The organism is Pseudomonas sp. F2 (assembly GCF_057174385.1).
The window spans coordinates 1384118-1441225 of sequence record NZ_CM169904.1 but is presented as its reverse complement, the minus strand read 5'-3'; the positions used below and the strand labels follow the sequence as shown (position 1 = coordinate 1441225).

54 protein-coding genes are annotated in these 57108 nt (G+C 59.0%); 15 read left to right on the top strand and 39 right to left on the bottom strand.

Going from position 1 to position 57108, the window contains the following annotated elements; genetic code table 11:
* Window positions 1-114: 114 nt before the first annotated feature.
* Window positions 115-1146, bottom strand: a complete 1032-nt coding sequence (locus AC193Q_RS06280; RefSeq protein WP_239776892.1) for a GNAT family N-acetyltransferase — start codon at window positions 1144-1146, stop codon at window positions 115-117.
* Window positions 1147-1351: 205 nt separating this feature from the next.
* On the opposite strand from AC193Q_RS06280, the gene AC193Q_RS06275 reads away from it, so the two are divergent.
* A complete protein-coding gene (locus tag AC193Q_RS06275) occupies window positions 1352-1816 on the top strand; it encodes a DUF3429 domain-containing protein (protein ID WP_121185485.1) in 465 nt (154 codons plus the stop codon).
* Between the two features lie 105 nt (window positions 1817-1921).
* On the opposite strand, the gene AC193Q_RS06270 is transcribed toward AC193Q_RS06275, so the two are convergent.
* The 9 genes from AC193Q_RS06270 to AC193Q_RS06230 all read right to left on the bottom strand — a co-directional run bounded on the left by AC193Q_RS06270 (window position 1922) and on the right by AC193Q_RS06230 (window position 10420).
* Entirely contained in the window at window positions 1922-2971 is a 1050-nt protein-coding gene (locus AC193Q_RS06270) for a 3-oxoacyl-[acyl-carrier-protein] synthase III C-terminal domain-containing protein (protein ID WP_041064001.1), read from the bottom strand.
* Window positions 2972-3151: 180 nt separating this feature from the next.
* Window positions 3152-4045 (bottom strand): LysR family transcriptional regulator, encoded by an 894-nt coding sequence (locus AC193Q_RS06265; RefSeq protein ID WP_121185483.1) that lies wholly within the window; start codon window positions 4043-4045, stop codon window positions 3152-3154.
* An 81-nt stretch (window positions 4046-4126) separates the two neighbouring features.
* Window positions 4127-5179, bottom strand: coding sequence for an alpha/beta hydrolase (locus tag AC193Q_RS06260; RefSeq protein WP_047294467.1), 1053 nt, complete (start codon window positions 5177-5179; stop codon window positions 4127-4129).
* A 50-nt stretch (window positions 5180-5229) separates the two neighbouring features.
* Window positions 5230-6174 carry an alpha/beta fold hydrolase gene (locus AC193Q_RS06255; protein WP_183082880.1) on the bottom strand — a complete coding sequence of 315 codons (945 nt, stop codon included), beginning with the start codon at window positions 6172-6174 and terminating at the stop codon, window positions 5230-5232.
* Window positions 6175-6295: 121 nt separating this feature from the next.
* Window positions 6296-7072, bottom strand: coding sequence for a carboxymuconolactone decarboxylase family protein (locus AC193Q_RS06250; RefSeq protein WP_182401151.1), 777 nt, complete (start codon window positions 7070-7072; stop codon window positions 6296-6298).
* Between the two features lie 226 nt (window positions 7073-7298).
* Window positions 7299-7766 (bottom strand): (R)-mandelonitrile lyase, encoded by a 468-nt coding sequence (locus AC193Q_RS06245; protein ID WP_047294465.1) that lies wholly within the window; start codon window positions 7764-7766, stop codon window positions 7299-7301.
* 60 nt (window positions 7767-7826) lie between these two features.
* Complete coding sequence (locus AC193Q_RS06240) at window positions 7827-8819, bottom strand: aldo/keto reductase (protein WP_121185479.1); 993 nt, start codon at window positions 8817-8819, stop codon at window positions 7827-7829.
* A 24-nt stretch (window positions 8820-8843) separates the two neighbouring features.
* Complete coding sequence (locus AC193Q_RS06235; protein ID WP_121185477.1) at window positions 8844-9434, bottom strand: flavodoxin; 591 nt, start codon at window positions 9432-9434, stop codon at window positions 8844-8846.
* Window positions 9431-10420: an aldo/keto reductase gene (locus tag AC193Q_RS06230; protein ID WP_121185475.1), complete on the bottom strand. Its 990-nt coding sequence runs from the start codon at window positions 10418-10420 to the stop codon at window positions 9431-9433. Before AC193Q_RS06230 ends, AC193Q_RS06235 begins: the two co-directional genes overlap by 4 nt.
* A gap of 320 nt (window positions 10421-10740) precedes the next feature.
* Here AC193Q_RS06230 and AC193Q_RS06225 point away from each other — a divergent pair, with 320 nt between their 5' ends.
* A complete protein-coding gene (locus AC193Q_RS06225) occupies window positions 10741-11412 on the top strand; it encodes a lipopolysaccharide kinase InaA family protein (protein ID WP_121185473.1) in 672 nt (223 codons plus the stop codon).
* A 130-nt stretch (window positions 11413-11542) separates the two neighbouring features.
* Here AC193Q_RS06225 and AC193Q_RS06220 read toward each other — a convergent pair whose 3' ends face one another.
* Window positions 11543-12295 carry an SDR family NAD(P)-dependent oxidoreductase gene (locus tag AC193Q_RS06220; RefSeq protein WP_047294458.1) on the bottom strand — a complete coding sequence of 251 codons (753 nt, stop codon included), beginning with the start codon at window positions 12293-12295 and terminating at the stop codon, window positions 11543-11545.
* Window positions 12296-12404: 109 nt separating this feature from the next.
* Between AC193Q_RS06220 and AC193Q_RS06215 the strand changes: the two genes are divergently transcribed.
* The gene (locus AC193Q_RS06215; protein ID WP_086791248.1) at window positions 12405-13322 is read left to right on the top strand and encodes a LysR family transcriptional regulator; all 918 of its coding nucleotides are present in this window, start codon (window positions 12405-12407) and stop codon (window positions 13320-13322) included.
* A gap of 138 nt (window positions 13323-13460) precedes the next feature.
* Window positions 13461-13874, top strand: coding sequence for a nuclear transport factor 2 family protein (locus tag AC193Q_RS06210; RefSeq protein WP_121185471.1), 414 nt, complete (start codon window positions 13461-13463; stop codon window positions 13872-13874).
* 449 nt (window positions 13875-14323) lie between these two features.
* Here AC193Q_RS06210 and AC193Q_RS06205 read toward each other — a convergent pair whose 3' ends face one another.
* On the bottom strand, window positions 14324-14593 hold the full coding sequence (locus AC193Q_RS06205; protein ID WP_121185469.1) for a hypothetical protein: 270 nt from the start codon (window positions 14591-14593) through the stop codon (window positions 14324-14326).
* A 283-nt stretch (window positions 14594-14876) separates the two neighbouring features.
* On the opposite strand from AC193Q_RS06205, the gene AC193Q_RS06200 reads away from it, so the two are divergent.
* Window positions 14877-15128 (top strand): hypothetical protein, encoded by a 252-nt coding sequence (locus tag AC193Q_RS06200; protein ID WP_174376762.1) that lies wholly within the window; start codon window positions 14877-14879, stop codon window positions 15126-15128.
* A gap of 43 nt (window positions 15129-15171) precedes the next feature.
* On the opposite strand, the gene AC193Q_RS06195 is transcribed toward AC193Q_RS06200, so the two are convergent.
* The 4 genes from AC193Q_RS06195 to AC193Q_RS06180 all read right to left on the bottom strand — a co-directional run bounded on the left by AC193Q_RS06195 (window position 15172) and on the right by AC193Q_RS06180 (window position 21275).
* Window positions 15172-16074: a bestrophin family ion channel gene (locus AC193Q_RS06195; RefSeq protein ID WP_121185467.1), complete on the bottom strand. Its 903-nt coding sequence runs from the start codon at window positions 16072-16074 to the stop codon at window positions 15172-15174.
* A 164-nt stretch (window positions 16075-16238) separates the two neighbouring features.
* Window positions 16239-17528 carry a carbohydrate porin gene (locus AC193Q_RS06190; RefSeq protein WP_483879302.1) on the bottom strand — a complete coding sequence of 430 codons (1290 nt, stop codon included), beginning with the start codon at window positions 17526-17528 and terminating at the stop codon, window positions 16239-16241.
* 105 nt (window positions 17529-17633) lie between these two features.
* Window positions 17634-20039 (bottom strand): glucose/quinate/shikimate family membrane-bound PQQ-dependent dehydrogenase, encoded by a 2406-nt coding sequence (locus tag AC193Q_RS06185; protein WP_047294429.1) that lies wholly within the window; start codon window positions 20037-20039, stop codon window positions 17634-17636.
* A 366-nt stretch (window positions 20040-20405) separates the two neighbouring features.
* Window positions 20406-21275, bottom strand: a complete 870-nt coding sequence (locus AC193Q_RS06180) for a LysR family transcriptional regulator (protein WP_121185463.1) — start codon at window positions 21273-21275, stop codon at window positions 20406-20408.
* 148 nt (window positions 21276-21423) lie between these two features.
* Between AC193Q_RS06180 and AC193Q_RS06175 the strand changes: the two genes are divergently transcribed.
* Together AC193Q_RS06175 and AC193Q_RS06170 are read left to right on the top strand one after the other, a co-directional pair.
* Window positions 21424-22407, top strand: coding sequence for a hypothetical protein (locus AC193Q_RS06175; protein WP_121185461.1), 984 nt, complete (start codon window positions 21424-21426; stop codon window positions 22405-22407).
* Window positions 22408-22463: 56 nt separating this feature from the next.
* Entirely contained in the window at window positions 22464-23231 is a 768-nt protein-coding gene (locus AC193Q_RS06170; protein ID WP_041063962.1) for a sulfite exporter TauE/SafE family protein, read from the top strand.
* Between the two features lie 51 nt (window positions 23232-23282).
* Here AC193Q_RS06170 and tspO read toward each other — a convergent pair whose 3' ends face one another.
* The 9 genes from tspO to AC193Q_RS06125 form a co-directional block, all read right to left on the bottom strand.
* Entirely contained in the window at window positions 23283-23726 is a 444-nt protein-coding gene (gene tspO, locus AC193Q_RS06165) for a tryptophan-rich sensory protein TspO (protein ID WP_047294693.1), read from the bottom strand.
* 56 nt (window positions 23727-23782) lie between these two features.
* Window positions 23783-25972, bottom strand: a complete 2190-nt coding sequence (locus AC193Q_RS06160; RefSeq protein WP_121185459.1) for an ATP-binding protein — start codon at window positions 25970-25972, stop codon at window positions 23783-23785.
* A gap of 159 nt (window positions 25973-26131) precedes the next feature.
* Window positions 26132-27670, bottom strand: coding sequence for a cryptochrome/photolyase family protein (locus AC193Q_RS06155; protein WP_483879301.1), 1539 nt, complete (start codon window positions 27668-27670; stop codon window positions 26132-26134).
* 25 nt (window positions 27671-27695) lie between these two features.
* The gene (locus AC193Q_RS06150; RefSeq protein ID WP_047294422.1) at window positions 27696-28001 is read right to left on the bottom strand and encodes a DUF6482 family protein; all 306 of its coding nucleotides are present in this window, start codon (window positions 27999-28001) and stop codon (window positions 27696-27698) included.
* 14 nt (window positions 28002-28015) lie between these two features.
* Window positions 28016-28726 (bottom strand): SDR family NAD(P)-dependent oxidoreductase, encoded by a 711-nt coding sequence (locus tag AC193Q_RS06145; RefSeq protein ID WP_121185455.1) that lies wholly within the window; start codon window positions 28724-28726, stop codon window positions 28016-28018.
* Window positions 28723-29265: a DUF3833 domain-containing protein gene (locus AC193Q_RS06140; RefSeq protein WP_121185453.1), complete on the bottom strand. Its 543-nt coding sequence runs from the start codon at window positions 29263-29265 to the stop codon at window positions 28723-28725. The genes AC193Q_RS06145 and AC193Q_RS06140 overlap by 4 nt, the downstream gene beginning before the upstream one ends.
* A 106-nt stretch (window positions 29266-29371) precedes the next feature.
* Window positions 29372-29932: a GTP cyclohydrolase I FolE gene (gene folE, locus AC193Q_RS06135; protein WP_047294417.1), complete on the bottom strand. Its 561-nt coding sequence runs from the start codon at window positions 29930-29932 to the stop codon at window positions 29372-29374.
* 238 nt (window positions 29933-30170) lie between these two features.
* On the bottom strand, window positions 30171-31295 hold the full coding sequence (locus tag AC193Q_RS06130; RefSeq protein WP_121185451.1) for an alkene reductase: 1125 nt from the start codon (window positions 31293-31295) through the stop codon (window positions 30171-30173).
* Between the two features lie 95 nt (window positions 31296-31390).
* Entirely contained in the window at window positions 31391-32068 is a 678-nt protein-coding gene (locus tag AC193Q_RS06125) for a type 1 glutamine amidotransferase domain-containing protein (RefSeq protein ID WP_121185449.1), read from the bottom strand.
* A gap of 195 nt (window positions 32069-32263) precedes the next feature.
* Between AC193Q_RS06125 and AC193Q_RS06120 the strand changes: the two genes are divergently transcribed.
* Window positions 32264-32857, top strand: coding sequence for a TetR/AcrR family transcriptional regulator (locus AC193Q_RS06120; RefSeq protein WP_095669313.1), 594 nt, complete (start codon window positions 32264-32266; stop codon window positions 32855-32857).
* A 44-nt stretch (window positions 32858-32901) separates the two neighbouring features.
* Here AC193Q_RS06120 and AC193Q_RS06115 read toward each other — a convergent pair whose 3' ends face one another.
* The 10 genes from AC193Q_RS06115 to AC193Q_RS06070 form a co-directional block, all read right to left on the bottom strand.
* Complete coding sequence (locus AC193Q_RS06115; protein ID WP_121185447.1) at window positions 32902-33807, bottom strand: amino acid ABC transporter substrate-binding protein; 906 nt, start codon at window positions 33805-33807, stop codon at window positions 32902-32904.
* Between the two features lie 48 nt (window positions 33808-33855).
* Window positions 33856-35196: a putrescine-ornithine antiporter gene (potE, locus tag AC193Q_RS06110; RefSeq protein WP_182401125.1), complete on the bottom strand. Its 1341-nt coding sequence runs from the start codon at window positions 35194-35196 to the stop codon at window positions 33856-33858.
* Window positions 35197-35263: 67 nt separating this feature from the next.
* The gene (locus AC193Q_RS06105) at window positions 35264-36691 is read right to left on the bottom strand and encodes an efflux transporter outer membrane subunit (protein ID WP_121185443.1); all 1428 of its coding nucleotides are present in this window, start codon (window positions 36689-36691) and stop codon (window positions 35264-35266) included.
* Window positions 36692-39901 (bottom strand): multidrug efflux RND transporter permease subunit, encoded by a 3210-nt coding sequence (locus AC193Q_RS06100; RefSeq protein WP_121185441.1) that lies wholly within the window; start codon window positions 39899-39901, stop codon window positions 36692-36694. It lies immediately after the preceding gene.
* Window positions 39898-41112: an efflux RND transporter periplasmic adaptor subunit gene (locus tag AC193Q_RS06095; RefSeq protein WP_483879300.1), complete on the bottom strand. Its 1215-nt coding sequence runs from the start codon at window positions 41110-41112 to the stop codon at window positions 39898-39900. The genes AC193Q_RS06100 and AC193Q_RS06095 overlap by 4 nt, the downstream gene beginning before the upstream one ends.
* 103 nt (window positions 41113-41215) lie before the next feature.
* A complete protein-coding gene (locus AC193Q_RS06090) occupies window positions 41216-42406 on the bottom strand; it encodes a cation:proton antiporter domain-containing protein (protein ID WP_121185437.1) in 1191 nt (396 codons plus the stop codon).
* 115 nt (window positions 42407-42521) lie between these two features.
* Window positions 42522-42941 carry a DUF6691 family protein gene (locus AC193Q_RS06085; protein WP_121185434.1) on the bottom strand — a complete coding sequence of 140 codons (420 nt, stop codon included), beginning with the start codon at window positions 42939-42941 and terminating at the stop codon, window positions 42522-42524.
* A gap of 2 nt (window positions 42942-42943) precedes the next feature.
* A complete protein-coding gene (locus AC193Q_RS06080; RefSeq protein ID WP_121185432.1) occupies window positions 42944-43378 on the bottom strand; it encodes a YeeE/YedE family protein in 435 nt (144 codons plus the stop codon).
* Between the two features lie 40 nt (window positions 43379-43418).
* On the bottom strand, window positions 43419-44528 hold the full coding sequence (locus tag AC193Q_RS06075; protein WP_121185430.1) for an ArsO family NAD(P)H-dependent flavin-containing monooxygenase: 1110 nt from the start codon (window positions 44526-44528) through the stop codon (window positions 43419-43421).
* 85 nt (window positions 44529-44613) lie between these two features.
* Window positions 44614-45537, bottom strand: coding sequence for a LysR family transcriptional regulator (locus AC193Q_RS06070; protein ID WP_121187761.1), 924 nt, complete (start codon window positions 45535-45537; stop codon window positions 44614-44616).
* 201 nt (window positions 45538-45738) lie between these two features.
* On the opposite strand from AC193Q_RS06070, the gene AC193Q_RS06065 reads away from it, so the two are divergent.
* Together AC193Q_RS06065 and AC193Q_RS06060 are read left to right on the top strand one after the other, a co-directional pair.
* Window positions 45739-45951, top strand: a complete 213-nt coding sequence (locus AC193Q_RS06065; protein WP_121185428.1) for a tautomerase family protein — start codon at window positions 45739-45741, stop codon at window positions 45949-45951.
* Between the two features lie 46 nt (window positions 45952-45997).
* A complete protein-coding gene (locus tag AC193Q_RS06060) occupies window positions 45998-46711 on the top strand; it encodes an SDR family NAD(P)-dependent oxidoreductase (RefSeq protein WP_121185426.1) in 714 nt (237 codons plus the stop codon).
* A gap of 72 nt (window positions 46712-46783) precedes the next feature.
* On the opposite strand, the gene AC193Q_RS06055 is transcribed toward AC193Q_RS06060, so the two are convergent.
* From AC193Q_RS06055 to AC193Q_RS06045, 3 genes are all read right to left on the bottom strand, one after another.
* Window positions 46784-47443, bottom strand: a complete 660-nt coding sequence (locus AC193Q_RS06055; protein ID WP_041063919.1) for a carbonic anhydrase — start codon at window positions 47441-47443, stop codon at window positions 46784-46786.
* 292 nt (window positions 47444-47735) lie between these two features.
* Window positions 47736-48251: a cupin domain-containing protein gene (locus AC193Q_RS06050; RefSeq protein ID WP_121185424.1), complete on the bottom strand. Its 516-nt coding sequence runs from the start codon at window positions 48249-48251 to the stop codon at window positions 47736-47738.
* Between the two features lie 143 nt (window positions 48252-48394).
* Window positions 48395-49291 carry a helix-turn-helix domain-containing protein gene (locus AC193Q_RS06045; RefSeq protein ID WP_041063839.1) on the bottom strand — a complete coding sequence of 299 codons (897 nt, stop codon included), beginning with the start codon at window positions 49289-49291 and terminating at the stop codon, window positions 48395-48397.
* Window positions 49292-49452: 161 nt separating this feature from the next.
* Between AC193Q_RS06045 and AC193Q_RS06040 the strand changes: the two genes are divergently transcribed.
* The 5 genes from AC193Q_RS06040 (at window position 49453) to AC193Q_RS06020 (ending at window position 55766) form a co-directional block, all read left to right on the top strand.
* Window positions 49453-50811, top strand: coding sequence for a glutamine synthetase family protein (locus AC193Q_RS06040; RefSeq protein WP_041063837.1), 1359 nt, complete (start codon window positions 49453-49455; stop codon window positions 50809-50811).
* A 156-nt stretch (window positions 50812-50967) separates the two neighbouring features.
* Window positions 50968-52056 (top strand): polyamine ABC transporter substrate-binding protein, encoded by a 1089-nt coding sequence (locus AC193Q_RS06035; protein WP_041063835.1) that lies wholly within the window; start codon window positions 50968-50970, stop codon window positions 52054-52056.
* On the top strand, window positions 52053-53354 hold the full coding sequence (locus tag AC193Q_RS06030; RefSeq protein ID WP_121185422.1) for an NAD(P)/FAD-dependent oxidoreductase: 1302 nt from the start codon (window positions 52053-52055) through the stop codon (window positions 53352-53354). Before AC193Q_RS06035 ends, AC193Q_RS06030 begins: the two co-directional genes overlap by 4 nt.
* 191 nt (window positions 53355-53545) lie before the next feature.
* The gene (locus tag AC193Q_RS06025; protein ID WP_121185420.1) at window positions 53546-55201 is read left to right on the top strand and encodes an MlaD family protein; all 1656 of its coding nucleotides are present in this window, start codon (window positions 53546-53548) and stop codon (window positions 55199-55201) included.
* Window positions 55202-55217: 16 nt separating this feature from the next.
* Complete coding sequence (locus tag AC193Q_RS06020) at window positions 55218-55766, top strand: PqiC family protein (protein WP_095669187.1); 549 nt, start codon at window positions 55218-55220, stop codon at window positions 55764-55766.
* Here the strand turns inward: AC193Q_RS06020 and AC193Q_RS06015 are convergent.
* The gene (locus tag AC193Q_RS06015; RefSeq protein ID WP_121185418.1) at window positions 55727-57034 is read right to left on the bottom strand and encodes a sensor histidine kinase; all 1308 of its coding nucleotides are present in this window, start codon (window positions 57032-57034) and stop codon (window positions 55727-55729) included. The genes AC193Q_RS06020 and AC193Q_RS06015 overlap by 40 nt on opposite strands.
* Between the last annotated feature and the right edge of the window lie 74 nt (window positions 57035-57108).

The window sequence follows — 57108 nt, the reverse complement described above, 5'->3', positions numbered from 1 at the left end:
TCAGTCGACCGGTTGAATCCGCAGCCAATAGCTGCCACCCACAAACAACTCTCTTCGGCCAAAAGCAGCCCGCCAGCAGCCAATAAATCTGCCATCCTCTCTCGCCACAAAGCGTTACTCACCAAGCCACCATTCAAGTACCGGCAGTTGCCGGGGCTCGCCACACACCGGGCGCGATACATTGCGCACGTGCCGGGCCCCGAGCCGCTCGTAGAAGGCTTGGGCCGACGGATCGGACTCCACCGACAAGGTGGACACGCCCAGGCCGCATGCCACAGCCAGTGCATGCTCCACCAGGCGTCGTCCGTGGCCTCCGTTCATGGCCGACGGGTCGACCCAGCAATGCTCCAGTTGCCAGCCATCCTCGTCGCGCTCCAACCCACAGAATCCCAGTAGCGGGCCATCCGCCGCGACCAGCACCGCGTAATGGCCGGTCAGTTGTGCCGGGGTTAACGTCAGCGCCGGTTCCCAGGCCTCCATCCACGCTTCGGGATAACCCCAGTGGGCCTTGCTGCGCCGGGCCAGGGCACTCAGCGCCGGTGCCTCCGCGCCACGGCATGGCCGCAGGATCGGCGTCTCGTCCTCCAATAACGCTCGCGCCGCCGGGTCAGTGGCCAGCAGGCTGTACTGGTGCAGGCTGAGGAAGCGCTCGTCCTTGTACTCCAACTCCCGCAGGGTTCCCTCAAACACGAAACCGAGCCGCTCCAGCAGGCGGGCGCTGGCGGGGTTTTCCGGCTCGACGTCGGCGTGAATGCGGTGCACGCCGAGGTTGCTCAAGGCGAAGCGCAGAAGGGTGGGCAGGCAAGCCTGCATCAGACCTCGCCCCCAGTAGTCCGGCATCAGCCAGTAGCCGATATCCAGGCAGCGATCGGCATGAGACCAATCATTGAAGCCACAGGCGCCCACCCATTCATCGCGCCCCGGCAGTGCGATGCCCCACCAGATACCCCGGCGTTCTTCCAGCAACGCGTCGTACCACCGCATCTGTTCGTCCGTCGCTTCGAGGCTGTTGTAAGACACGCCATAGTGGGCAATCACCTGCGGGTGAGACAGCCCGGCGAAAATCGCATCGACATCACGACGATGAATTCGCCGCAGCGTGCAGCGTGGCAGGAAAAACTCGGGGAAATCAGCAATAAGGTCCATCAAATTCACTGCGCCAGGTGAGTGCAGGAATACTCGCAGCAAAGTGGCCAGGCGCACAGATACAGTCAGGGAAGGGCTGGGCGTAACAGACTGACACTCATATCGAATTGCTGGGGAGGAAGGGCGTTTATGCGCGACGGCGGGCGCATCAGGTCGGAGCTTTTGGGTCTACAGTCTTGTGTATCGGGCACTGGAAGCAATTGAAATGAACCTGTCGTCTTCGCTCTCGCCGCCAAGGTATGTCAGTCTGCTGGGCTATGGCGGTTTGCTACCGTTTATCGGCCTTGTGCTACTCATCCTCACATCTTTGGAATATCGAATGTTTTGGGCGGTAGCGCTGGTCAACTATGGCGCTGTCATCCTCAGCTTCATCGGCGCCTTGCACTGGGGGTTCGCCATGTCAGTGCAAAACATGAGTGATGAATTGCGCCGCGACCGTCTTGTATGGAGTGTCATTCCGGCACTTGTCGCTTGGCTCAGCACGTTACTGCTGGTGCCAGTGGGTTGCTTGCTGTTGATCATCGGATTTGTCGTGCACTTCTGGCAAGACCGGCAGTTGGTTCGGGTTGTGAGCCTGCAAACCTGGTACCTGCCAATGCGATTGCGCCTGACGGCCGTGGCGTGTGTTTGCCTGCTGACTGGCGCAGTTGCTGTAGTCATTCATTCGTGAAACCGCGCCTGCCCGAATCGTCTGCAGTGAGAGCGTCTTAACAATCAACCGTTTTGATCATGGACGAGCAACTTGCCGCCTCACGACGGCAAGTTGCATCAGGCCCTACAAGGTAAACGACAGCGCAGAGAAAACCATCCCGCCGCTGCCCGCCCAGCCCATGCAAAACTGCCCGGTCTCGGCTTCGCCGCGACTCATCGCATCGAAGATGCCGTAGGGGATGGACGCGGTAATGATGTTGCCGGTTTTGTGCCCGACATGGTGCAGCTTGTGATCAATACCGATCAGTTGCCCAATGTGCTCCCACATCTTGGGTGAACCGGTATGAATAAATACTTTATGAACATCCGCCGCAGAGACGTTTTGCAAGTTGAAGACTTTTATCGCTTCGTTGCGGCCATCTTCATGCAAGGCTGCTGCGTAGGAATTGAATTGATACTGGCCGCCGGTCGGTGAAATACGCGGAATATCTTCCTCATTGCAGAACAGTTTCCAGTCCGGCAGGGAGATGGTCGACAAGTCACTCAAGTCCGGCCTGTTGATGTACGAGAACTTGAAGTTGCCGGGGGCTTCATGACTGAGAATGGTGACCGTGACAGCTTCGCCAATGGTAAAACTCGGAAACTTGTAAGCCAGTTCCGCCGACGACTGTAAAGAGAAGTTCTTGGGCATCACCGGCCCGCCAGCAGACATGCCAAATTCCATATTGACGATCGCCGCGTAGCGAATCTCGCCGGCCTGCATTTTACTGTTGATGACATCCATGGCGGTCACCCAGCCGTTGCAGGCGTCCACCACATCGAAGTTTCTGCAGCTCAGCCCCAGCGCCTTGGCGATGAACGTACTGTTGGCCGGCTCGATGAAGCCTCGCGTGACGTTCGGATAGATCAACAGATCCAGGTCGGCCTTGTCGATATTGGCCTGGGCGAGCGCGGAGTTGAACGCTGTCTCCATCAGTTCCATCGGCGTCTCGTCGGCGCCCAGCCAGTGCCGCGTGCCACTGCCGCTTTTTTCAAGCAACTTGCTGATGGTCTTCAAGGTTTTTGGCAAGTCTTCCTGGAAGGTATCTTTAGAGTGTTCCTCGACCAGGTTTATAACGTCTTGATTGCTGATAATGCGTGACGGGAGAATCCCGGACAGCCCAACTATTTTCATATGACTTCCTTGTTGAAAGTATGCATCCGTGGGCAATGGCTGCGGATGAGCAAACCCTTACTCATCCCTGTAAGGAGCCACTGGCGGCAATACTTTTAGCACAAAGAAAATGCGGATCAAGAAAGTTGTTGGTTATTTTCCTCAATCGAATTGAATCATGATCTGAGTCAATTTAACGCGTCATTCCTTATAAACGAGCGCATCCACCACAACCCCGAACGCGGACGAATGTTCACGACGATTCGGGTAGTAAAGGTGGTAACCGGCAAACGGTTGGCACCAATCCTCAAGTACGCGCACCAGTGTGCTGTTGGACAACTGGCTCATGACCATGTCTTCCGGCAGAAACGCCAGCCCGCAACCTGCCTCCGCCGCACGCAGGATCGGCATGCTGCTGTTGAACGTCCATTGCCCCTCGACGCGCGCCTTGAGTTCGTGACCGTCTTTTTCAAAATCCCATTGCATCAGGCTGCCGTGGGTGGGCAGGCGCAGATTGATGCAGTTGTGCGCAGCCAGATCGCTCGGTGCCTGCGGGATCGGTCGGTGCTTGAAATACTCGGGAGAACCCACTACCGCGATGCGCAATGACGGGCCGATCGGCACGGCAATCATGTCCTTCGCCACCTGATCGCCCAGACGCACGCCGGCGTCATAGCGCTGTGCAACGATGTCGGAAAGGGCGTAGTCGACGGTGATTTCGACCTTGATGTCCGGGTAAGCGGGCAGCACCTTCAACAGCTTCGGCCAGAGGATATTGTTGGCGGCATGTTCGGACGCCGAGATCCGCACATTACCGGCCGGGGTGTCGCGAAATTCACTGACCGCAGCCAGTTCCAGTTCGATCTCATCGAAGCGCGGCGCCATCGACTGATACAAGCGCTGGCCGGCCTCGGTCGGCGAAACGCTGCGTGTGGTTCGCGTCAGCAGGCGCACGCCCAGCCGAGTTTCAAGGGCGCGCATGGTGTGGCTCAGCGCCGACTGCGAGACGCCCAGCTGTGCGGCTGCGCGGGTAAAACTGCCTTCGCGGGCGATCACCACGAAGGCTTGCAGGTCGTTGAGGTTGGCGCGGGACATTGATGAGGGCCTCTCATGAGGGACGCGGGATTATTCCATGAAAGCAGGTTGCGCATGGATGCGCGACCCTCAAGGCGCTCATCACAGGGTGCGTGCGTAAAATTCGCTCAGCTTGCCAATCGCCGCATCAACATATTGCGGCACCCAGTAGGTTTCGATGTGCGTCGCGCCATCGACAATGAACACTTCCTTGTCCGTGGTGCCGGTGGCTTTGGGGAAGGCATCCTGAGTCATGTACAGGCTGTCGGCCTTGCTGCCGGCGATCATCAGCAAGGGTTGATTTATCAGTTCAATGTGGTCGGTGGCGTCGAAACGCATCAAATCCAGCAAGCTGCTGGTGGTGTATTTGAAAGTCGAGTTGGGGTGTGCGTGGGTTTTCCAATAGTACTCGTAGCCCTGGCGATAAAGTTCGAAGGGCAGTTTGGCTATCTGCTCATCGGTGAGGTTGGCATCGCCCGAATACAGCACCGCACCGCCGGCCGCTTCCTGCGCGCGGGCTGCTGATGCCTGTTGCAAACGTTGCTGGATGCTGTCGATTTGCGAGTCGTTGTAGCCGTTGCGGCGTACCCGGCCCGAGTTGAACATGCTTACGGTCGCCAGCGATTTGAAGCGTTTATCGGTTTGCGCCGCCGCCAACGAATAGCCGCCACCGCCGCAGATGCCAAGCAGGCCCAGACGCTTGTCATCGACACCGGCAAACTGGCTGATGAAGTCGGCCATGCCGTGGATGTCCTCGATGCGATACGCCGGTTTATCGATGCTGCGCGGCTGACCACCGCTGGCGCCCTGATAGGCCGCATCGGCCGTGATGGTGATGTAGCCCTGTTCCGCCAGGCGCTGGGCATACAGACCGGCAACCTGTTCTTTGACGCCGCCATTGGGGTGTGCAACGACCACGGTCGGGTAAGTCTTTTTCGCGTCGTAGTTGGCCGGGGTGTACACGTTGGCGGCGATGTCCAGACCATTGAGCGTGTACTTGACCGGGTGGATATTGACCTTGCCCGGTTCGTTCTTGCTGATTGCGCCGTCGTAGGCGAGGGTGAAAGGGTTCTTTTTGTAGTCGGCGGCCAAGGCCTCGCCCGCCGAGAGGCCGACCAATGCCGACATGAGCGTGGCTTTGAGAGTGTTCTTCACGTGAAGCTCCTGAGCAATCAATTAGGGCGGCAGTTGCAAAAGTGTTGGGGTCAGTCCAGCTGTTTTTCTTTGAGGAATTGCGCGACCAGGTCAGCGATCTGCACGTTGTTCAGATCCGACATGGGGAAGTGGGTGTTGCCGTGAATGCCAATCTCCGGCAGGTGGATCAGTCGCACATCACCGCCATGTCGATTGACCGCGTCACGCCAAAGCCGGGCCATTTTCAAGCGTGCGCGCCAACTGTCCTGAGCAGGCAGGTCGACGGCCTGTTCCGGGATGTTATCGCCGTAGAGGATCAGAATCGGAATGCGCGTCAGCGCCATGAATTGCTCCATGGGCACCGCTGCGCCTTGCACCGTGTCGAACGCGCTGGGAATCGGCGCCGGCACTTCACCGTCAGCAAACACGAAACTGCTGCCCGGTTCGAATGCCACGATGGCTTTGACCTTGTCGTTCTTGATCGCCGTCAACCAGCCCGGCCCGCCACCTTGCGAATGGGTGAACAAAATCCCCGGGCCGATTTTGTCGAACAGCGCCGACACGCCGTCGGAGACCACGCCCATGTCGAACGGCCCGGTGTTTGGCGTCATCGCCCGGAAAAACTGCTCGCGGGTTTGTGCGTCCTGTGCCACTTGTACGCCATTGAAGTAGTTGGGCCACAGGCCGATGCGGAACTGGTTGAACCACAGTTGTTCGTCAGGCACAGGCTTGAGTGTGGTCTCGACCATGCTGCGTCCGGCATCGCCACGCCGAGGCTGATCGATCAGATAGACGCCGTAGTGCCGGCGCAGAAAGATGTTCTGAAACCCCTCGCGGCCATCGGCAGTGGTTTCCCAGGTCTTGGAAAATTGCCCCGCGCCGTGCCACATGACGATGGGCAGTTTTCGCGCATCGACCGGGATCTGATAGAACGCGTAGGCGTGGTCACCGTGGTAAGTCTGGCCGTTGGGCGCCATCGGTTGGCGCGGTTTGAAAGTGCCCGGTGCCGTGATCATCGTTCCGCCAGCGGCGAAGCTGCCTTGCTTCTGGATCAGCAGCGGGCCTTTGGAAGGGTTTGCGCAGGCCGCCAACAGGCTCAACAGTGAGAGGCACAGCAAATGTTTTGCAGCTTTCATGTCATGCCCCCGAAGCTGCGAGGGCTTGGGTCAGCGCGGTGTCGGCACGTTCAGCCGTCTGCGCATCGCCGTGTTTTTTCAGCAGCTCGGTAACCTGGCGCAACTGTGCCGCGCTGAGACCGACGCGCAGGCTCGCCGCCATGTGCGAGCGCAGCTGCGATTCCACCCCAGGCGTGGCTGCCAGCGCCCCGACAGTCGCCAGTTCGCGGCTTTGCCAGTCGAGGTTGTCGCGCTCGAAGATGTCGCCGAACAAGTGCGTTTGCAGGAACCGGTTGATCACCGGAGCGAACTCGAACACCGGGCCTTTGACCGGGCCGCCGGAGATTCTGGTTTGATTCGCGGTGCCGGCGGCCAGCAGTTCGTCACCGGTCGGGATAGCGCGTCCCGGCTCGCGTCCCGGCGCATCATCGATGCCGCGCTGTTTGCGCGCCTGCACCACCGTCATCAGTTCGTTCAAGGCGTTGAGGCTGCGCGGGAAGCCCACATACGCGTAGAGCTGCACCAGAACTTCGCGGGTTTCGCTGATGGTCAAGCCGGCATCGAGTCCCTGGTTGAGCGCCGCGTTGAGGTGAGGCATGTCGCTGGTCGCCATGAAAGCCGCGATCAGTGGAATCGCTTGTTGTTGGCTCGACAATGTCGTTGCGCTGGCGGGTGTCTTGGTCATGGTTTGCGCTGCCTCGGCTGCTTGAGTGGTAACGCTGAAGATCGCCGCAACCCCCAGACAAAGCGCCATGAGTGCGGGGAGGGCGGTGCACTTGCGTGCGTCAGTGGTCATCATGAAAGGCTCCATCCATTGCAGGTCACTGCGGTGTTGCTGGATCGTACGGAGGATGGTGGTGGCGATTAACCCCGAAAAGGCGCATGGACTCCTGAGCAAAACTCATGAGTCAACGTTGCCATCACCGCTGGAGTCCTGACTCGGCCCCGCTGTTACGGGGCCCGGAGGTCAGATGATGGTTGGCTGGAAGAGTACCGAGTGAACAACTTCGACACATTCTGTAACTTCATTGGCCGGCGTATTGCGCCTCCGAGACCTGTTCCGCCCAGGTGACGGTCTGGCCGTCTTCGGCTTCAGCGATGGCGATGTGGGTCATGCCACTGTTGGCCGTGGCGCCGTGCCAGTGCCGGGTGTTCGGCGGAATCCAGACAGTGTCGCCCGGACGGATTTCCTGACGCGGGCCACCCTCTTGCTGCACATAGCCAACGCCAGCGGTGACGATCAGTGTTTGCCCCAGCGGATGGGTGTGCCACGCCGTGCGTGCGCCAGGTTCGAAGGTCACCGTGCCGCCGGCGATGCGCGCAGGTGCGTCACCTTTGAACAGGCCATCAACGCGCACCGCGCCGGTAAAGTTTTGCGCCGCGCCCTTGATCGAGGGCTGGGAACCGTTCGGGGTAATGCGGATTTCACTGGCAGCCTGGGCTTCTGCGGTCATGAGTGAGAAAGCCACGAGTGGCGCGATCAATCGGTTCATCGGATCAACTCCGGTCAGGCAATGGAAGCGGCGCCGCACGCAGCGCCGCGTTGGGCAGACTCAAAGTCCGGTCATTTTCAGCGCCGACTCCGGCAGGCGTTCACCGTGCACCTGAATTTGCGCCATCTGCTCGTTGATCACGCGCAGATCATCTGCGCTCAATGGCAACTCGACCGCGCCCAGGTTTTCTTCCAGGCGATGCGGTTTCGTCGTACCCGGGATCGGCACAATCCACGGTTTCTGTGCGAGCAACCAGGCCAGGGCCACTTGTGCCGGCGTGGCGTGTTTGCGTTGCGCGACGGCTTTCACCACATCGACCAGCGCCAGATTGGCCCTGCGCGCTTCAGGGGAAAAGCGCGGGACGACATTGCGGAAATCGCTTGCGTCGAACTGCGTGTGCTCGTCGATCTGACCGGTGAGGAAACCGGCGCCCAGCGGGCTGAACGGAACGAAGCCGATCCCCAATTCTTCCAGCACCGACAGCAGTTCCAGCTCCGGGCCGCGCCAGAACAGCGAATATTCGCTCTGTACCGCCGTGACCGGTTGCACCGCGTGAGCCCGGCGTATGGTCTCCACACCCGCCTCAGACAGGCCAAAATGCTTGACCTTGCCCTCGGCGATCAGCTCCTTGACCTTGCCGGCGACGTCTTCGATGGGCACCTGCGGATCAACGCGGTGCTGATAAAACAGGTCGATGCAATCGGTGCGCAGACGCTTCAACGAGGCCTCGGCCACGGCGCGGATATGCGCCGGGCGGCTGTTGGTGCCGCCGCCGCGTGCGCCGGTGATCAGGTCGATATCGAAGCCGAATTTGGTAGCAATGACGACTTGCTCGCGGATCGGCTGCAAGGCCTCGCCCAGCAGTTCTTCATTGGCGAACGGGCCATACGCCTCAGCGGTGTCGAACAAGGTGACGCCTTGCTCGTGGGCCGAACGAATCAGCTTGATCATGCTGGTTTTGTCGGCAGCCGGCCCGTAGGCCGACGTCATGCTCATGCAACCAAGGCCCAGTGCGGACACTTTCAGGCCATTGCCCAACGTGCGGATTTTCATGATGTCACTCCGTACAGAATTCGATTAACGCGTGAGGGGGTGATCGCTCAGCCAGCCATTCACGCGCTCCATGGTCTTGCGCTCTTGCTCACCCTCCATCACAAAACCTTCCAGAACCTTAGTCTTCGGCGCGTGCTTGACGAGCACGCTGCGACTGTTGCCCAAGCCATAACCGCCGTGGGTGTTGAAGGGGATGAGGGTCTTGCCGGTCAGGTCGTGGGCGCTGAGGAAGGTGCGCACGATCGGCGGTGCGGTTTCACCCCAGATCGGAAAACCGAGATAAATCGTGTCGTAGTCGCTGAGGGCGTGAACCTTGTTTTGCAGTTCGGGTTCGAAGCCGCTGTCACGCTCCTGACGCGCCTGTTCCACGGTTTGCAGATAGTCCTCGGGGTAAGCGTGGGCCGGGCGAATCTCGAACAGATCGGCACCCAGCCCACGCTGGATCAGCCCGGCAACCACGCGGGTATTGCCCGAGCGCGAAAAGTACGCGACCAGAATCCGCGAGCCTGAGCGCGGTGTTTCACTGGCGCCTTGTGTGTCGGCGAGCGACAGCAGCGGAGCGCTGGCCAGTGCGGCGATCACCGTGCGCCGCAGCGGATCGTGATCGTTGCTCATCGACCGACACGCGCTTTAAGGGCCTCGGGATAGCGCTCGCCTTCGATGCGGATCTGCGCCAGCGCAACATCAATCGCCTTCAGCTCGGCGGTATCGAGCGTGATGTCCGCGCCGCCGAGGTTTTCTTCCAGGCGATGCAGTTTGGTCGTGCCCGGAATCGGTACGATCCACGGCGCTTGCGCCAGCAGCCAGGCCAAAGCGATCTGCGCCGGCGTGGCGTGTTTCTGCGCGGCGATCTGGCGAATCAATACCACCAGCCCCTGATTGGCTTGCAGCGCCGCTTGGCTGAAGCGCGGCACGATGCTGCGGAAATCGTCGCTGCCGTAAGTGGCCTCCGCCGACACCGTGCCCGTGAGAAAGCCCTTGCCCAAAGGGCTGAACGGCACGAAGCCGATGCCCAACTCCCAAAGCGTCGGCAGGATTTCCTGTTCGGGCTCGCGCCACCACAGCGAGTATTCGCTTTGCAGCGCCGTGAGCGGCTGCACGGCGTGCGCACGGCGAATGGTCTGTGCACCGGCCTCCGACAGGCCGAAATGCTTGACCTTGCCTTCGCTAATCAGGTCTTTCACCGTCCCGGCGACGTCTTCGATCGGCACGTCCGGATCGACGCGGTGTTGGTAAAGCAAATCGATGTAGTCGGTTTTCAATCGGCGCAGCGAACCTTCGACGGCGACCCGAATACGTTCGGGCCGGCTGTCCAGAGTCTGCTTTGTATTGTCGGCACCGACGGCGAAGCCGAATTTTGTGGCGATCACGACCTGGTCACGAACCGGGGACAGCGCCTCGCCGACGACTTGCTCATTGAGATAAGGGCCGTAGAACTCGGCGGTATCGAAGAAGGTGACGCCTAGATCAACGGCCGTGCGAATCAGCGAGATCGCTTGCGGCGTTTCTGTCGCTGGACCGTAGCCATGGCTCAAGCCCATGCAGCCAAAGCCCAAAGCTGACACTTGCAGTGAACTGTTTCCGAGTGTGCGCTTGTGCATGTCGATCTCCCGTCAGACGTTGGGAGCACAGTAAGCGAGCTGATTTAAGGGCACTAGAGGGGTAAATCGGCAAGGGTTTATGAGGCTCACTCATCAGTCACTCGATGTGTCGACCGCGCTCTGCCGGCATCTGTATGTGAGCAAAGGTCTCCCTGAAGGGATAAACACCGTCAATAGCCAATTTCTGTCACATCGTTGCGTAAAAGCCTCAAGATGGCCCTAACATCCGCGATAAATAGGGAACTATTAACGTCCACAAATAGACTGAGCTGCTGTTGCGACGTCGCACGAAACAATTTCTACAAAAAATGGAGCACACAATGGGCAGGGCACGCGATGAGTTTGATTTTTGGTGGGGTACGTCCGGGTCGTGGGTGGAACCGCCGAATGTGCGCCGCAGCGGCACCAGCGGTGTCCAGCTGATTGTTCAAGGTGACAAGACGTTTTTTGTAAAGCGTCAGACCGGCCATTTGTTCCGCAGTCTGCGTTACCCCACTGGCCGACCCACCGCATTGCGTGAAGGCGTTGCCCTTTCAAGACTCGAGCAACTGGGCGTGAATGCACCAAGGCCGGTATTTTATGGTGCGAGAAAAGTTGACGGTCTATGGCAGGGTGTTCTGGTTACCGAAGACCTGGGCGGCTTCATCGATCTGGATACCTGGTATGGCCAGGGCGCTGCAAGCCTGTTGACCACAACGCAACATCTGCGACTGCTTGAACGTTTAGCGCAAATGCTGGCGCGGCTGCACTCGGGCAAATGGCAGCACGGTTGCATGCGTTCCAAACACATCTTTATCAAGGCCTCGATTACCGACGCTGACTTCGATTTCGAACTGGCGCTGCTTGACCTGGAGAAGTCTCGCGGTCGTGCTACGGCAATGGGCGCGGCGCGTCACGACATTCCTCAACTCAGACGGCATTCTTTCTGGGATGAGTCGCAGTGGCGGCATTTCCTTTCCTGCTACGAGCAAGCCCTTGGCAGAACCCTGTAAGACGGTAGTGCGGCAGTGACTCCAGCTCAATCTGCGTCTGACAACAGCACCAGCGAACGCCGTCCGGGTTGGTACTGGGCGCGTTCAGGTGTGGGTTGGCGGGCGACCGCAACAGTCGCCCGCTGACTGCTCAGATTTGCGCCTGGCCGCCGTCAACAAACAGCTCGATACCGTTGACGAAACTGGCGTCATCCGAGGCCAGGAACAACGCGGCGCTGGCAATTTCATCAGCCTCACCGACGCGCCCCATGGGGATCAGCGACGCCAGGTAGTCGAGCAAGCCCTGCTGTTGAGCGGCATCAGGGCCGGCCAAATCAACCAGGCCAGGCGTGCGGGTGGCGCCGGGGCTGATGGTGTTGATGCGCACCTGGCGGTCTTTCAAATCCAGAATCCAGTTGCGGGCAAATGAGCGCACGGCGGCCTTGGACGCGGCGTACACACTGAAGGCGGCGGTGCCCGAGCTGCCCGCCGTAGAGCCGGTGAGAATCACCGAGGCTTTTGGGGCCAGCAGCGGCAGTGCCTTTTGCACAGTGAACAGCACGCCTTTTACGTTGCGATTGAAGGTGTCGTCGTACTGCTGCTCCGTGATGTCACCCAGTGGCAGCATGGATCCACCGCCGGCATTGGCGAACAGCACATCGATCCGACCGTGGGTCGCGCCAATCTGGCGATACAACGCATCCAGCTGATCAAGGTTGGTGGAATCCACCTGCACGCCGGTGGCGTTGCCAACCGCGGTGACAGCGGCGTCCAGCTCGGCTTGGCGACGGCCCGTGATATAGACGTGAGCGCCTTCCTGAGCGAAGCGTTTGGCAGTGGCCAGACCGATGCCCGTAGTGCCGCCGGTGACCAATGCAATTTTGCCTTCGAGTTTGTTAGTCATGGTGTTTCTCCCGTATTTCGATTGAGTGAGTTGCGGTGTGGGAGAAGCTTATCGACGAAGAAAAGCTTTCAAAATAGAATTGTCTGAAACCTATCGTTGCAGAAATGAAATGAGCAGACTTCCGGATTTCGAAGGGTTGGCAATGTTTGCCAAGGTGGCCGAAGAGGGCTCGTTCGCCGGCGCGGCGCGCGTCATGAGCGTGTCGGTGCCAACGGTATCGCGGGCGGTCGCGCGGTTGGAGGCGCGCCTGGGTGGGCGCTTGTTCAACCGTACGTCGCGGCAACTGGCACTTACTGAATTCGGCGCGAGCATGGCGGCCAAGGCGGGTGAGATTTATCGGCAGGCTGAAGAGGTGGAAAGCGAGGCTCAGGATTTGTCGGTCCAGCCCCGCGGCCAAGTACGCTTGGCGATCCCCATGTCGTTTGGCTTGCGTTGGGTGGCACCGCTGATGCCGCAGTTGCTGCGCCAGTATCCCGAGCTGTCGATTGACCTGCACCTTTCAGATGCCTCGGTAGACCTGATCGCCGAGGGCTTCGATGCCGCCTTGCGCATCGCCGTATTGCCGGATTCCTCGCTGGTTGCACGGCGCCTGTGTGCCGTCACTCAATACCTGGTCGCTTCACCGGCTTATCTGGATGCTCATGGCCATCCTGGCCACCCCCGCGAACTCGCGTCCCGCACGTGCCTGAGTTATGCCTACCGGGCCCGCAGCCAAGTGTGGCGGTTCACCCATAAAGACGGAAGCGAAGAAGACGTGGTGCCCAGCGGCCCGTTAAGAGTGACCAACTCGGATGCGTTATTGCCGGTGTTGCTTGAGGGCTTGGCTATCGCCGAACTGCCGGAATTTATCGCCAGCGAGTACTTGAAAGACGGGCGCTTGGTGGTGGTGCTACCGCAATGGAGCATGGCCCGTGGCGGTTTGTATTTCGTCACCCCCTCGGCGCGTACACGGCCGGTAAAGATCAAAGCGCTGTCGGACTTTTTTGCCGAACATTTAAGCCAGCCCGAATGGCGATGGCCGTCATGAGACGTTGCGCACATGGCTTTCAATTATGAAACGATGATTTTCATTAACGTCTGTTTTTGAAATCGAAGGGGTCCCTTAACGTAGTCAGGTCAGCACCTGCAGTGTGCTCGTCCCTTATGCGTTTCGGAGAAAGTCGTCATGAAAAATGCCGTGGAGTTACTGCAAAATTACCTGGATGCCATTCAGACGCCGTACCTGGCGGCAGCACTTTTCGCAAAGGATGGCGTGCTCGAGTTGCCGTACCTGGCGTCGCTGGGCATACCCCATCGCGTTCAAGGCCCTGCCGCCATCGAGGGATTCATCGGCTCGTTGCTCGGTAAAGTGCCGGATTTCAAATTTCACAATGTGCGCTTTTTGATCGACACACCCGATCAGGCGTTTGCCGAATACAGCGTAGAGGCCTTGGTGCCCGCCACTGGGCGCATCTACCGGCAAATGTACGCCGGCCGCCTGGTGGCCAAGGACGGCAAAATTCAGCTGCTGCGCGAATCCCTGGATACCGTGGCCGCTGCCAAAGCGTTCGCGCCGGATGATTCAGAGCGAGGCCAATAAGTCGCGATTATTCCGGTGTGGCGGGCAGGGATTGTGCGCTTCTGGCCGCCATTGGCCGTTCACGGATGTACGCTTTCGGCCCAGAGTTTTTAAAAACTCTAGTTACCATCCTGTAAAGCCAGTTCAGGGAGCCTGACCTGTGGGGCCCAGTTTGGCTTCATCGTCGAACTCAGACACCCATCTCAAATGTGAATGAAGGGTTGTCTCTGTACCATTATTTTTGCGTATTCATTTGCAAGGGAAGCCAATGAAACGGGGCGCATCAGAACGAGGGTTTCTGGGGCAGGGCAGAGGCGTGGTTGCGGCCATGGGTCAGGCATGAGTGCCCGGGTCAATCAACAGGCGCAACGTCTATTGGAATGCTGATGGTTGCGAGAGTGACAAGTTGGCTAAAACAGGCGCTGGTGCGTGCTCAGCACATAAGTCACGCACCAGACTCGTTTGAATAATTACCACTGACCGCTTCCGAGACAGGCGATTATTTCCCAGCCACTGAATTCCCACCAGGAATAGCGCTCATCGGAGCAACTTCTGGCCAGGCTTGCCGTCTGGATTTCTCCGGCTTTTCGCTGGGTTGAGAAAGGTGTGTCAATCGAAGCGGTCACCTGCTTGACCGTCTGCGGAGCAGTGATGGTCGTTGGATGCACGGCAGCGTTTGTGACGGTTGCGGCGAAAGCAAGCGTCGCGCAGATGGCCAGAGTTGTCATGGGCTTTTTCATGGTCGAATCCCTTCAGTTAACTGACAGCGGGCTTATACAGCGGCCCCGACCTGCCTTCTGAACAGATCGGGCATTCGCGTAATGTGACGCCAGAAAAGCCTATCACTGCGCTATCTCCAGAACAGTCGCACAACTGTGCTATTGACAACTTGTTGAACGGCCAGTCTTCGTCAAGGCGCTGGATCGAGTCAAATAATCTGAACCCCGCCCGAACGCCCACGCCTAACGATCAGCTTGTGTTCATTCGCACAGGCCCGGTGCCAATACCGGCACATTTCGAGAGGTGGTCAACGTGGCTAAAGACGAGAAGAAAAGCAAAAAAGACGATGCTTCGAAAGCCAGCAAGGACTTGAAAGACAAAAAGTCCTCGCCGGAAAAGAAATCGGCGGCAGCCTCGACGCTTTCCAAGTCTTCCGACAAGAAAGACAAGAAGAAAGACGCCGAACCGAAAAAGTCTGCCAAGAAAGCCGATAGCAAGCCGGAAAAGGCCAAGGATGCAAAGAAGGCTGACAAGCCGGCGAAAAAGAAAAAGTAATACCTGCGACTCGCCAGGGCGTCATGCCCTGGCGTGCATGTGTTTAAACAGTCTCTTCAACCCTGCGCGCATCCCCCAACGAATCACGCTGCATCGACTGCAGGTTTTTCTCGATGGTTTCGCACAGGGCCTCCATCTGAATCTGGTGCTCGCTGTGGCGAAACGGGCTTTGCAGGTCGGTGCCGATGCGCTCGATGGCCAGCAACATGAAGCCCACCACGGTCGAGGCGAGCGGGGTGAACCAGCCCAGCGATTCCACCAGCCCAACCGGCACAATCAGGCAGAACAGCGAAATAAACAGACGCGGGAAGTACACGTAAGGGTAGGGCAGCGGGGTATTGGCGATCCGCTCCATCCCGCCCTGGCTGTTGGACAGCTCGACCATGGTCGATTCCAGCCGCGCCAGCCGAATGCTGTCCAGACGCCCGGCCTTGTATTCCCGGGCCAGCAACGATGCGGAGCCGGTGAGGATGTCGTTGGCGAAGTTGTTGGTGGTGCCGCTGCGGGCGAATTCATCTGCCGGGATGAACGCGCGGACTTCCTCCGGGCAAGGCTGACCTTGCAGATGCGCGGCAAGGCAATTGACGTACGCCACATGGCGGCGCAACAGCGTCGCCTTCACCGGGTTGATTTCGTTATGCGGATCATCCAGCAGCGTCAGCACCTGCCGGGCGAAGCTGCGCGAGCTGTTGATCATCATGCCCCAAAGGGTGCGCGCTTCCCACCAACGGTTGTACGCGCTGCTGTTGCGGAAACTGATCAGCACCACCAGCGCTGAACCGAGCAGTGTCAGCGGCATCAGCGGCAGGTTGATCTTGGCGTTGAGGAACAACATGAAGTCGACGGTGACGGCGATGTCCCAGAGCAACAGCCAGAACAGCGACCAGCCCACGTAGCCCATGGTTTTGATGATCAAGCGGTATTTTTTGACGATGGTGGCTTTCAAACGGAAACCTCGTGGCGAGCGGTAAGCGTTAACGCCTTAGCTCCGACGCAGGTTCGGGGGTAAAGGTTCGGTGTTGACTGAGCATCTTGGTTACGACAATTGTCAGGCAATAAAAAAACCGGTCATTACGCCGGTTTTTTTATTGCCTGCAGTTCTGCCAGAAGTCAGAGCGAAGCTTTCACCTGCAAACCAAGCACCAACGCATTGTCGATGTCCTGCCCGGAAAACGCCCCAGGTTCGATGATGTATTGCATGTTCGGGCGTAGTGTCAGCCAAGGCGTGGCCTGGTAGCCGTAGCCGAGTTCGATCAACTGCTCGCCACTGTCCAGATTCGGGAACTGCGTGCCGTTGGCCATGGCGGCGTCCTGCTGCACGTCGCGGCTGCGCGGGTTAGGCACGGCGCGGCCATAGCCCAAGGCGACGGTGTCACGCGGGCGACCTTCGAACGGTTTGTACAGCACCAGACCGGTGCCGTACCACTTGCTGAATGGCGAAGCTGCTTCGCTGGCTGCCGAGTATTGGCCGAACGCATGCAGGCTGCGGCCTTCGGACGTTGGCGAACTCCATACGGCTTGATCGATCAGCAGGTAATGCCCGCCACGCCCGGAGACTTCTTTGTCGCTGCCGATGCGTTTCACATCGGAGCTGTCGTAGTAGTAACCCAGCTTGTATTCGCCGGGCAATTGGCCCGCGTGCTTGTACACCAGTTCGATCGGCACCACGGTGCCAGTGGTGTGTTTCGGGCCCAGATGCCAGGCACGGCTGGAATTGCCGTTGCTTTCCGGATCGACGTTGAACGCGGCCACGCGCAGTTGCCACGATGGCGACAAGTCGTACTTCACCCGCACGCCCAGGTGAGCGTTGGGGTAGTTGGTCCAGCCGCTGCCGCCGGACATGTTCAGCGGATGGCCGCAGAAACCGGCGTTCATGAAGTTGCACAGGATGCCGCTGTCGAGCCCGCCGAGGTCGTTACCCATGGCCATGTAACCGAGCTTCACGTTGAGCGCCGGGGTGAACAGGCTGCGCTCATAACTCAGTTCGGTCAGGCGGGTGTAGAGACCACCGTAGTTTTCCTGGATCGGCAGACGGTTGCCAACCAGGTCTTCGGAGGCGCTGTTGCCGCGGCGGTCGTTGATGGTCAACTGGACCTTGCCGGCGTTCTCCACGCCATACAACTTGCTCAGATCAAACTGGGCGCCGAGCTTGATGTTCTGCGAGTAACGGCCGGAGCGGTGCAGGCCGCCATCGGCGTTGTAAGCCATTTCACCGGTGTAATCGCCGGTGAATTTGATGCCGTCTTCGTCCATCTGGTGACGCAAGCCACCCCAGTCACCGGTCAGGGTATTGCGGGTCAACAGGTTTGCATCGGTATCGGCGAAGGCGGGCAGGGTGGCGCTGCAGGTCAGGCCCAACAGCACGCCGTTGACCCAGCCGTTACGAGTAAAACCAAACATGGAGATCTTCCTGCTCAAAGCGGTAGCAATATCGGAAAGCGGCGCGGCACCCTCAGGTGCCGCGCGCAAAAAGAAAGCGCCCGTGTTCAACACGGGCACTGCGGTTTACGGCAAGGCGTAAGCCATCACGTAGTCGCCGCGGTCAGTCGACTGACGCGCGCCGCCAGCGGTGACAACGATGTACTGCTTGCCGGTTTTCGGCGAAACGTAGGTCATCGGGCCGCCCTGGCTGCCGACCGGCAGACGCGCTTTCCAGATTTCCTCGCCGTTGCCGCTGTTGAAGGCGCGCAGGTAGAAGTCCTGAGTACCGGCGATGAAGATCAGGCCACCCTGGGTCGACAGGGTGCCGCCCAGGGTTGGCAGGCCGATCTTGATCGGCAGGTGCATGCGGATGCCCAGAGGACCGGTGTCTTCAACGGTGCCGACCGGAACCTGCCAGGCGACTTTCTGGGTCTTCATGTCGATCGCGGTCAGGGTGCCGAACGGCGGCGCCTGGCAAGGAATGCCGGCCACCGACAGGAAGCGGTTTTTGTTCACCGCATACGGCGTGCCTTTGAGCGGTACCGCGCCCATGCCGGTGTTCAACGCTTCGCCACCGGACGAGGCTTGAGCCTTGTTCTGCGACGGAATCATCTGGATCCACAGACCCAGGCGCATGTCGTTGACGAAGATGAAACCGTGGACCGGGTCAGTGGAGAGGCTGCCCCAGTTCATGCCGCCCAGCGAACCCGGGAAGCTCAGCGATTTGTCGGTACCCGGCGCGGTGTACAGGCCGTCGTAACGCATCGATTTGAAATCGATCCGGCACAGCAACTGGTCATACGGGGTGGCGCCCCACATGTCCGACTCAGTCAGGTGCTGAGCACCGATCTGCGGCATGCCCACCGATTTCGGCTGAGTTGGCGAGTACGGTTCGTTCGGGATGTTCGCGGCTTTGACCGGGACTTCTTTAACGTCGGTCAACGGCTTGCCGGTGGCGCGGTCGAGCACGTAGATCTGCCCGGCCTTGGTGCCGATGACCAGAGCCGGAACGGTTTTGCCGTCCTTGGTGAAGTCGATCAGGCTCGGCTGCATCGGCAGGTCGAAGTCCCAGAGATCGTTGTGCACGGTCTGGAACACCCAGCGTTCATCACCGGTGGTGGCGTCCAGCGCGAGCACCGAGGCGCCGTAGGTGTGATCGAGTTTGCTGCGTTCGACACCATAGATGTCGGTGGACGAGCTGCCCATCGGCAAGAACACGGTGTTGGTCGCCGGGTCGTAGGACATCGGCGCCCAGCTGTTCGGCGTGCTGCGCACATACGTGCTGCCATCGGCCGGGGCCTTTTTATCCTGCGGGTTGCCCGGGTCGAAGGCCCAGCGCATGGCGCCGGTGATCACATCAAAACCACGGATCACGCCACCCGGCATGTCGGTTTGCACGTTGTCGGCCACACGACCGCCGACCACCACGGTGGTACCGGCCATCAACGGAGCGGAGGAGAGCTGATAGTAGCTGTCCGGCACATCGCCCAGACCGGCCTTCAGATCAACCTGACCGTTGTTGCCGAAACCCTGGCAGAACTCGCCGGTGTCGGCATCGACCGCGATCAGGCGAGCGTCGATGGTGTTGGTCAGCAGGCGGCGCTGGCAATTGGCGGCAGGCGCCGGTTTGGCTTCGATGATGCTCGAATTGCTTGGCTGAGCGATGGCCTTGGTGGCATCGAAATAGGCCATGCCACGGCAACGTTGCCAGACTTTCGATTTGGCGTTGATCGCGTTCTTCCACAGCTCTTTGCCGGTGTCGGCATCCAGCGCGATCAGGTTGTTGTGCGGGGTGCAGATGAACACCTTGTTGCCGATCTGCAGCGGGGTGAGCTGGTCTTCGGCACCGTTGCCATCGCTCTCGGCGACGTCACCGGTATGGTAGGTCCACGCCACTTTCAGTTTGTCGACGTTGTTGCGGTTGATTTGGTCCAGCGCGGCAAAGCGGCTGCCGCCTTCGGTATTACCGTAGTGCGCCCAGTCTTTTTGCGCCTTGTCTGGCTCAACCGGCGTCAGGCCCGGGCCCGTGCCGGTGGCAGCGACAGTCGGATGCGCGACGAACATGTTGCCGGCAGCCACCGCCAGCCCCACGGCCAGGACAGCGGCAACGCCGTAAGCGCCACGCCCCGGCACGCCACCGTTGGCGCGCTTGAGCAGTGGATAGACCAGCGCCACCACCAGGCCTACGGCGCTGAACATGAACAGGCGCGAGAACACCGGCCAGAACACCAGCCCGGCATCGCTCACCGCCCAGATCGCTGTACCGACCAGAAACGCCGCGAACAGCCAGGCGCCGGCGGTCTTGAAGCGAGCGATCAGCAGACCGGAAACGGCCATCACCAGACCGCCCACGAGGAAGTACCACGACCCTCCCAGGCTGACCAGCTTCACTCCGCCAGCCGCAAGTGCCAGGCCGAGCAGGGCGATGATCACCCCCAGCCCGACCAGAATGAATTTTGATATGCCCGAGAGGCGTTGACTCTGCTTCACGTTGAATGTCCCGTTGAAATGAGGCGTGCATTATATAGTTAGGTAACTACCTAGTTAAATCACTAATTCAGAATGAAGCATAGATCAACGCGGCTACGCGGGTTTGCGGGCAGTCCTGAGCGCTCACGGGACCGGCAAGGGCTGATCGAGCGTGAGGCAAGTCGCAATTACGTCTGGTTAAATGGGATTTTTGACAGGTATCAATCAACAGGAGGGAGAGTGAATCGATAAACGCCGATTCGACGTGCCAGTCATCAACCGACGTACGGCTGCTGCCGTTTCGACTCACGAGAACGAATGCTCAGAAAGGACAACACGCCTGGCAGGCACTGAGATCAGTGGGCGCGCAAAACTGTAAAAATGACGTCAGACGTCCTTGAATTCCTCTACGAGCAGCTCCGCAAATTTTTCTTTTGCTCGATGAGGTCCAGTGTTTTTATTCCATATAAAATAATTCTGTATTGGGTGCAGGTCGTCAAATACATGGCCGCTTATGTCACCGATGCTGCGAAACTGTTCAAAAACGCCTCTGGGCACTAACGAAACACCCGCTCTTGAGCTGACACACCCGAGAATGGTGCCGTAACTGGCGATGCTTGTTACAGGACTAACAACACCATGCGCTTGCAGCCAGTTTTCCAGCGCCTTTCTATAAGGACAGCCTTCAGGCCACATGAATATATCCGTGCCACTCAAGTCCTGCGGATTATGCACGTGCCCCGCAGCTGAAGAGGCAATCAATACCAGTTCTTCCATGTAGATTTCGATACTTTCAATATCAGGATGATCCTGATTGACAGCAATGATGGCGCCGTCGAGTTTATGATCAACCACATCATTCAATAACTGCGACCAGTCACCGGTGCTGAACTGCATCTGCACAGATGGATAGCGTTGATGAAACTTTGAGAGCAACTTGGGCAGTCTGCCAGTGGCCGATGACTCTATTGCCCCGATCTTCAAGAGTCCTGACGGCGCCGCCGCAGGATCGAGCGCTCTTTGTGATTCCTGGCACAAAGACAGGATTTTGTTTGCATACCCAAGAAATAATCTACCGGAAGGGCTGATAACAAGCCCCCGACCTTTCCTGATAAACAAAGATACCCCAAGTTCTTTTTCCAGAAGTTTGATTCTGTTGGTAATGTTGGACGGCACACAGTGCAGTAATTCAGAGGCGCGAATGATACTTCCGTGATCCGCTACAGTCTTGAACATAGTAAGTTGAGAAAGCTCCATGCCATTGCTCACTTATAATGAAGGGTTTGATCATTATAAGTCACTTGTCGAAACCCTTCAAGTCACATATTGTTTAAAGCCTGAGCTGATTGTGGAAGTTTAAATCAGCGGATTAACTCGGCATATCTTTAGGGAGAAGGATAAGCTCATGAACTCACCCATGTTGCAGAGTCGCGTTGACGCATTTAATAGTTACAGATCCATGCAAGAGTTTGGTGAAGCTTTCATAGACGCTCTGCCAAAGCATATCAGGAATTTGAAAATACCTGGTCGAGTGATATTGCAGAATCAGCGCAGACAGCCCGTATTGGCAAACGTCACGCATATCCCTGACATTCAGGATGCCATGCTGGAAGTGCTTAACCATCCCATTACCCAAGATGCCCAGCGCCATGCCGAGAACGCATTTGAAGCGTTTCTTGAAAAGGCTGCAATGGATTCGGCTGTTCTGAAATTCTTTAATGGATGGAATGAAACACATAAAACCACCAGCTTGGTCTCTGCAAAAATAATTATGCGACTCTCAGCAGACGCACTATCCGTATCTGCTGAAAGACACATCGAATATCTGAATGTCATGGCACACATGCATGAAGTTGCGAAAGACGACTTCGGGCTCGGGCACCCTGGGCATGATGGCATGTTCGAATACATGACTTCAGCTTTTAACGCGACTGCCTGGATTGAAAATCAACACAAAGTTCGAGAGTGCAATGAATTCTCAGATTTTCTTTACAGTACTGGAATCTCAGAACACAAATCAGCTCTGAATTCGATAGAACACAAGAGTGCAATCATGGATGCCATGATGGTTTCTATCGCTTCAGAACTTTGGAATGGTCGTGAATATAATTTCATCGCTCAGTACATTGAAGCAAAGTTACTTGAAGTCAATCCTCTGCTAAAAACGGATGTTCAAGCTCTACGTAACGCTAAAGGTTACGTGATGGGCCACTCAGGCGAAGTCGAAAACAAACATGGTCTTCATGCGTTGGCCGCCGCGCAAGCGTACGGTCGAGCGATGGATATACCTTTCAAGCTCGGTCGCATGAAAGGCATCATGCTCAACTATAATGAGCGCGTAGGAAGAGCTTTCGAGGCCATGCATCGATATCTTACTGCGGAAAATTAACCTGGAGAATGTTGTGATACTTTGCGGAGAACTTCAGTCCCGAAAGGATCTCCTGAATGGATTTTGAACAAGCGTTGTTCGCTTTAGGCTTTTTTGCATTCTGTGGTGGTTTGATAGATGCAGCGGTAGGTGGTGGCGGGCTTGTACAGCTGCCAGCACTTTTGCATGCGCTTCCTCAATATAGTTTGGCAACCGTATTTGGAACCAATAAGCTGGCGGTTCTTGCGGGCAATCTTTCTTCGATATACAGCTATACCAAAAGAATAAAAATTGTCTGGAAACTGATGTTGCCCACCATGCTGTCGGCATTCGTTTTTGCGTTCATTGGCGCGTTTTCAGTGTCAATCGTTCCCAAAAAAATCATGGAGTTCGTTGTTTTTTTTGTTTTGATAGCGATGGCGATCTATACGTTCGCGGAAAAAAGATTAGGCCTGATCAGCACTGAATTTCATTGCGGAACAAAGGAAATTGCGTGGGGCATTTTTTTTGGTGGCTTGATTGGTTTTTATGACGGCGTCTTCGGTCCGGGTAGCGGCAGCCTTCTGCTATTCATTTTCGTCAAATATTTTGGCTTTGATTTTTTAAATGCCTCCGCCTCCGCAAAGCTGGTCAATCTGGGTACGTTCTGCGCGGCGCTCATGTTTTTTGTACCAACGGGAAATGTTCTGTGGGCGGTAGGTGGCGTCGTAGCACTGTGCAATATTGCCGGCTCCCTGACTGGAGTTTTTCTGGCACTGCGGTATGGCAGTGGCTTTATTCGGATCTTTTTCCTGATTCTGCTGGTTTTCCTGATTGGCAGAATGGGGCTGTCTCTATTTTCATAGATGAAATCCAACCCCTTCAGCACTCCAATGAACATTGGCTGTTGCGCTTGATCACCCACGGTTATTGCGCAAAATCGAGAAATTCAACGCCGCTGCCACACACAACCAGGCCAGATAAGGAAACAGGATCAGCCCGGTGATCACATCCAGGCGCATCGCCAGAAATACCATTGCCGCGACTACCAGCCACAACACCAACAGAATCACCATGGCGGCCAACACCTGATGCGCGCCGAAGAACACCGGCGTCCACAGTGTGTTCAAGGCGATCTGCGCGGCCCACAGCGCCAACACGGTCTGACTGCCGGGAATCAGGCTCAAGCGATAACCGGCCCAGGCCAGCAATAGATAGATAATCGTCCAGGCCACCGGAAACGCCCAATTGGGTGGGGTAAATCCGGGTTTATTCAGCCCTTCGTACCATGGCCCGGGTTTGAAAATCACCCCGGTACTCGCTGCAGCACCGCACGCAATCAGGAAAATCAGAAACGTCACCATGTATCACTCCTTGGCCGCAGCCACTCTCTCTGGATTCATACCGCCACAGCGGATTATTCGGACTTCGTTGCCAGCAGGTCACTGACCCGCGCCACCAGCGTGTCGACGGCAAACGGCTTGGTCAGCACCTGCATGTCCGGGCCCAATTGACCGGCACCAATCACCGCGTTTTCCGCGTACCCGGTAATGAACAGGGTCTTCAGGTTCTGGCGGATTTCCCGGCCGGCATCGGCCAGTTGCCGACCGTTCATGCCACCCGGCAAGCCGACGTCAGTGATCAGCAAGTCGATGTGAATGTCCGAGCGCAACATCTTCAGCCCGACCACGCTGTCAGCGGCCTCTATCAAGGTGTAGCCGAGATCGCCGAGCACGTCAGTCAGCAACGCACGCACAGTAGGCTCGTCGTCCACCACCAGGATCGTCTCGCCAGCCTTGGGCAAGGCGGCCGGCGCGTTGTCCTTGTGATCCTGATTCGGCACCGGTTCGCCATGATAGCGAGGCAGATAAATGCACATTTCTGTGCCCCGGCCGACCTGCGAATGCACGCGCACCTGGCCGCCGGACTGCTTGGCGAAACCGTAGATCATCGACAGTCCCAGCCCCGTGCCCTGGCCCAGCGGTTTGGTGGTGAAAAACGGGTCGAAGGCCTTGGCGATGACATCGGCGGTCATGCCGGTGCCGGTATCGGTCACGCACAGGCACAGGTATTCGCCCTCTGGCATGTCCAGGGTGCGCGCAGTCTCGCCGTCCAGCGTGCGGTTGGCGGTTTCGATGGTGATGCGCCCACCGTCCGGCATCGCATCGCGCGCGTTGATGCACAGGTTGAGCAGAGCATTCTCCAACTGACTGGCATCCACCAGCGTTGGCCAAAGCCCCGGCGCGGCGCGGGTTTCCAGGACGATGCTGGGGCCAACCGTACGCTGGATCAGTTCGGTCATGCCGGTCATCAGCGTGTTGACGTCGGTGGGACGCGGATCGAGGGTCTGGCGTCGGGAGAACGCCAGCAGCCGGTGGGTCAGGGCGGCCGCACGCTTGACCGCGCCCTGGGCGGTCATCATGTACTTGTCGACTTCGTTCAGTCGGCCCTGGCTGATGCGCGCGCCCATCAATTCCAGCGCGCCGGAGATGCCGGCCAACAGATTATTGAAGTCATGCGCCAAGCCCCCGGTCAGTTGGCCGACGGCTTCCATTTTCTGCGACTGACGGAGTTTCTCTTCGGCTTGCATCAGCTCTGCAGTGCGCGATGACACGCGCTGCTCCAGCGTATCGTTGAGCGCGCGCAACGCGGCGATGGCGCGGTCGCGCTCCGCTTCGACATTGCGCCGTTCCTCGACATCGATCAGCACGCCGGGAAAGCGCAGCGGCGTTCCATCATCGGCACATTCAACACGGCCGTTGGCCTCGATCCACTGGTACTTGCCGTCCGTGCGACGCACACGGTACTGGTGAGAGTAGGCGCCACCGCGGCCGATGGCTTCGTTGATCGCGCTGGTCAGTCCGTCGCGGTCTTCGGGATGCACGGTCACCATCACTTGTTCGAGGCTGAGCCCTTCGCGGCCCAGCGCCGGGTCAAGGTCGAACACCCGAGCAAAAGCTTCGTCCACGGCAAAGCGGTCGGTGAGCAGGTCCCAGTGCCAGGTACCGATAATGGCCCCGGCGGCGAGCGCCAGTTGCACACGCTCGACGTTCTCCCGCGCGATGGCCTCGCTGGCTCGCAGACGCTCCTCGGCGTCACGCCGCTGGGTGACGTCGTTGAACAGAATGGCGATCTGCCGGTCGGCCGGATCGCCGACACGCACGGCGCGCACGTCGAACCAGCGCTCGAAGGTGTTGGCGTAATTTTCGAAGTTCGCCGGTTCCCCGGTCTTGGCCACATGGCCGTAGGTTTCAAACCAGAAGCTTTCCAGATTGGGCGCGAACTCGGTCACCCATTTGCCGCGCAGGTTGACGCCGCACTGGTGTTCGAACGCCGGATTGGCTTCGACGAAGTAGTAATCGACCGGCTTGTCGTCAGCGTCGAATTTGACCTTGACGATGGCAAACGCCGATTCGATGGTTTCCAGAATGGTGATGAAGCGAGCTTCGCTGCGGGCGAGGGCGTCCCGACTGGCTTGCAGTTGCGCCGCCATGTCGCGCTCGAGGTCAACGTCCTGTGTGTCGACCTGAGTGCTTTGAAGCGCCGCGCGCAATCGCCTGACTTCTGACTCGAGTGCTTCGCGACTAAGGTGTTCAAGGGTATCCATGTGACCTGCTTTGTTGAATGTTCAGGGGCTGGCTGCATAGAGCGCGTAAGCACAACACGAGCAGTGGACATTGCGCTCGCAGAGGACTCGAGCGCCGATCATCCGTTGACCGGGCGCGTTGTGCTTAAGTTTCACCACCGGCGCAAGCGAGCGCTGATTTCAGATCGATTCGCCGTTATCCAGACGCGCCAACAGGTTCTGCCCGCGTTGCCACAGCGCCTCCTGTTTGGCTGACGGCATGCGGTCGAGGTTCTTGTACATCATCGCCATGCGCTGATTGCCGCGCAGCTGCTCACCATGGCGCATCAGAAAATGCCAGTACAACGCATTGAACGGGCAGGCGTTGTCCGCGGTACTTTCGCTGACCTTGTAGGCGCAGCTTCGGCAGTAGTCGGACATGCGATTGATGTATTGGCCACTGGCGCAATAGGGTTTGGAACCGAGGTACCCGCCGTCGGCATGCATGACCATGCCCAGCGTGTTGGGCAGTTCGACCCAGTCGAAGGCGTCCATATAGATCGCCAGGTACCATTCACAGATCTGGCTCGGCGCAATGCCGGCGAGCAGGGCGAAATTGCCGGTGACCATCAGCCGCTGAATGTGGTGCGCGTAGGCATGCTGCAGACTCTGGCCGATGGCCTGGCGCATGCAGTTCATCTGCGTGGCACCGGTCCAGTAGAACTCCGGCAGTGCACGGCTGTTGCCGAAGGCGTTGCCCAGTGCGTAGTCCGGCATTTTCAGCCAGTACACGCCGCGCACGTATTCCCGCCAGCCGATCAGTTGCCGAATGAAGCCTTCGGCGGCATTCAGGGCAATCCTGCCGGCCCAATAGGCCGACTCGACGTCGCTGCACAACCGCCGCAAATCCAGCAGGCCGATATTGAGCGCGGCGCTGATGCGTGCATGAAACAGGAACGGTTCGTCACTGGCCATGGCGTCCTGATAGTCACCGAAACCCGCCAGGCCATAATCCAGAAAATAGTCCCACAGCGCCTGCGCGTCGGCATGGGTGACCGGGTAATTGAAATCATCGAGTGCGCCGTAGTGCTGGCTGAAGCGCGCCTGCACCAGATCCAGCACCTCGCGGGTGATGACGTCGTTACTGAAACGGATCGGGTAGGGGGCTTTCACGCCTTTGGGCAGGGACTTGCGATTCTCGGCATCGAAGTTCCACGCACCGCCCACCGGCGTGCCGTCGCCATTGAGCAGCAAGCGACTCTTGCGGCGCATCTCGCGATAAAAGAACTCCATGCGCAACTGCTTTTTCCCCGCAGCCCAGGCGGCGAACTCGGCGCGACTGCACAAAAAACGCGAATCGGCGTGCCAACAAACGGGCAGGCCACAATCCTTGATCGATTGTTCCAGGCGCCAGTCACCGCACTCGGTGACGTGCACTTGCTCGACCTGCAAGCGCTGTTGCCAACGGCGTAATTCTCCCGGCACCGAACCGCTGTTGTGCGGATCATCCAGCGTCACGTATTCGACACGGATGCCCTGATCTCGCAACGACTGGGCGAAGTGGCGCATGGCGCTGAAGATCAGGGCAATCTTTTGCGGATGGTGCGGTACATGGCTGGCTTCTTCCATGACCTCGACCAGCAGCACGGTGTCGCGCTCGCTGTCGAGCGTCTGCAAGGAGGCCAGATCGAACGACAACTGGTCGCCCAGCACCAGGCACAACCGACGATTCGGGTTCATTCAGTGCAGTCCGGCAGGATTCGTTTCATAACGGCGTGGCCAGCGAAAACGGAATGCGCAACTCTTCGACCGGCCCGGTATCACGGCCACACATTTCGTCGTGCACGCATTGCTGCACCAGCACACACGGGAATGCCGGAACGGTCTGCAGCAAGTCACGCAGATGGGTGATTGAACGCAGGTGCATCGGTTTGGCCGCGTCGTCGAGCAAGGTGAACTGACCGTGATCCAGGCGAACCCGGGCCAGATAAAAACCACCTTCGAGCGACAGCAACTCCAGCTCACGAATTTCGCTGTTGGCTGCACGTTCGGTCAGGGTTTGCAGATTCATGCTTCACTCCTTGCCTACCAGGGCAGGCGTTGTCCATCGTAGGCAAAGAACTGGCCGCTGTCGGCCGGCGTCAATTGGTCAATCAGGTTCAGTAGCTGTTCAGCGGCAACGTCCGCAGGGCGGGCGCTGGATGCCCCGCGAAAAGGTTGCGACAACCCCGACACGACCGTGCCCGGGTGCAGACTCAGCAACCGGCTTTGCGGGCGGGTGCGGGCCAGTTCGATCGCTGCGGTCTTGATCAGCATGTTCAGCGCCGCTTTGGAGGCGCGATAGGCGTACCAGCCGCCCAATCGGTTGTCGCCGATGCTTCCGACCTTGGCCGAGAGCATCGCCATCGCCCCTTGGGGATCAAGCAACGGCAGAAAATGCCGCAACACCATCGCCGGCCCCAGCGTGTTCACTTGAAACACGGCTTGCAGCGCATCGGCTTCGATCGCGCTGTAGCTCTTTTCCGGCTTGATCCGCTCACGATGCAGCAGGCCGGCAGCGTGCACGATCAACTGATAGGGCGCTTGCGCGGCCAGTTCGGCGGCGGCGCTGGCGATCGATTGCGGCTGCTCCAGATCCAGCGCTGGAATGGTATGGCGCCCCAGTTCACGAACGCCGGCACAGCGCGGGTCCTGACTGAGCTGCTGGCAAAACGCGCGGCCGATGGCGCCACTGGCGCCGATCACCAGGGCACGATAACCATCGCCCAGGGAGGCCATGCTGAAAGCGCTGTTCATTGGCTGACTCCGGCACCTTGACGGCGGAAGAACAAGGTCACCTGGCCGACTTCAACCCCGAGCTTGGACATGCGGGTACGATTGATCAGCGTGTCCTCATCCATCTGGTACATCCAGTCGTCCATGCTCATTTCATAGGTCGAGCCATCAACCGGCAGGTTCAGGCGATACCGCCAGTGCAGCGCATTACCGGCCACCTGACCTGTGGCGACGCCCACTACATCACCTGCGCGCCCGCTCCAGCGTCCCTGGCCTTCGGGCGTCAGGGTCCAGACGCGGCGCTGGCGCGTACCGTCGCTGTACAGGAAGTGCTCATCAAGAATCAGGTTGTCACCTTCACGATGGCTGACGATGTTGACCTCGAAGCGCTTGACCACTTCCCCGGAACGCTTCTGAAACATCCCCCAGGCTTTCACCGGTTGGCTGAAAAAACGCTGCAGATCCAACGCCGGCTGCTGATCGGCGTAGCGACTGACATCGACGCTGCCGCAGCTCGCAACGCCGAGTATCAGAGCCAGCAAGAGCACAATTCGGGTCATTGACGTTCTCCCTGAATGCACAGGCAGGTGGGTGAAATTGGAAAGATCGTGCTTATACAGCCCACTTTCGCTGTACAGGTTTATCGCACCCATCGAGGGTCGAACATCAACTTCGCCGCCCGATCAGTTGCAGGAACTCCTGACGCGTGGTGGTGCTGTCACGAAACGCGCCGAGCATCACCGAGGAAGTCATGATCGAATTCTGCTTTTCAACGCCGCGCATCATCATGCACATGTGCCTGGCCTCGATGACCACGGCCACGCCGGCGGCATCGGTGATCTGCTGGATGGCCTCGGCAATTTGCCGGGTGAGGTTTTCCTGGATCTGCAGGCGCCGGGCGAACATGTCCACCACCCGCGCCACTTTCGACAGCCCGAGCACCCTGCCGGTGGGGATGTACGCCACGTGCGCCTTGCCGATGAAAGGCAGCATGTGGTGCTCACACAAGGAATAGAGCTCGATGTCACTGACGATGACCATCTCATCGCTTTGCGATTCGAACAGGGCGCCGTTGGTGACGTCTTCCAGGCTCATCGTGTAGCCGTTGCACAGATACTGCATCGCTTTGGCCGCACGTTTGGGCGTGTCGAGCAGACCTTCACGCTCGGGGTTTTCTCCGACGCCGACGAGAATTTCACGGTAATGGCTGGCAAGTAGTGGGTTCATTCAGAGGACTCGCAGCAGTGCTGTGCGTGAGGGCCAATCCGTAGCGCAAGAGTTGTACGAAATTAAGTTCTTTGTATAGGTTTTACTCAAGATAGGCTGAAAAAATCCGCCTGACAATGAATCGGCAATCTTTTTTATGCAGATGCGAACACCTCACATCGCAGCGTGCGAGGTTGCGCGTTTGGCACAGAGGGCAAAGCGCTCCCGGGCAGTGGGAGCGCTGGGCGAATTCGCGGAATTATTCGCTGTAGGTCGGGTAATCCACATAGCCTTCGGCATTGCCGCCGTAGACCGTGGCGGGGTTCAGCGGATTGAGCGGCCAGTCATTGGCGATGCGCGCCGGCAGGTCCGGGTTGGCCATGAACGGACGGCCGAACGCCACTAGGTCCGCCAGCCCCGATTCGAGCAATTGCGCGCCGGATTCAGCGTTGTAGCGCCCGGCGTAGATGATGGCGCCGCTGAAGGTGTCGCGCACTGCGCGGCGGAACGTTTGCGGCATCGCGGGCGCGTCGTCCCAGTCCGCCTCGGCGATGGACAGGTAGGCAATCCCCACGTCCTCAAGCACCTTGATCGCTTCGATGTAAGTGGTGTGCGGGTCTTCCTCGACCATGCCCAGATAAGTGCGCGCTTCATCGGTGGTGGTGAACAGCGGCGCGAACCGCACGCCGACTTTTTCCTTGCCGATGCACTCGGCGACACCCGACACCACTTCGCGCAGAAAACGCAGGCGATTGTGCAGCGAGCCACCGTATTGATCGGTGCGCACATTGCTGTGCGCAGAAATGAACTGGTTCACCAGATAGCCGTTGGCACAGTGCAATTCGATCCCGTCAAAACCGGCGTCCATCGCATTGCGCGCCGCCTGAATATAAAGCTGAACCAGTGCCTGCACTTCATCGGTGCACAGCGCTCGCGGTGCGGATGGCTTGACCAGCTCTCCAGCGCCCGGCGTGGTTTCAATGAACACGCTGACCCGTTCAGTAGCGATGGCGGAAGCGGATACCGGGGCCGCGCCGTCGGGTTGCAAGGCGGTGTGGGACACACGTCCGACGTGCCAGAGCTGGGCGAATATCACGCCGTTCCGGGCATGAACCGCTTCGGTGACTGTGCGCCATCCGGCAATTTGTTCCGGCGTGTGAATGCCGGGGGTCCAGGCGTAGCCCTGACCGCGAGGCTCGATCTGCGTGCCTTCGGTGACCAGCAGACCGGCGCCGGCGCGTTGCTGGTAATACTCGGCCATCAATGCGTTGGCGACATTGCCCGGTTGCGTGCTGCGCTGGCGGGTGAGGGGCGGCAGGACGATGCGGTTTTTCAGGGTGTGCTGACCCAGGGTGAAAGGCGTGAAGAAAGGGCTGTTTTTCATGGAATTCCTGTTTTGGCCTTATTAGACCAGTCGACTAGTAATGCGGCAAAAAAACACCGTGCGTGATGCGCACGGTGTCTGGGAGGCTCGGTGGCTCAGGCCAACAGCTTCAACAGCTTTTCAGCAACGGCTGCCGAGCTGGCAGGGTTTTGACCGGTCACCAGTTGGCCATCGGTCACCACGTGAACCTGCCAGTCAGCCACTTTGGCGTAGCGCCCGCCAAGACGCTGGAATTCGTCCTCAATCAGGAACGGCACAACATCCGTCAGGCCCACAGCGGCTTCTTCAGCGTTGGTGAAACCGGTGACGTCCCGGCCTTGAATCAACGGTTTGCCATCGGCAGCCGTGACGTGGCGCAGCACACCCGGCGCATGGCAGACGAAACCGTGGGGTTTGTTGCTGCGGTCGAAGGCTTCGATCAGTGCGATCGAGTGTTTGTCCTCGGCCAGATCCCACAGCGGGCCATGACCACCCGGGTAGAACACAGCATCGAAATCCTCAGCGCTGACATCCGCCAGACGCCCGGTGTTGGCCAGTGCCTGCTGGGCAGCAGGGTCCTTGCGAAAGCGCTCGGTTTCAGCGGTTTGCGCATCGGGCTCATCGCTTTTCGGATCAAGCGGCGGCTGGCCGCCAGCCGGCGATACCAGGGTGATCTGTGCACCGGCATCCTTGAAGGCGTAGTAGGGGGCCGCGAACTCTTCGAGCCAGAAGCCGGTTTTCTTGCCGGTGTTGCCAAGCTGATCGTGGGAAGTCAGAACCATCAAGATTTTCATAGAGCGCCCTGTGGTGGTCGGGTGTCCTCGACGGGTTCGTCTGCGACACCTGGAAGAAATGACGGGCACAGCATAGATTCATATTAGACCGGTCGTCTAGTAGATTTTTACGGCCGTGTTTCCGCGTGATCACTGTGGCAAACTCCTGCTCATCAGAAATATACGACTGGTCTAATGTTTGGTATTTTGCGCCCCATGAAACCGACCTACGACGATACCCGCCAACACCTGCTCGACACCGGCCACCGCATGATGGCCGAAAAGGGCTTCACCAGCGTTGGCCTGAGCGAGATCCTGCAGACCGCCGGTGTGCCCAAGGGCTCGTTCTATCACTACTTCAAATCCAAGGAACTCTACGGCCAGGCGTTGCTGGAGGATTACTTCGTCGGCTACCTCGCAGATATGGAGCGACGCCTGACACTGCCGGGGCTCAGTGCCTATGAGCGGCTGATGGATTACTGGCAGGGCTGGCAGAACCGCTGCACCCTGGAAGGTCACGGCGATGAATGCCTGGTGGTCAAGTTGAGCGCGGAAGTCGCCGACCTGTCCGAGTCGATGCGCCTCACCTTGCGTGACGGCGCCGAGCGCATCGTTGCACGGATCACGACGTGCCTGGAAGAAGGGCAGCTGGATAAAAGTGTGCCGGATGCTGATGCCCGCCAGTTGGCAGAAACCCTTTACCAGCTCTGGTTGGGCGCCAGTCTGCTGAACAAGCTGCAGCGCACCGGGCAGTCATTGCAGACCTCGATGGTGATGACGAAGCGGCTTTTGCAGCGGCCATCAAACTGAAGCGCGCGTACTGTTGAGCGTCCCCGATCGTTGTGGCCTGGCTCTCAAGGTAGTGCGTAGATCTTGAACAGCTTCTTCGCCGCGTCGCCGGCGCCATCCAGGTAGTTGTCGTACGCCTGCTCGATGTCGCCGGCGCGGTACATTTCACTCAGCGCAGTGTCGACCAGCAGACGGAAATCTTCGTCGTTTCGATCCAGCGCCATGGCCGTTGGCGCGTACTCGAAAATCCGCTCCAGCAGCACCAGGTGACCTTCGGGGTCATTCTTGCTCAGCAGATGCTTGAGCACCATGCGCTCAGCAAAGAACGCACTGGCTTTGCCATCGGCAACCTGTTTGAGGCCTGCATCGGCGTTCTCCACCGTGACCAGAGTGGCCACCACGCCGAGCAAACGCATCTGCTGATGTATCCACGCCTCGGTCACACCGCCGGCGATGGCAGCATACGTTTGATTGGACAGCCCAAGGTTCGCAGTGGCACGCCACGTAGGCCCGGTATGGGCCACCTTGCCATTGAGCACATTAAGCAAAGGCTGGGAGGCGTCCTCGCGCACCACGGCCGAGAGACCGGCGGTGTAGACCGGCACCGAGTAGCTGACCTGAGAGCGCCGCGCCAGTGTCGGAGGGGTCGGTGTACAGAGAATGTCGATCTTCCCCGAATTGACGGCATTGATTTCGTCGTTGAGGGACACAGGCTGGTAGGCGATCTTCAGCGCGGGCAACGCCAGTTCGCTCTTGACCTTTTCGGCTATTTTCAAACAGAGGTCGATGGCATATCCGCTGGCTTTATCGGCGACCTGCTCGCTGAACGGCGCGAAGTCCGGCAAGTAACCGAGGATGAACGTGTGGCTCGTGCGGATGCGCTCAAGCGTGCTGCCGTGGGCCATGACCGGCAATAGCGTCAGTAGGCAGACGAGTAGCAGCGGTTTGGATTTGATCAGTTTTACGTTCATGTGCGGGTTCCTCGAATTCAGCTGTCTGAGCCGTCACGAAGACGGCGGTCAAGGATTGTCGGCCCGGGGGGGAACCGGCACAGGCACGTCGACAAAACGTTTGGCGAGGAAGCCGTAGAGCAGGTAGCCGAACACCAGAACCAGAATGCCGCCGAACACCGCATCTTTGCCGCAGGCATACAACGCGTAGAGCGAGTACGCCACGGCCACCACCAACAGCAAGGTATTGCGGGTGTACACGCTGGCACTGACCTTGGCTTTGTACATCATGACCAGCAGCCCGGTGGCCGCTGTTACATAGGGAATCAGGTTGGTCACTGCAGCGAGGCTGACCAGTTTGCCGAACTGCGCACTGGCGTTTGGCGAAATGGTCGACAGCGCCATCAAGGTCTGCAGCACGCCGCAGACCAGCATCCCGACGATGGGGGCATTGCGGGCGCTGACCTTGCAGAACAGTTTGGGAAACATGCCCTGGTCAGCCGTCATCTTGGCGGTTTGTGCCAGGGTGAACTGCCAGCCCAACAGCGAGCCCACGCATGCCATCACTGCCAACGCCATGATGATGTGGCCGACCGTCGGGTTGAACATGTGCGCATAAACCAGCGCGAACGGCGCGGACGAATTAGCCAGCTCGGCATTCGGAATGATCCCCTGAATGACGGTCGTCGAGAGCACGTAGACAACCGCCGCTCCCAGGGTGCCGAACAGGCAGGCCAGCGGCACCGTACGCGTGGGATTTTCCACCGCGTCAGAGGCCTGCGCGGCCGATTCCATGCCGAGAAAGGCCCAGAGTGTCAGCGGAATTGCTTTGCTGATCGCTTCGGAAATGGGCAGGTGGTAAGGGTTCCAGGCGGCGATCAGCAGATCGGGTTTGAACCAGAACCATCCGATAAGGCTCAAGCCGGCGACCGGAATGATCACGCCCCAGACCGTAATCGCACCGATCTTGCCGGTAACGCCGGGGCCGCCAAAATTTGCCACGGTGGTTATCCAGAGCAAGCCGACCGTTCCGATGAACAAAGGAATGGCGCCGCTTCCCAGCCAAGGCATAAACGACGTCATGTATCCGACTGCGGAGATCGCCACCGCCACGTTGGCGATGGCCAGTGACAGGAAATACAGATACGAGCAGAGGAAAAATCCCGACTTTGCGTGCGCCTCTTCGGTGTAGGCGGATAACCCGCCCGAGCGCAGACAGAAGATGCCGCACTGGGAAAAACAATATGCAATGGCCATGGAACCGACAGCGGTGACGATCCATGACAACAACGAGACCGCCCCGAGTTGCGCCATGCTGGTCGGCAACATGATGATGCCCGAGCCCATCATGTTGACGGTCACCAAAGTGGTGAGTCCCGTCAGGCTCATTTTCTTGTTGGTGTCGGTCATCGAAAACCCCTCGATCGGCGAAGTGCATCCGCGCCCAGCCCTTGAACGCACTGCAGCGTGGTCATGGTCAATGTTCGCCGACGGTTGAGGTCAACGTGTCTGCCTTGCTTATCCAGCCTCCGCCTGTGGCCTTGTAAACATCGATCATGGCGGTGAACACCGAACCCCGGGTCCGGGTGTAGGTCAGCTCGGCATCGAACAGACTGCGCTCGGCATCCAGCACTTCTATGTAGCTGGTATAGCCGTTGTCGTAACGCAGCCGGGCAAACCGGGTGTAGGTGCGCAAGGCTTCGACCTGATTGCCTTGAGAAGTCATTTGTTCGCGGGATTTGCTCGCGGCAACCAGGGCGTTTTCAACATCCCTGAAGGCTGACTGGATCGACTGTTGGTAAGCCAGCAAGGTTTGTTTTTGAACGGCCTCGGCCTGTTGCACCTGGCCGGCGATCCCGCCAGCGGTGAAGAGCGGCATGCTGGCGGCGACCCCGTAAGACCAGGTGGCGGCCGGCCCGGTGAACAGGTTGGACAGTTGGTTACTGACCGAGCCCAACAATCCGGTCAGGGATATCGTCGGGAAATACAGCGCCTTGGCCGCACCGATTCGGGCGTTGGCGGAAACCAGATTCAACTCGGCTTGCCGCAGATCGGGACGGCGCTCAAGCAAGTCCGAGGGCAACCCGGCGGGCACCGATGGCAGCGACAGTTGTGTCAGCTCACGGCCTCTGATGATCGGGCCCGGATTGCGCCCAAGCAGCACAGCCAGATCATTTTCCTGTTGCGCCACCAGTGACTCGAATTGCGCAACGGACGCCTGGGTGCGCTGGAATTCCGAAAGGTTTTGCGCCAATTCCATTTCAGAAATGGTCCCGGCACCGAAACGCAGTTTGAAGATTTCGTAGGAGTCGCCACGGGCCTTGGCCGTGGTGCGGGCGATTTCCAGTTGGCGGTCAAGATCGCGCAGCGCGATGTAACTCGATGCCACCGACGAGACCAGGCTGAGTATCACCGTCCGCCGACCTTCTTCCGAGGCCAGCAAGTCAGCCCGTGCCGACTCATTGAGTCGCCGCAAGCGCCCCCAGACGTCAAGCTCCCAGCTCACACTCAGGGTGGCCTGATAATTCTGGTAAATCGGGTCGACGCCGGAGTCCAGCGGTACCGGACCATTGTCGCGTGGCGCCCGGGAACGACTGCCTTGCGCGGCGGCGCCGATTTGCGGAAACAGCTGCGAACGCGCCACACCGTAACGGCCCTGAAACTCCTCGACCCGGGCGGCGGCGATCTTGATGTCTTGGTTTTGCGCCAGCGCGCTGCGGATCAAGTCATTGAGCACCGGATCGTTGAACTGTTCCCACCACAACGCGTTGGACAGGTCGTTGGCCTCTTGCTCTGCGTAGCGATAGGCCGCCGGGGTGTCGGTGGCCGGGCGCTGGTAATCCGGGCCGAGCATGCAGCCGCTGAGCCCCAGACAAATCAACCACGACAAATGGCATGTGCGCATTCATTCCCCCTCATGTCTGTGCAGGGGAGCGCCACCGGGGATCTCTCCGGGCGATGTGAGTGAAGGCGGCGGGGTGGTCTGTTGCGGCGCTCCTTTTTTCTCGGTCAAGCGTTCAACCAGGTAGTAGAACAGCGGGATGAAGAAAATGGCGATGACTGTTGCCGCCAACATCCCGCCGATGACGCCTGTGCCGATCGAGTGTCGGCTGTTTTCCGATGCGCCGACGGCAATGGCCAATGGGACACACCCCAGAATGAACGCCAGGGACGTCATCACGATAGGCCGCAGCCGCTCCCTGGCGGCGGTCATTGCCGCATCGTAGGCAGACATGCCGCTTTCCCGGTTCAGTACCGCAAATTCGAAAATCAGGATGGCATTCTTCGCGGCCAGGGCGACCAGCATGGTCAAGCCGATCTGGAAGTAAACATCGTTGCTCAACCCGCGTATCAGTACCGCGAGCAGGGCACCGAACAACGCAAAGGGCACCGCCAGCAATACGCCGACGGGCAGGGACCATTTTTCGTACTGCGCGGCCAGGATCAGGAACACCATGACCAGGCCGAAGATGAACACCTGAGAGGAAGCCCCCCCGCTTTTTTTCTCCTCGAAGGCCTCGCCACTCAGGGCCAAGGCATAGTCATTGGTCATGATTTCAGCGCTGATCTCTTCCAGCGCCTTGAGTGCCTGACCGGAGCTGTAACCGGGCGCGGCGTTGGCGGTGAGCTTGACTGCCGGGAAGTTGTTGAAGCGCGTCAGCAGGTCGGGGCCGGTGACGTAGCGGGTGGTCAGCAGGGCTTTGAGCGGCACCATCCCCAGGTTCTTGCTGCGCACATAAATCTGCTGCAAGTCATCAGCCTTGAGTCGGTAGCTCGGTTCAGCCTGCAGAATCACCTGCCACAGACGGCTGAACTTGTTGAATTGAGACACATACAGAGAACCGAACATGGTTTGCATGGTGCTGTACACGTCTTCCACCGGCACTCCCAGCGTCTCGGCCTTTTCGCGGTCGACATCGACCAGCAATTGCCGGGAAAACACATTGAAGGTCGAGGTAATGGCGCCGAGTTCCGGACGCTGCCTGGCCTTTGCGACAAGCATGCCGACCGTCTCGGCCAGTTGCCCGACGCTGGCGTCGCCCTTGCTTTGAACCCACACCTCCATGCCGCCCGTGGTGCCCAGACCCGGTATGGATGGCGGGTTCACCGGCAAAATGATCCCGCCCTGTACCGTGGAAAAGGCCCGGGCCGCTTTCTGGATGAGCGCTGGAGCACTCTGTTCCTTGATGGTTTGCGAGTCCTTGTAACGCTCTTCGAAATCCTTGAACCCGACGAAAAAGGCACCGGCATTGTTCTTGTTCTGGCCATCGAGCAGGCTGTAGCCGTTAACGATAGCGACACCCTCGACGGCCTCGTCATGCATGAAGAAGTCACTGGCGACCTTGCCCACTTCAGCGGTGCGATCCAGGCTGGCGGCATCGGGCATGATCAGCGCGCCCAGCAGATACCCCTGATCCTCCGGTGGCAGGAAGGCGCTGGGAATGCGCTGCGCCATCAGCGCAATCAAAACGATCATGCCGGCGAACAGCAGCAACGCCAGCACAAAGCGTTTGATCATGAACGCCACGGCACGCGAATAGCGCTCGGTCATGCGTTCGAAGCTACGTTCGAACCAGCGGAAAAAAGCGTTTTTTTCGCCTTGGTGAGGTTTGAGCAGCAGGGCGGCCAGGGCCGGTGAAAGCGTCAACGCCACCAGGCCGGAGATCACCACGGAGATGGCGATGGTGATCGCAAACTGTTTGTAGAGCTGCCCGGTGATGCCCCCCATGAAAGCCACCGGGACGAACACCGCACACAACACCAACACGATCGCGACCACCGGCCCGGCCACTTCATCCATGGCGCGTTTGGCGGCGTCCTTGGGGTTCATCTTGTGTACGTGCATATTGCGTTCGACGTTTTCAATCACCACGATCGCGTCGTCGACCACGATGCCGATCGCCAGCACCATGCCGAACAGCGTCAGCATGTTCACCGAAAACCCCAGGGCGGACATGCCGATAAAGGTGCCGACAATCGACACCGGTACGGCGAGTACCGGGATCAGCGTGGCGCGCAGACTCTGCAGAAAGATGAACACCACCACGACCACCAGCACCAACGCTTCGAAAAAGGTGTGAATCACCTCGGAAATCGACGCGCGGGTGAACGCGGTCGTGTCCATCACGATCTTGTATTCGATCCCTTCGGGAAATGTCGTTTTCATTTGTGCCAGGGTCGACGTCACCGCTGCCGAGACATCGAGGGCGTTTGCCCCTGGTTGCTGATACACCGCAATCAGCGTGGCGGGACGGCCCTGATAGGTGCTGCGCAGCGAATAGTCCTTCTGCCCGAGTTCGGCGCGCCCCACATCCTTCAGACGGACGATGGCCGCGCCGTCGTTGCTGGCGCGCAAGATGATGTTCTCGAACTCCGCAGGCTCCGTCAGGCGGCCCTTGGTGGTCACCGCGAACGATTGCTCCACGGCCTGACCGGTCGGCGATTGCCCGACACGGCCGACGGCGAATTGCTGGTTCTGGTTGGCGACCGCTGTCTGTACGTCAGCGGCGGTAATGCCCAGTTGCGCCATGCGATCGGGTTTGAGCCAGATCCGCATGGCGTAGTCCGGCGTGCCGAAAATGCTCGCCTGGTTGGCCCCCGGAATGCGCTTGATTGCATCCAGAATGTAGAGGTTCGCGTAGTTGGCGACATAGGTGCTGTCATAGCGCTCGCCGGCCGAATACACGGCAAGCACCATCATGAACGCGGAAGATTTTTTCTGTACCTGAATGCCTTGGCTCTGGACGGCGGAGGGCAGTTGCGGCAAGGCCAGATTGACGCGGTTTTGCACATCGACCTGGGCAAGGGAAGGGTCAGTGCCGATCTCGAAGAACACGTTGAGGGTCATGTTCCCCGTCGCCGAGCTCGACGAGTTCATGTAGATCATATTGTCGGCGCCGTTGACCTGTTGCTCGATCGGCGCTGCCACGTTATTGGCCACCACCTGGGCATCGGCGCCGGGGTAGGTTGCCGAAACGGTAATTTGCGGCGGGGTAATGTCCGGGTACTGGGCCACCGGCAATTTGACCATGGCTACCGCGCCGGCCAGGGTGATGATGATTGAGATCACCGAAGCGAAAATGGGGCGATCAATGCAGTAGTGGGAAATACTCATGGGCTGTGCCCGGTGTCTTGCTGCGTGCTGGCAGCCATCGGTTTTGTCGGCGTCTGGCTTGCTGGCGGGGCAGGAGGGGCAGGAGGGGCAATGATGTTCAGCGGCCCTCCGGGCGTGACTCTGATCGCGCCGTCGACCACGATCCGTTCACCGGCCTGCAACCCTTGGGTAATGAACCACTCATCGCCGTGCCAGTCACCCACTTCGACCACCCGTTGCTCAGGCTTGCCCGCGGCATTGATCACCCACACGAAGTGGCTCTTGGCCCCCTCCAGAACGGCTTTTTGCGGTACGACGATGGCGTTCGGCCTGGTAGCGCCGATGGCCCGCGCCCTTACGAACTGGCCGGGACGCAATTGGCCATTGGGATTGGCGACCACGGCGCGGACCAGAAAGGTGCCGGTGTCCTGGCTGTAGGAGGGCGCGGCAAAATTCAGTCGTCCCAGTTCGGGCAACACCGAGCCGTCGGCCAATACCACTTCCACGACAAATTCACTGCGCAGCGGGAATATGAGGTGCCCGGAAGCAATCTCTTCGCGGAACTTGAGCGTCTCGTTTTCCGAAAGACTGAAGTTGACGTAAATCGGGTCCATCTGCGAGACGGTGGTCAGCAGTCCGGACTCACCGGGTGTGACGTAACTGCCCTCCTGCTTTTTGGCAAAGCTTGAAAGACCGGTAAGCGGGGAGGCGATGGTGGTGTAGCTGAGGTTCAGCTGTTCGGTTCGCACCGACCCTTCGGCGGCCAGCACGGCAGCTCTGGTCTGACGCTCATCGCCGACGGCATTGTCCAGGTCCATTTTGCTGACAGCATTCTGCGCCGCCAGCGGCCGCACACGGGCAAGGGTGGCTTTGGCCACCTCCCAGCGTGCCTGCTGTTGAGCCAGTTGCCCCTGGGCCGAGAGCAACGAAGCTTCAAAGGGCTTGCGGTCCATCTGAAACAGCGTCTGCCCGGTTTTTACCAGGTCGCCCTCGGTGTACAGCCGCTTTTCCAGGAACCCGGCAACCCGGGCGCGGATCTCGACTTCGCGGGAGCTTTGGGTTTGCGCAACGAATTCGAAAGTCACCGGTGTCGTGCGTGCGGTAACCGTCATGATCGTGACATCAGGCGCTTGGCGGGCGAGGGTCGGGGGTTCTTTGCCGCAGCCGGCGAGCAGGCTCAGGCTGCCGACGATAATGGCGACGGGCAAGCCCAGTTGCCTGCCAACACTCATGTTCCTGCCCATATTCTGCTCCGTGAAGGTTTCTCGGACAGACGCTTAGCCATTCGTTGGTCACAACGCTAGCACCGGCATTCAGTGGCATTTCTGACAATTATCAAAGAACACGATTTGCCAGCCGCGAGACCCATGGGTTGGCACTCAAACCATGGAGCAGCACACTCAGTAAAACGGTGCAGGCCGCTACAGCCACCAACGTACGACCGACTTGCAGAGGGTAGTCCAGAATCATCACGGCGAAGACAATACTTGCAAGGCCGCGCGGACCGAACCAGCCGATGAACAGCCGGGTTTCGAAATCGAAGTCGGTCCCTGCCAGACTGATGAGCACAGGCAGTACGCGAACCACGGTCAGGCTGAGCACTGCATACAACCAGATATTCAGCGTGAAACTGCTCCAGGCCCAAGGGATTACCTGCGCGCCAAACACCACCCAGGTAATGACGGAAAGCAGGCTGGCGAACTCTTCGCTGGCCTTGAGCAGATCATGCTTTTGTTCAGCAAACAGATAACTGGCGAGCAGGCCGCCAACGAACGCCGCGATAAACCCGCTACCGCCTGATGCTTGCGCGGTGGCAAAGCAAACCAGCGCCAGTCCGGGTAGCGTCAGCTGTGACCACATGGGGGTTTGCCAATGGCGTTTCCCGGCGTAGCGCTGCAACAACCAGGCGATCAACGTCAGGGCGACGCCGACGAGCGCGCCAATGCCAAGCTCCTCGGCAACCAGCTCCACCGCCAGCGAGACGGGCGACCGTGTCTGTTCTTCGATCAACAGGGCCAGGAACATCAACAGCACCGGCACGCAGATGCCGTCATTGAGCCCGCTCTCCACGTTCAATCCTTCACGCACGGATGCCGCCACCTTCGGATTGCTCACGACAGCCTTGCCCAGTGCGGCATCCGTGGGCGCCAGAAGAGTCGCCAAGATGGCCAGTTCGATCGGGGGAATCTGCGGAAACAGCCAGATGCCGACCAGCCAGCCACCGAGCATGGTCAACGGCAGCCCGATCAACAACAAGCGTAGCGGTAATCCTTCGTGGGCTTTCAGCACCTTGAGATCAGCGTTGGCGGCATCGCTGAAGAGCACAATTGCCAAGGTCAGTTCGGCCAGGATCCGGAGGCCGTCCTTGTCGATCCGGGGCAGCAGCAGGCCCAGGAATGCCGGGCCAAGAATCAGCCCGGCGAGCATGAACATCAGAGGCCCATTGAGCAGGCGCGACTCGAAACGTCCGGCAAACAGGCTATAGACCAGCAGGAAAGCGGCAAGCAGTGCCAGGTTCTGATACATCGATCACCTGCCTGTCCGGGTTCAGAGAGAAGGGATAAGGCAGGTTTAATTCATTGCTCGTAGCGTCTTCTGATAAAAATCAATGGATGTGAGGATTCCCCCAGCAAGTACCTGATCAGCTCCTGCGTCGACGCTCCAATAGAGAGAACAGGTACATGCCGGCCAGCATGGCCAACACGAATACGATGATCTGCCCGTGCCCGGTAAGCACAATAGCGACGGCTGGCCCAGGGCAGATTCCCGCCATCCCCCAACCGATGCCGAACAGCAGGCTGCCGCCAATCAGGCGGGCATCCAGCTCCCGTTTCATCGGTAACTGCATGGGGGCTCCCAGCAAGGATTGCTTGTTGTTCCGCGCCCAGTTCAACGGGATAACCGCCACGGCGATGGCGCCTCCCATCACCAGAGCAAGTGACGGATCCCAGGCCCCGGCCACATCCAGGAAAGCCAGTACCTTGGCGGGGTTCGCCATGCCTGCCAGGAGCAGCCCCAGGCCGAAGATCAGTCCTGCGAAAAAAGCGCTGAGCTTGATCATTTTCAGGCCCCCACGACATGACGAATGACGTACACCGTTGCAAAACCGGCGAGCATAAAGCACATCGTTGCCGTGATGGATCGGGCAGACAGTCGAGAGATCCCGCAAACCCCATGGCCACTTGTGCAGCCAGAGCCGAAACGGGTGCCCACGCCGACGAACAGTCCCGCAATGATCAGCGTCGGCCATTCTGCCTTGATCTCGATCTGCGGCAGTACGGCAAACACTCCCCACAACAATGGCGCGAGCATCAGGCCAAGAAGAAACAGTGCCTTCTCGCTCCAGCCTTCACTGCCAAATTGCATCACGCTGCCAATCAAGCCACTGATGCCGGCGATGCGACCATTGGCGAGCACGAATACCCCGACCGCCAGGCCTATCAAGGCCCCTCCGCCCAAGGCAGTCCAAGGCGTAAAGTTCAGCCAATCAATGCTCATTTGGTAGCTCCTGCAAAGAAGTGCTGATGAAAGCCATACATCACCGCGCGTGCCGTGGAGCTGTTGATTCGCTAGCCGGCGTGTTTTGCGTCATTAAAAACCGCTCGATCTCCTCAACGGTACTTCGCGCCGTTCGGGTGACGCCGATCAGTGTCGCGGAAGCGGCGCCTGTCCAGTCGCCATACCCCACCAGCCATAAGCGCGGCTCCTTGATCGAACGCGTACCTTCAACGACCACACGTCCATCGGCGGTACACACCCCCAGTGATGCCAGATAACCGAGGGCAGGGCGAAAACCGGTGCACCAGATCACTACGTCGACCGGCGTTTGCGAGCCATCGGCCCACGTCACCCCGGTTTCGGTGAAGCGCAGGAACGGCCGAACCGCATGCAGCACGCCGCGCTCTCGAGCTTCGACGACTGGCGGGACCATCACGATATCGCCCAGGCCTCCGACCGGTTGTTCAATGACGGTCCCGGCGAGCTGGGCTTTCCAGCGCTCGGTGGCGCGCTCGAACAGCACGCGGCCATCGACGTCATCGGCGAGAAATTCTGGCGGCTGCGGAGTAACCCAGGTGGCGTCGGCCATTTTTGAGACCTCAGCGAGGATCTGTGCACCGGAGTTGCCACCGCCCACCACCAGGACTTTTTTCCCCGCAAAAGGCTTCGCATTGACGTAATGGGCCGAATGCAAATGCTGGCCGGTAAAGGTTTCACTGCCGGGGTAATGTGGCAGGTAAGGATGACGCCAGGTGCCGGTCGCACTGACCACTGCGCGGGCCAGCCAGCAACGGCCCTGGGCTTTGACCTGAAGTCGATCGCCCTGGCGCTCAACAGCATTGACCCAATAAGGCCGTTCGACAGGAAACTGATAGCGTTGCTCATACTGGCGCAGGTAATTGATCACGTTGTCACGACTGGGATAGCCGTCGGTGACCGGCGGCATCATCCAGCCGGCGATGGAGCTCCAGGTCGAAGGTGAAAACAATCGCAGGGAATCCCAGCCATGCCGCCACGCACCACCCGGTGCGGCTTCGGCATCAATGATCACAAACGAGCGCCCGGTGCGTCGCAGGAAGTAAGCCACGGCGAGTGCGGACTGACCGCCGCCAATAATCGCGACATCCACTTCGGTACAGTTGGCAGGCATTGGGAGAGTCCTTGAGGCAGCGCAAGTCAGGCCAGATTAGCGCATCCGAATCGGGCGTTTGTTGATGATCCTCAAATGGCGGTATCTAGATCGCCGCCCAATCGGTTCGATGCTGCAGCAGAAAATCGACGAATGCCCGGACCCGCTGAGGAACGTAGCGGCCATGAGGGTAGAGCAGGGTGTAAGGCCGGGAGCGCCCATTGTAGGGCTGGAGTACCTCGACGAGGCGCCCATCGGCCAATTCGTTCTCGACAATGAATCGGTAAGTCTGGAACAGGCCAGCGCTGTGTTTGGCCAGAGTGACGCCGCCCAGCACATCGTCCGAGCAGCAATAGCGGCCCTCTGTGAAGATCTCGCGATGTTTGCCATCGACCTCGAACAGCCATGAGATGCGACGGCCGCTGCTGGGCAGTTCAAATTGAATGCACTCGTGAGCGACAAGGTCATCCAGTGTCGTTGGCGTGCCGGCCTTGGTCAGGTATTCAGGTGTCGCGACCACGACCAGTTGTGCGTCCTCCAGCAAGCGGGCGATCAGGGTCGAGTCCGGTTGAGCCCGGACCCGAATCGCCAGATCGTAGCCCTCCGCCACAAAGTCGATATTTCGGTTACCCAAATGGACATCCACGCTGACGTCTGGATAAAGCGCCCGAAATTTCGGCAGAAGCGGCAAGATCCGGTGATGCCCATACGTGGTCGGAAGACTGATGCGCAACCGGCCTGAAGGCGTCGATTGAGCGCCCATGACTTCTTGCTGTGCTTCCACCAGTTGCGTCAGGGCCTGTCGGCATTGTTCATAGAATACCCGGCCCGGTTCAGTCATCCGGATGCTGCGTGTGGTTCTGACGAAGAGGCGTGATCCCAAACGCTCCTCTAGACGCAAAATCGAGCGGCTTACTGCTGCAGGCGTCACACCGGCTACCTGCGCGGCTGCCGTAAAACTGCCCGTTTCCGAGGCCAGGCAAAATAGCTCGATGCTTCCTAGCTGCAGGTCATCAAAATGACGCTTCATATTCATCACACCGAGTATTCGCGAAGTGCCCAAAGCATACCGAGGTCGATGACGCAGTGGCGAGGACCGCGGCTTTTATTCATTACACGGCGTCATAAATGAAGTAACCGGGTCCGCATTTATTCATTCACGGCCAGCTTATAGAGTTCATTCCACTTGCCGTCTCATCATGCCGATGAGACGCAAACTGGAGACTTTCCCGTGCCTTTCATCAACGTTCGTATCACCCGCGACGGCGTAACCAAAGAACAAAAAGCACAGGTGATCGCAGAGATCACCCAAACCATGCAGACGGTGCTCAACAAAGACCCGCACCTGACGCACATCGTGATCGAGGAAGTCGATACCGATAACTGGGGCTACGCAGGAATAACCACGACCGAGTACCGCCAGTCGCTGGTGGAGCCCAGGTAATGCTGAGGCACTTGAAACCGCTTTTTTCAACTATCGAGGCATTATCATGAGCCATTCAAAAAAAGTCGTTGTGGTCACTGGCGCATCCCAGGGGCTGGGCGCGGGCATCGTCGAGGGTTTTCGTAAACTCGGTTATCAAGTGGTGGCGACTTCGCGCTCCATCCAGCCGTCATCGGATCCGGACATCCTGACCGTCGCCGGAGATATCGCCGATCCGGCGACGTCAGAGAAAATCATCCGCGAAGGTGTAGCGCGTTTTGGCCGCATCGACACGTTGGTGAACAATGCCGGGATTTTCCTCGCCAAGCCGTTCACGGCCTATACCCGCGAAGAGTATGTAAATACCGTGGCGACCAACATGGGCAGCTTCTTCTATATGTCGCAGCAGGCGATTGCCCAGATGGAGAAGCAAGGCGAGGGCGGTCATGTGGTCAGCATCACCACGTCGCTGGTCGATCACGCCATCGAGGGCGTGCCATCGGTGCTTGCATCGCTGACCAAAGGTGGAATGAACGCCGCGACCAAATCCCTGGCGATCGAGTACGCCAAGCGCGGCATCCGCGTTAACGCGGTCTCGCCGGGAATCATCAAGACCCCGATGCATGGCGAGGAAAGCCACGCTGCACTGGGTCGCCTGCATCCGGTCGGCCACATGGGCGACGTGCAAGACATCGTCGCAGCGGTGTTGTATCTGGACAGCGCCCCATTCGTCACGGGCGAAATCCTGCACGTCGATGGTGGTCAAAGCGCCGGTCACTGATGGAGACGGCGGTCTGGCCAGCCAGGCGACCGGCAATCTGAAGCAAGAAGCCGCCATCGGCGGCTTCTCCCATCACATTTGGGGGGCGTTGCGCGCAGCGATCGCGACGGTGGTCGGCGAATCCGCAAGTGGAACGAATTGCCGTGTCGCGCCATCAAGTGCATCGATGCATCCGGCTTCGATGTCATAAACCCAGCCGTGCAGATTCAGCCGTCCTTGCTCGAGCGCAAGGGCCACTGAGGGATGCGTACGCAGGTTCGCCAGTTGCGCGATCACGTTTTCACGCACAAGGCCATCGAGCTTGGCGCCGGGCGTATCGAACTCATGCGCCGCGTTAATCGCTTTCGCGGCGTCCGCGTGACGGAGCCAGTTAGCGACCGCAGGCAGATGATCCAGACAAGTGCAGCGCGAAATCGCGCCCATCGCGCCGCAGTCCGAATGGCCGCAGATCACGATGTCCTGGACGCCGAGCACAGCGACCGCATATTCGACGGTGGCCGAAACGCCGCCGGGCTCGGGGCCGTAAGACGGCACGATATTGCCGGCATTACGAATCACGAACAATTCGCCCGGTTCGCGCTGCGTAAGGAGTTCCGGCACAACACGACTGTCCGAGCAGGTGACAAACAGCGCCTTGGGATTTTGTGCCGTCGCGAGCTGCTTGAACAGCTCGACACGCTGCGGATAAACCTCGCGCTGAAAGCGTAGAAAGCCGTCAATGATGTCACGCATGAAGTTCTCCAAACCCGATTAACAGATGGGGGCACAAGCACTCAATGTGCTGTCGCGCCGTGGTGGCCGGTATTATCGCAAACGTTGCGCGGGTTAGCTGTACTTGACTTGATGTCTGCAGCCTGTGGGCATTGGTGCAGGAGGGACGTAACGTAATACATCGTTTAACATAATATACATTACACGTAACAAGATGTTTCCGAATCAGCCCGGTTGCACGCCACATTCAATCCAGAGGCTCACCAGAAACCGCATTTTCCAAAACCTCGGTCTGGCCGGAAATTTGTGAGCCTCAATCAGCAGACCGCGTCAGCTTTTCTATCAGTATCCGGTGCTGTGGAAATTGCGCAGTCAGTCTGCGTCTGTCACCCATCTCCATGTCCGCGAAATCAAATCCCGGCGACACGGTTTCACTGATCAAACCAAATCCGTGTTCACCCTCAAGCAGTCGCGATGCTTTCCAGATGCCACCAGGCACGTGCATTTGCAAAAGCTGTCCCGCCAGAATATCGCTACCCATCACCAATGTTTGAAGCGAACCGTCACCTGCGATCATGCTGTACTCGATGGGATCGCCCAAATGGTAGAAATGCAGGATGTCCGATTGGTTGAAATGAAACTGGCCCACCGGCGAATCTTCCGTTAGCAAGTAATAGATCGAAGTCATCAGGTAACGTGGGCCACGGGTGGTTTGCAGCATGGCGCGATGATCTGCTTGAAAAGTCCTGCGAAAATAGCCGCCTTCAACATGAGGCTGCAGATCCAGTGCAGCAATCACGTCCACAATGTCTGTTTTCCCTCGATTCATGGCCTGCTCCATTGATTGAAAGGCAAATAGGCTGATAGCTCTACTAAACGGCTATTTAGTGGAGTTAACGGTATTTCGAAGAATATCGAAGACAATTGCTTCCACTTCAACGATCTAACGCATACCCACGTCAGGAACACTCGCTAGCGCTTCAGCGTCTCGCTCGGCAGCTCTTTGAACAGCGCCCTGTAACTGTTGGAAAACCGCCCCAGATGCCAAAACGACCAGTTCATCGCCACTTCGGCCACGGTGGTTTCCGTGGGCCGGCGATTGAGTAATTCGCGGTGTGCACTGTTAAGCCGGCGCAGGCGCAGCCAGTGGCTCGGGGTCATACCGGTGTAGGCCTTGAACGCCTGCTGTAATTGACGCAACGGCACCCCTGCCACCTTCGAAAGCTCAAGCAGATTAACAGTCTCTTCCGGCGAATCTGCCGCCCATTCCCCTACTCGCTTCATGATCGTCCGCTCTTCAGTACGACGCTGCAAACCGCCTCGATCAAGGCGGGTGTGAGCGTTGTCGAGGATGAACAGACAGTCTTCGAGCAACTGCTGAGTCAAAGAATTTTTATCAAACGGATCAACAGCTTGCGACAACTTCGTGAGCGTTGAGCTTAACCAGCGACTGAACAAGGCGTTTTGCCCGCAGTTAAGCGGCGCCATGAACAATCCCTCGAGTTTCGCCACATCCAGACCGTGTTCCCGGACGAATTGCGGGCCAAACACCACGGCGATTTCCTGGTAGTTCTCCGGGGTGATCCAGATGTTGCGGCTGTCTTCGTTAAGCAAATACAGCGCGTTATCGCTGCGATCAAAACAGAACGCCAAGGCACCCGATGGCGCACTGAATGCCTGCTCGACGCGGGTGTTCATCTGTTCTTCGTAGACCTGCACACCTTCCAGATCCAGATAGCGAATCTGCCCGGCGAAATGCCCGGGCGACATCTGCTGGTAATGCTGGACCCAACCCGGTGTGGCGCGGATTTGTTCGGTGACATCAGCGGTATTGAACGCCTGAACCTGAAGCGGATTACACGTTGTCATGGGAGACCTTGCGCACTCTTTTGGTGCGCTTTGGTGCTGCTTAAAGTGGATAGATGGAACGGCAAGGCATGCCCAAGATAGTCGTCAACGCGCCACAGGGGAAGGGGCGGAAGATGAAACCCGCCCTCCCCGGCGTCTATAAAACCAATAACGAGGTCTTTATGAATGCCCCTTTCGATCAGCTGTTCACATGGCTGAAAGATCACAAGATTACCGAAGTTGAATGTGTGGTCAGCGACCTGACCGGCATTGCCCGCGGCAAGATCGCACCGACCAACAAGTTCCTGCATGAGCGAGGCATGCGCCTGCCGGAAAGTGTGCTGCTGCAAACGGTAACCGGGGATTTTGTCGACGACGACATCTACTACGACCTGCTCGACCCGGCCGACATCGACATGGTCTGCAAACCGGTGAGCGACGCCGTGTATGTGATTCCATGGGCCATCGAGCCGACCGCCATCGTCATCCACGACACCTTCGACAAGTTCGGCAACCCGATCGAACTGTCGCCGCGCAACGTGCTGAAAAAAGTCCTGCAGCTTTACACCGACAAGGGCTGGAAGCCAATCGTTGCACCGGAAATGGAGTTCTACCTGACCCAGCGCTGCGAAGATCCGGACCTGCCACTCAAGGCACCACTGGGTCGTTCGGGCCGTGCCGAAAGCGGTCGGCAGTCATTCTCCATCGACGCCGCCAACGAGTTCGATCCATTGTTCGAAGACGTCTACGACTGGTGCGAGCTGCAAGGTTTGGATCTGGACACGCTGATCCACGAAGACGGCCCGGCGCAGATGGAAATCAACTTCCGTCACGGCGACGCCCTGGACCTGGCCGATCAGATCACCGTGTTCAAACGCACCCTGCGGGAAGCGGCGCTCAAGCACAACGTCACCGCGACGTTCATGGCCAAACCGATTGGCGACGAACCTGGCAGTGCCATGCACCTGCACCAGAGCGTGGTGGAAATCGCCACGGGCAAGCCGATTTTCGCTGATGCCGACGGCAAGATGAGCGATCTGTTCCGCCATCACATCGGCGGCCTGCAAAAGTACATTCCTAAAGTACTGCCGATGTTTGCGCCCAACGTCAACTCGTTCCGCCGCTTCCTGCCGGACACCTCGGCACCGGTCAACGTCGAGTGGGGCGAAGAAAACCGCACCGTCGGTTTGCGTGTACCGACCTCCGGGCCGGAAGCCATGCGCGTGGAAAACCGCCTGCCGGGCGCCGACGCCAACCCGTATCTGGCGATTGCCGCGAGCCTGTTGTGTGGCTACATCGGCATGGTCGAAGGCATCGAGCCGAGTGCCGCCGTCGAAGGCCGCGCCTACGAACGCCGCAACCTGCGCCTGCCGATCACCATCGAAGACGCGCTGACGCAAATGGAAGAGTGCGACACCGTTGCCCGATACCTTGGCAACAAGTTTGTGCGCGGCTACGTCGCGGTCAAACGCGCCGAGCATGAAAACTTCAAGCGCGTGATCAGCTCCTGGGAGCGCGAGTTCCTGCTGCTGAGCGTCTGAGCAACACACACAAACCCTGTGGGAGCTAACTTGCCAGCGATTGCGTCGGCACAGTCGACATCATTATCGACTGCCCCACCGCTATCGCTGGCAAGCCAGCTCCCACAAGGGGCCGTGCTCACCCGAAAAACTCCAATAACTCCAAGAGGTGTCGATATGCGTCTATTGAAATCCATGGTTCCCGCCGCACTGGCGCTGTTGTGCAGCACCGCAGCCCTGGCCCAGCCCCAGGTCAGCGTCTACAACTGGACCGACTACATCGGTGAAACCACCCTCGCCGACTTCCAGGCCAAGACCGGGATCAAGGTGATCTACGACGTGTTCGACTCCAACGAAACCCTGGAAGGCAAACTCCTCGCCGGTCGCACCGGCTACGACGTGGTGGTGCCGTCCAACCACTTTCTCGCCCGTCAGGTAAAAGCCGGCGCGTTCCTCAAACTGGATCGTGAGCAGTTGCCGAACTGGAAGAACCTCGACCCGAAATTGCTCGAATTACTCGAAAAGAACGACCCGGGCAACCAGCACTCGGTGCCGTACCTGTGGGGCACCAACGGCATCGGCTACAACGTCGACAAGGTCAAGGCAGTGCTTGGCATCGATCACATCGACTCCTGGGCCGTGCTGTTCGAGCCGGAGAACCTGAAGAAACTCACCCAGTGTGGCGTGTCGATGATGGACTCGGCGGACGAAGTGTTCCCGGCGATCCTCAACTACATGGGCATGGACCCACGCAGCGAAAACCCGGAAGACTATAAAAAAGCCGAAGCCAAACTGCTGAGCATCCGCCCCTACATCACCTATTTCCACTCCTCGAAATACGTTTCCGATCTGGCCAATGGCGACATCTGCGTAGCCTTCGGTTACTCCGGCGACGTGTTCCAGGCGGCCAACCGCGCCAAGGAAGCCAAGAACGGGGTGAACATCGCCTATGCGATTCCGAAAGAAGGCGCCAACCTGTGGTTTGACTTGCTGGCGATCCCGGCCGACGCCAGCAACACCAAGGAAGCCCACGCCTTCATCAATTACCTGCTTGATCCGCAAGTGATCGCCAAGGTCAGCGCTTCAGTGGGTTACGCCAATCCGAACCCAGCAGCCAAGCAATACATGGACCAGGCGCTGGTGAACAATCCCGAGGTCTACCCGTCCCAGGCGGTGCTGGACAAGCTCTACATCTCCTCTACCCCGCCCCAGTCGATCATGCGTCTGATGACCCGGTCCTGGAGCAAAGTGAAGTCGAACAAATGAATCAGTACACGCAAGAACACGCCCGCTCCTATTACGCGGCTTCGGCCCGGGCCAGCACGCCCTGGCCGGCACTCGACGCTGACCTCAGCGCCGATGTCTGCGTAATCGGCGGCGGCTTCACCGGGGTCAATACCGCGATTGAACTGGCGCAGCGCGGGCTGTCGGTGGTGTTGATCGAAGCAAGGCGCATCGGCTGGGGCGCCAGCGGACGCAACGGCGGCCAGTTGATTCGTGGCATCGGTCACGAGGTCGAAGGCTTTGCCCGTTACGTCGGCAACGACGGCGTGCGTTATCTGCAACGCGCCGGTATCGACTCCGTGGAACTGGTGCGCCAGCGCATCACCGAGCATGCCATCGAGTGTGACCTGCGTTGGGGCTTCTGCGAACTGGCCAACACCCCGGCGCAGTTCGCGGCGTTCAAGGACGAACAGGTCAGCCTCGACGAACTCGGCTACCGCCATGAGACCAAGCTGGTCGGCCCCGAGCAAATCCGTCAGCAAGTGGTCAACGCCAATGTCTATGCTGGCGGTCTGATCGACATGGGCTCCGGCCATCTGCACCCGCTGGATCTGGTGCAGGGCGAAGCGCGTCTGGCGGCGTCCCTCGGTGTACGCATTTTCGAGCAGAGCCCGGTCCAGCAGATCATCCACGGCGAAACGGTTGAAGTGCGCTGCGCCACCGGCAGCGTCCGCGCCGGCAGTCTGGTGCTCGGTTGCAACGCGCATCTGGATGAACTCGAGCAGCAACTCAGCGGCAAGGTACTGCCCGCCGGCAGTTACATCATCGCCACCGAGCCGCTGTCCGAGGAACGTGCCGCGCAATTGATCCCGCACAACCTTGCGTTGTGCGACCAGAAAGTCGGCCTCGACTATTACCGGCTCTCGGCGGATCGACGCCTGCTGTTTGGCGGCGCCTGTCACTATTCCGGTCGCGATCCGGCGGACATTGCCGCCTACATGCGCCCGAAGATGCTTAAAGTCTTCCCGCAACTGGCGGACGTGCGCATCGACTATCAATGGGGCGGCAAGATTGGCATTACCGCCAACCGTTTTCCGCAGGTCGGGCGGCTCAAGCAACAGCCGAACGTGTTCTACGCTCAGGGTTATTCCGGTCACGGTCTGAATGTCACGCACTGGTGCGCCAAGCTGCTGGGCGAAGCGATTCACGCCGGCCACAGTCAGGGCATGGACGTGTTCAGCGCGGTACCGCACATGACCTTCCCCGGCGGCCCGGCCTTGCGCTCGCCGCTGCTGGCACTGGGCATGTTCTGGTATCGCCTGCGCGAAATCCTCGGCTAACGCTCGCCCCTGTAGGCGCTGCCGAAGGCTGCGATCTTTTGATCTTTAAAATCAAGAGATCGCAGCCTGCGGCAGCGCCTGCACAAAACCACATCGACCCGCGAATTTGCTCTATCGCCAAGCACTTCTATATTGATGAAGTGCTTTTGCGTTCCTGACGCTCAGCATCCACAAAACCGAGGAGGACATGGATGAAGTCGTCAGCCGCCGATGAACCACGAACACCGGGCCACGCGCCGATCAAGACCCGGCGTTTCAGCATCTCCCTGGTGTGGATCGTCCCGGTCGTCGCGGTGCTGGTCGGCATTTCGCTGGTGGTGCACAACCTGATGCAGGAAGGCCCGACCATCGTCGTCAACTTCAAGACCGGCAGCGGCCTGGTTGCCAACAAGACCGAGGTCAAATACCGCAGTGTGGTGATCGGTCAGGTGACGGATGTCGAGTTGAGCGGCGATCAGAAGAGCGTCGACGCCACGATCAAACTGGCCAAACAGGCCGAAACCTTCACCCGCGAAGACTCGCAGTTCTGGGTTGTGCGCCCACGCATCGGTGCCGGCGGCGTTTCGGGCATCGATACCTTGCTTTCCGGCGACTATATCGGCGCCGACATCGGTCAGGCCAACAACCGCGCCAAGCATTTCAAGGGGCTGGAGAATCCGCCGCCGATCACTTACGGCGAACCGGGCAAGCGCTTCATGCTGCATGCCTCGGATCTCGGCTCGCTGGATATCGGTTCCCCGGTTTACTACCGCAAGATTCCGGTGGGCCAGGTCGTGACCTACACCCTCAATCCCGAGGGCAAAGGTGTGGACATCGAGGTGTTCATTCACGCACCGAACGACGCGTTCGTTACCGAAAACACGCGCTTCTGGAACGCCAGCGGCATCGACATCAATGTCGGGGCCAACGGTTTTGCGGTGAAGACCGAATCGCTGTCCACCATGCTGGTCGGCGGCATTGCCTTCCGCGCGCCGGATTACAGCCCCAACGACGTTGCCGCCGCCGACGACAAGGACTTCGAACTGTTCGCCGATCAGCAGACCGCCCTCGCCCCGCCCAACGGCAAGGCGCAATACATGGTGTTGCGTTTCGAGCAGTCGTTACGCGGGCTCAAGGTCGATGCGCCCGTCGAGTTTCTCGGCATGGAGATTGGCCGGGTCGTCGGAATCAACCTCGACTTCGACGCGAAAAAACGCACCTTCCCGCTTAACGTCGGGATCGTCATTTACCCGCAGCGCCTCGGCCAGGCTTACAAAAAGATGCTGACCGAATTCAAGCACGATCCCAACGACGAAGCGGCCGGTATTCGTCTGCTCGGCACCTTCGTCGACAACGGTCTGCGCGCTCAGGCCCGCAGCGGCAACCTGCTGACCGGGCAGCTGTACATTGCGCTGGATTTCTTCCCGAAAGCCGAGAAAGTTGCATTCGACGCAACGGCCCGACCGGTCGCCTTGCCCACCGTGCCCGGCAGCCTCGAACAGTTGCAGGAAAAACTCGAAGCGGTGGTCGACAAGCTCAACAAACTGCCGGTCGAGCGGATTGCCGGCAACCTCGACAGCAACCTCGTCGAGCTGCGCAAAGGCCTGCAACAGTTCAATGCGAAAACCCTGCCGGGCGTGCAGACCACACTGGCCGACGTCAGCAAGACCTTGCAGTCCGCCAGTTCGACCCTGGCCGAAGATTCACCGCAGCGCGAGAAACTCACCGAGACCCTCGACGAACTCGGGCGCATGTCGCGTTCGCTGCGTGAGCTGTCGGACTATCTCGGTCGCCATCCGGAATCGCTGATTCGCGGTCGTCCCGACAACGCAGCGCCGCTGGATCTGAAAGGACCGCCACGCAATTGAGCCCAGGAGCTATCCCATGGCTGTACCGCTGAAGATCACCATGCTCGCTGCGTTCATGCTCCTTGGCGCCTGCCGCAGCGAGCCGATCAACTTTCACACCTTGACGCCGGTGGAGCTGTCGGCGTCCCGGGCCGGCGCGCAGATTCCCATTGAGGGGATCAGCGTGCCGCCGCAAGTCGACCGCCCGCAAATCGTCATTCGTCAGGGCAACAATGGCCTGGCGATTCTGGAAACCCAATGGTGGGGAGCGAGTCTGGCGGATGAGTTGCGCAGCGCCTTGAGCGATCAACTGAGCAATACCGGCAGTCGCGGCAATGTTTCGGTGCGTATCGATGTGCAGCGTTTCGACTCGATCCCCGGACAATACGGGCTGATCGACGTCAAATGGCGCCTGCGCCCGAGCGGTGCGGCGGACAACGCTCTGCTGACCTGCCATTCAACCTTGCAAACACCCTCCGGCCCGAGCATCGACGAACTGGTGGCCGCGCAACAGAACAACGTTAAACGCCTGGCAGCCCTGATCAATCAGGCGGCGGGCAACGCTCGCTGCCCGTCAGCCTCCTGAGCCGCCGACAGCGTGACCGTGAAACGGCAGCCATTAGGCTCGCGAGTGACCAACTGAACCTGCCAGTGTTGATGGCTGCAGATCCGCTGCACCAGCGACAACCCCAGCCCAAGGCCTTCACCGCGCTGTTCGTCACCGCGCACGAACGGCTGGAACATCGCGTGACGTTTTTCTTCCGGAATACCGATGCCGCTGTCCTCGACCACAAAGCTGTCGTTGAGCAGGGTCAATCGGACAAATCCCTGATCGGTGTAATGCCAGGCATTGCGCAGCAGATTGCCCATGACCGACTGCAAGAACGTCAGGTCATAACGCTCGCTGCCCGCCAGTTGCGGCTCGTAGATAAACTCCAGACCCTTTTCGCCAATCAATCGCCCCCAGATTTCCACCTGGGCGTCGGCGATAGATTTGAGTGTGCAAGTGGATTCGGTGCCAAGCTCCTCCGGCTTGCGCGCCAGCATCAAGAAGGTCTCAACCAGCTGGCGCATTTCTGCGCTGGCCCGGGCGATGCGTTTGACCTGTTGGGTGGAGCGCGAATCCAGCGAGGGGTTGGCCAGCAACAGCTCGCAGGAACTGGCCAGAATCATCAGCGGTGTGCGCAACTCATGGCTCACGTCACTGGTGAAAAGCTTTTCCCGGTTCAGGGTTTCGCGTAACCGGCCGAGTGTCTGGTCGAAAGACAGCGCCAGCGCCCCAACCTCGTCATCGGCGTAATCCGGATGCAGCGCCGGTGCCAGTGCAATCAACTGGTCACGATGACGCACCTGCCCCGCCAGGCGAATCACCGGCGCCATGACTTGCCGCGCCAGCAGCCTGCCGAGCGCGACCGCCAGCATGACGCTGAGGATGAACCCGACTATCACTACCACGAACAGCAGGTGCTCGCGTTGTTCGAAGCTTTCCTGATTGCGCAACAGCACATATTTGCGGCCGCCGACCGCCTCGACCATCGCATAGAAGTCGTCGCCGTTGAACGTGATCTCTTGAAACCCCACGGGCAGTTCCGCCAGTTGCGGTGTCAGCGCCATGGGCCCGGGGCCGTTCTCGAAAAAAAACAGTTCGCTCTTTTCCGGCTCGTGGCGCCACTGGTTGATGTCGTCCATCGCCAACAACCGGCGCAAGCCACCGCTGAGGGCGGTCATGGTCAACTTGTGCTCCACGACATGCACGGTAGCCACAATGCCCATTGCGAAGACACCGGCCACCACCGCGCTCATCAAGGCGAACACAATCACAATCCGATTGGCGAGGCTTTGCTTGAGGTCCATCCGGTTGCTTGGCTCCAGTGCTGATGTCGGGGACTGCAAGCAGCTGCGTCACGACGTTATCCAGAGTCGCAGCT

Bases quoted from the DNA above. Each gene is read 5' to 3' on its own strand.
- AC193Q_RS06095 (WP_483879300.1), bottom strand. From the start codon at position 41,112: ATGAGTGTTGGCAGGCAACTGGGCTTGCCCGTCGCCATTATCGTCGGC.
- AC193Q_RS06060 (WP_121185426.1), top strand. From the start codon at position 45,998: ATGAGCCATTCAAAAAAAGTCGTTGTGGTCACTGGCGCATCCCAGGGG.
- AC193Q_RS06250 (WP_182401151.1), bottom strand. From the start codon at position 7,072: ATGATGACCACTGACGCACGCAAGTGCACCGCCCTCCCCGCACTCATG.
- folE (WP_047294417.1), bottom strand. From the start codon at position 29,932: ATGAACCCACTACTTGCCAGCCATTACCGTGAAATTCTCGTCGGCGTC.
- AC193Q_RS06085 (WP_121185434.1), bottom strand. From the start codon at position 42,941: ATGATCAAGCTCAGCGCTTTTTTCGCAGGACTGATCTTCGGCCTGGGG.
- AC193Q_RS06170 (WP_041063962.1), top strand. From the start codon at position 22,464: ATGGATTTTGAACAAGCGTTGTTCGCTTTAGGCTTTTTTGCATTCTGT.
- AC193Q_RS06225 (WP_121185473.1), top strand. From the start codon at position 10,741: ATGGGCAGGGCACGCGATGAGTTTGATTTTTGGTGGGGTACGTCCGGG.
- AC193Q_RS06055 (WP_041063919.1), bottom strand. From the start codon at position 47,443: ATGCGTGACATCATTGACGGCTTTCTACGCTTTCAGCGCGAGGTTTAT.
- AC193Q_RS06155 (WP_483879301.1), bottom strand. From the start codon at position 27,670: ATGAACCCGAATCGTCGGTTGTGCCTGGTGCTGGGCGACCAGTTGTCG.
- AC193Q_RS06125 (WP_121185449.1), bottom strand. From the start codon at position 32,068: ATGAAAATCTTGATGGTTCTGACTTCCCACGATCAGCTTGGCAACACC.
- AC193Q_RS06075 (WP_121185430.1), bottom strand. From the start codon at position 44,528: ATGCCTGCCAACTGTACCGAAGTGGATGTCGCGATTATTGGCGGCGGT.
- AC193Q_RS06050 (WP_121185424.1), bottom strand. From the start codon at position 48,251: ATGAATCGAGGGAAAACAGACATTGTGGACGTGATTGCTGCACTGGAT.
- AC193Q_RS06175 (WP_121185461.1), top strand. From the start codon at position 21,424: ATGAACTCACCCATGTTGCAGAGTCGCGTTGACGCATTTAATAGTTAC.
- AC193Q_RS06190 (WP_483879302.1), bottom strand. From the start codon at position 17,528: ATGTTTGGTTTTACTCGTAACGGCTGGGTCAACGGCGTGCTGTTGGGC.
- AC193Q_RS06230 (WP_121185475.1), bottom strand. From the start codon at position 10,420: ATGCACAAGCGCACACTCGGAAACAGTTCACTGCAAGTGTCAGCTTTG.
- AC193Q_RS06145 (WP_121185455.1), bottom strand. From the start codon at position 28,726: ATGAACAGCGCTTTCAGCATGGCCTCCCTGGGCGATGGTTATCGTGCC.
- AC193Q_RS06150 (WP_047294422.1), bottom strand. From the start codon at position 28,001: ATGAATCTGCAAACCCTGACCGAACGTGCAGCCAACAGCGAAATTCGT.
- AC193Q_RS06245 (WP_047294465.1), bottom strand. From the start codon at position 7,766: ATGAACCGATTGATCGCGCCACTCGTGGCTTTCTCACTCATGACCGCA.
- AC193Q_RS06070 (WP_121187761.1), bottom strand. From the start codon at position 45,537: ATGAAGCGTCATTTTGATGACCTGCAGCTAGGAAGCATCGAGCTATTT.
- AC193Q_RS06210 (WP_121185471.1), top strand. From the start codon at position 13,461: ATGAAAAATGCCGTGGAGTTACTGCAAAATTACCTGGATGCCATTCAG.
- AC193Q_RS06115 (WP_121185447.1), bottom strand. From the start codon at position 33,807: ATGAACGTAAAACTGATCAAATCCAAACCGCTGCTACTCGTCTGCCTA.
- AC193Q_RS06035 (WP_041063835.1), top strand. From the start codon at position 50,968: ATGCGTCTATTGAAATCCATGGTTCCCGCCGCACTGGCGCTGTTGTGC.
- AC193Q_RS06180 (WP_121185463.1), bottom strand. From the start codon at position 21,275: ATGGAGCTTTCTCAACTTACTATGTTCAAGACTGTAGCGGATCACGGA.
- AC193Q_RS06020 (WP_095669187.1), top strand. From the start codon at position 55,218: ATGGCTGTACCGCTGAAGATCACCATGCTCGCTGCGTTCATGCTCCTT.
- AC193Q_RS06140 (WP_121185453.1), bottom strand. From the start codon at position 29,265: ATGACCCGAATTGTGCTCTTGCTGGCTCTGATACTCGGCGTTGCGAGC.
- AC193Q_RS06235 (WP_121185477.1), bottom strand. From the start codon at position 9,434: ATGAGCAACGATCACGATCCGCTGCGGCGCACGGTGATCGCCGCACTG.
- AC193Q_RS06090 (WP_121185437.1), bottom strand. From the start codon at position 42,406: ATGTATCAGAACCTGGCACTGCTTGCCGCTTTCCTGCTGGTCTATAGC.
- AC193Q_RS06045 (WP_041063839.1), bottom strand. From the start codon at position 49,291: ATGACAACGTGTAATCCGCTTCAGGTTCAGGCGTTCAATACCGCTGAT.
- AC193Q_RS06120 (WP_095669313.1), top strand. From the start codon at position 32,264: ATGAAACCGACCTACGACGATACCCGCCAACACCTGCTCGACACCGGC.
- AC193Q_RS06255 (WP_183082880.1), bottom strand. From the start codon at position 6,174: ATGATCACGGCACCGGGCACTTTCAAACCGCGCCAACCGATGGCGCCC.
- AC193Q_RS06025 (WP_121185420.1), top strand. From the start codon at position 53,546: ATGAAGTCGTCAGCCGCCGATGAACCACGAACACCGGGCCACGCGCCG.
- potE (WP_182401125.1), bottom strand. From the start codon at position 35,196: ATGACCGACACCAACAAGAAAATGAGCCTGACGGGACTCACCACTTTG.
- AC193Q_RS06220 (WP_047294458.1), bottom strand. From the start codon at position 12,295: ATGACTAACAAACTCGAAGGCAAAATTGCATTGGTCACCGGCGGCACT.
- AC193Q_RS06265 (WP_121185483.1), bottom strand. From the start codon at position 4,045: ATGTCCCGCGCCAACCTCAACGACCTGCAAGCCTTCGTGGTGATCGCC.
- AC193Q_RS06280 (WP_239776892.1), bottom strand. From the start codon at position 1,146: ATGGACCTTATTGCTGATTTCCCCGAGTTTTTCCTGCCACGCTGCACG.
- AC193Q_RS06015 (WP_121185418.1), bottom strand. From the start codon at position 57,034: ATGGACCTCAAGCAAAGCCTCGCCAATCGGATTGTGATTGTGTTCGCC.
- AC193Q_RS06215 (WP_086791248.1), top strand. From the start codon at position 12,405: ATGAGCAGACTTCCGGATTTCGAAGGGTTGGCAATGTTTGCCAAGGTG.
- AC193Q_RS06080 (WP_121185432.1), bottom strand. From the start codon at position 43,378: ATGAGCATTGATTGGCTGAACTTTACGCCTTGGACTGCCTTGGGCGGA.
- AC193Q_RS06160 (WP_121185459.1), bottom strand. From the start codon at position 25,972: ATGGATACCCTTGAACACCTTAGTCGCGAAGCACTCGAGTCAGAAGTC.
- AC193Q_RS06275 (WP_121185485.1), top strand. From the start codon at position 1,352: ATGAACCTGTCGTCTTCGCTCTCGCCGCCAAGGTATGTCAGTCTGCTG.
- AC193Q_RS06100 (WP_121185441.1), bottom strand. From the start codon at position 39,901: ATGAGTATTTCCCACTACTGCATTGATCGCCCCATTTTCGCTTCGGTG.
- AC193Q_RS06130 (WP_121185451.1), bottom strand. From the start codon at position 31,295: ATGAAAAACAGCCCTTTCTTCACGCCTTTCACCCTGGGTCAGCACACC.
- AC193Q_RS06030 (WP_121185422.1), top strand. From the start codon at position 52,053: ATGAATCAGTACACGCAAGAACACGCCCGCTCCTATTACGCGGCTTCG.
- AC193Q_RS06040 (WP_041063837.1), top strand. From the start codon at position 49,453: ATGAATGCCCCTTTCGATCAGCTGTTCACATGGCTGAAAGATCACAAG.
- AC193Q_RS06240 (WP_121185479.1), bottom strand. From the start codon at position 8,819: ATGAAAATCCGCACGTTGGGCAATGGCCTGAAAGTGTCCGCACTGGGC.
- AC193Q_RS06105 (WP_121185443.1), bottom strand. From the start codon at position 36,691: ATGCGCACATGCCATTTGTCGTGGTTGATTTGTCTGGGGCTCAGCGGC.
- AC193Q_RS06270 (WP_041064001.1), bottom strand. From the start codon at position 2,971: ATGAAAATAGTTGGGCTGTCCGGGATTCTCCCGTCACGCATTATCAGC.
- AC193Q_RS06205 (WP_121185469.1), bottom strand. From the start codon at position 14,593: ATGAAAAAGCCCATGACAACTCTGGCCATCTGCGCGACGCTTGCTTTC.